The following is a 57019-nucleotide window of genomic DNA, read 5'->3' as shown; positions in this document are numbered from 1 at the left end:
ATCGCGTCGTCATCGTCGATGAAAACGGCGCGATCGTCGATGGTGACCAGATCATGGCGCTGATCGCCGAATCCTGGCACCAGAGCGGGCGGCTTGCCGGCGGCGGTGTCGTCTCAACCGTCATGTCCAATCTGGGCCTCGAACGCTTCCTCGGCGACATGAAGCTGCAATTGCACCGCACCAAGGTCGGCGACCGTTATGTCGTCGAGCATATGCGCGCGCATGGCTTGAATGTCGGCGGCGAACAGTCGGGCCATATCGTGCTGTCCGACTTTTCGACCACCGGCGACGGCCTGGTTTCGGCGCTGCAGGTGCTGGCCTGCATCAAGCGGCAGGGCCGGCCGGTCAGCGAACTGTCGAAGAAATTCGAACCCGTGCCGCAACTCCTGAAGAACGTTCACATTTCCGGCGGCAAGCCGCTCGAGGAGGCGCCGGTCAAGGCCGCCATCGAAGACGCGCGTAGCCGGCTCGGCAAGACCGGACGGCTGGTTATCCGGCCATCCGGGACAGAGCCGCTGATCCGCGTGATGGCCGAGGGCGACGACCCGCAACTGGTCGAGTCCGTGGTGAATGGCATCGTGGACATCATCTCGGAAACGCGCAGCGCCGCCTGACCCCCACAGCGCCCGGCAGGACGTCGTCGCCTGAACCTGTCCAAGGCCCGCCTCTCGGCGGGCTTTTTCTTGTCGGCTCCCAGTCTGTTCGCTGTTCGGAAATCTCGCGCCGGTCCCCAGAAGTTTCGAGATTCGTGGTTAAGCAACAGGGTTAAACGCCTTTTAACCTTTGCAATTCATTATCCACGACTGAAAGCCAATCGCATTTCGGGCGGGTTTGCCGTTCCGAGCTTCTCAGGGGTGACAAGCATGTTCAAGACAGCAAGAAAGGCCCTGCTCGCCTTACTGTTCGCAGGCCTGGCGGGGCCGTTGTTCGCGGCCGACCTGCCGGAACCGATCGTCGAAGAGGCTCCGCCTCAGGCCGTCTACGAGCAGCCGGTAGAAGTCGGCGGCTGGTATATCCGTGGCGACATCGACTATCACAAGTCGACCGTGCGCGGCATCGACTATATGACCTACACCGTCGATCCCTGTAACTGTACGGTTACGCCCGGCACCAGAAGCTTCGATTTCGGCAAGCTCAAGGGCGGTTTCTCGCTCGGCGCCGGCGTCGGCTACAAGATCAACGATCACTTCCGGACCGATTTGACCGCCGACTATTGGTTCAAGTCGAACTTCAACGGCGGCACCTCGGACATCAACGGTACTTCGACCGAAGTATCGAAGATGAGCGCCCTGCTACTGCTTGCCAACGCCTATGTCGATCTCGGCACCTACCATGGCATCACGCCTTACGTTGGCGCCGGCATCGGCGGCGCCCGCGTCAAGTGGGATGATGTCTACGACCCGAACACCACCGAGTTCAATCCCGGCAGATCAAGCTGGCGTTTCGCCTACGGTCTGATGGCCGGCGCTTCGTACTGCTTGACCGACAAGATCATTCTCGATGCCGGCTACCGCTTCTCCCATATCCAGGGCGGCCGCATGTTCGACTGGAACATCACCAGCTCCGGTCCCGGCTTCGATCGTGGCATCAACACACACGAAGTGCGCGGTGGCCTGCGTTACCAGTTCGGTGGCAACAACGGTTGCGCCGCGCCGGTCGTTGCCTACCAACCCGAACCCGAGCCGATCTACACCAAGTAACAGCATCTACATTACTTGAATTCTTCACAAACCGCCCGGCCTCAGCCGGGCGGTTTTTCGTTGGCCGCCTGGAATCGACAGGGGAAATGAATTCGCTAACGCTCTGTTAGCCTTAACCGGCACTTAACCACTATGGTTAACAATGCTTCTTGAAACGATGGCTGCCGCTGCGATTGCGGGCTGCGCCAAATTCGGGAGTCGGGGACCATGAAACTTACATCGCGTATGGCGCTGGCGCTCGGTGCACTAGCCCTCCTGCCGCTGACGCCGGTGCACGCGGCCGACTACGATCCGCCGATCTATGTCGACCAGGCGCCCGACTACGTCCCGGTCGAGGTCGGCTCCGGCTGGTATCTGCGCGGCGATCTCGGCTATGCCTTCAACAAGCCCTATGAATTTTCGGAAACTCCGGCCGGTCTGGTTACGGATACCAGCCCGCTGTCTGGTTCGATAGGTATGGGCTACCATTTCAACGATTACTTCCGTGGTGAATTGAATTTCGGTCTGCTGCCGACAAGCAAATTCGCCAGCAAATTCGACAGTACTTGCGATGGAACGCAGACGGTGACTGTCACCAGCGGTGGCAGCACAAGCGCGTTCGCCGGCCCAAGCACCCGTGGATGCGAAGGCTCCAACGACGGCAACAACAAGGCCTACGATGTGATGGCCAGCGCCTTTGTCGACCTGGGCACTTATGTCGGCTTCACGCCCTATGTCGGAGGCGGTGTCGGCATAGCGTACAGCACCTACAAGTACGCTCAAGGCGCTCGCAACTGTCAGAATTCATCGACAACATCAGGTACAACCACGACCATCTTTGAATGCGACGATCCAAACGGCTATGATGGGACGACGCAGTCGGAGAAGCAGTTCAGCTTCGCCTATACGCTCGGCGCCGGCTTTGCTTATCAGGTCAGCAAGAATGTTGCAGTCGATGTCGGCTATCAATACACGGCTCTGCCTTCCGCGAAATACGTGACAGCAGACGCTGTCGGCAACCCTGAGTTCAAAAAGGGCCTCGATTATCATCAGGTCAAGGTCGGGCTGCGCTACGATCTCTGGTAGGCGCGGCGAGTACGAGGACCAGGACGGCGGATCTTTCGGGGTCCGCCGTTTGCGTTTGAAGTCACGACATCCTGATCGGGGATCGCCGGTATCCCGGCAACGACAAAAACTTTCCTCTTGACGCCTGAAGCCCGAACGAATATCGCCGTCCGTGGGCCACCCCTCCCCAACGAGGGGCCACTATCTGGAAGGATAGACCACGATGACGACGCATACGAAGCCCGGACTCCGTCCGGCAAACCCCAATTTCTCCTCAGGTCCCTGCGCAAAGCGCCCCGGCTGGTCGGTCGAGGCGCTAAGAAATGCTGCGCTCGGCCGTTCCCACCGCGCCAAGATCGGCAAGACCAAGCTCGAACAGGCGATCGAGCTGACGCGCGAGATTCTCCAGGTCCCGGCGGGTTACCGCATCGGCATCGTGCCGGCGTCGGACACCGGTGCGGTCGAGATGGCGCTGTGGTCGCTGCTCGGCGAGCGCGGCGTCGACATGGTCGCCTGGGAGAGCTTTGGCTCCGGCTGGGTCACCGACGTGGTCAAGCAATTGAAGCTCGCCGACGTGCGCAAGATCGAAGCCGGCTACGGCGAGCTGCCTGATCTCACCAAGATCGATTTCGACCGCGATGTGGTGTTCACCTGGAACGGCACCACGTCGGGCGTTCGCGTGCCGAACGGCGATTTCATTCCCGCGGACCGCAAGGGCCTGACCGTCTGCGATGCGACTTCCGCCGCATTCGCGCAGAGGCTCGACTTCGAAAAACTCGATGTCGTCACTTTCTCCTGGCAGAAGGTGCTGGGCGGCGAGGGCGCTCACGGCATGCTGATCCTGTCGCCTCGCGCCGTCGAGCGGCTGGAAACCTACAAGCCCTCATGGCCGCTGCCGAAAATTTTCCGCCTGACCTCAGGCGGCAAGCTGATCGAAGGTATCTTCAAGGGCGAGACCATCAACACGCCCTCGATGCTGTGCGTCGAGGATTACCTCGATGCGCTCAACTGGGCGAAGTCGACCGGCGGCCTCGACGCGCTGATCGCCAGGGCGGATGCCAATGCGGCCGTCCTCGATCGCTTTGTCGGCAAGTCCTCCTGGCTCGGTCATCTCGCCGTCCAGCCGGCGACACGGTCGAACACGTCCGTCTGCCTGTCCTTCACCGATCCGGACGTGTCCGCGCTCGATGCCGACGGGCAGGCGGCCTTCGCCAAGGGGCTGGTGTCGGTGCTCGACAAGGAAGGCGTCGCCTATGATATCGGTGCCTATCGCGACGCACCGCCCGGCCTGCGCATCTGGTGCGGCGCGACGGTCGAGACGTCGGATCTCGAAGCGCTGCTGCCCTGGCTCGACTGGGCATTCGCCGCACAGAAGGCGTCGCTCAAAGCGGCGGCCTGAGATCGTTCGCGGCGGCCTTCGGGCCGCCCACTCCCATCAGGATCAAATCCATTTCAAGGAGGCCGCCATGGCGCCCCGCGTTCTCGTCTCAGACAAACTCTCCCCCACCGCCGTGCAAATCTTCAAGGATCGCGGCGTCGAGGTCGACTATCTGCCCGATCTCGGCAAGGACAAGGATAAGCTCGCCGAAGTGATCGGCCAGTATGATGGCCTCGCCATCCGCTCGGCGACCAAGGTCACCGAAAAGCTGATCAACGCCGCTACCAATCTCAAAGTCATCGGCCGCGCCGGCATCGGCGTCGACAATGTCGATATCCCGGCGGCAAGCCGCAAGGGCATCATCGTGATGAACACGCCCTTCGGCAACTCGATCACCACAGCCGAACATGCGGTGGCGATGATCTTTGCGCTGGCGCGCCAGATCCCTGAAGCCAACGCCTCGACCCATGCCGGCAAATGGGAAAAGAACCGCTTCATGGGCGTCGAGATAACCGGCAAGACGCTGGGCGTCATCGGTTGCGGCAACATCGGTTCGATCGTCGCGACGCGCGGCGTTGGCCTCAAGATGCACGTCATCGCCTTCGATCCGTTCCTGTCGGACAGCCGTGCCGAGGAGCTTGGCGTCGACAAGGTCGAGCTCGACGAGCTGTTCGCCCGCGCCGATTTCATCACCCTGCACACGCCGCTGACCGACAAGACGCGCAACATCATCGATGCCGCGGCGATCGCCAAGATGAAGAAGGGCGTGCGCATCATCAATTGCGCACGCGGCGGTCTGATCGTCGAGGCCGATCTGGTCGCAGCGCTGAAGAGTGGCAAGGTGGCCGGCGCTGGCGTCGACGTCTTCGAGGTCGAACCGGCCGAGAACAACGAACTGTTCGGCATGGAGAATGTGGTGGCGACGCCGCATCTCGGCGCCTCGACGACGGAGGCCCAGGAGAATGTCGCGCTGCAGGTTGCCGAGCAGATGGCCGACTATCTGATCAAGGGCGCCGTCTCCAACGCCATCAACATGCCGTCGATCACCGCCGAGGAGGCGCCGCGGCTGAAGCCGTTCGTCAAGCTCGCCGAGGTGCTCGGCGCCTTTGTCGGCCAGGTCACCGAGGATCCGATCAAGGAGGTGGAGATCCTGTTCGACGGCTCGACCGCGACGATGAACACGCGCGCGCTGATCAGTGCAGCACTCGCCGGGCTGATCCGGCCTCAGGTCTCGGACGTCAACATGGTGTCGGCGCCGATCATGGTGAAGGAGCGCGGCATCATCGTGGCCGAGGTCAAGCGCGACAAGTCGGGCGTGTTCGACGGCTATATCAAGCTGACGGTGAAGACCGAGCACATGACGCGCTCGATCGCCGGCACATGCTTCTCGGATGGCAAGCCACGCTTCATCCAGATCAAGGGCATCAACCTCGATGCCGAGGTCGGCCAGCACATGCTCTACACCACCAATGCGGACGCGCCGGGCATCATCGGCCTGCTCGGCACCGTCTGCGGCGAGAATGGCGTCAACATCGCCAACTTCCAGCTCGGCCGCAACCGGCCGGGCGGCGATGCCATAGCGCTGCTCTATCTCGACGCGCCGTTCCCGGAAGCCGTGCTGGAAAAGGTCAAGGCGCACAAGTCGATCGACTCGGCCAAGCGGCTGCAGTTCGACGTCAACGCGATGTGATTGAGGACAGGCGGTCGCCGACCCACCTCGTTGACGCCGGCCGCCGCGGCGGCCGGTTCATGTCAACTCGTCCGAGCCATCGGAGACACCCACGCGATGTCGGTAGACCAGTTCCCAGCCCTTCCAGCCCGTAAACAGCAGGATGAGAACCACGATCAGCGATAGGACGATGCCGGTTGGCATCACGGCCGCCGCTCCGCCGGCATACCGCGAGTACCAGTTGTAAAGCTCGATCAACACGACGAGTACATTGCCGCCGGCATGGAGCCATGCCGTCGTGAGATTGCGGACCTGAACATCGCCGAGAACATCCGTCAAGCCAGCAAGCGCAGCCAGGGCAGCCATGATCAGGCCTGCGCCGAGAAGCCAAAGCGACCCGGTGACCCATCCAGGATCGGCTGTTCGCCAGAAGATAAGGTCGCAAACGAAGGTGCCGACAAAAAAGGCAATCGGAAACGGAATCAGCATCGGGTGGATAGGGTGACCGGCAATGCTTGCCGTGCTGCGAGGGTTGTGGCTCATCATGTCGCCTCCCTGGCGTTCAAACTCCGCTGGAGGTGAAATGTTCCAAGTAGGGGACGCGGCAGGATTCATGCCGCTGTTTCCGCGCCATTGGCGAAGTCCAGGCCGTTCGCGTGATTACCGCGACGGCGGAGGGCGTCAGCCGCCAAATGTCATCCGCGGTGGTCCGCCACCGCCATCTTGCGCCCGCTGTATTCGGCAAGCCCGATGCCGCCCAGCACGAGCACCAAGGCCAGCGCCTGATAGAGCTGGAACGTCTCGCCGACGATCAGCACCGACAGCAGCGTGCCGAAGATCGGCACCAGATTGATGAACAGGCCGGCGCGGTTGGCGCCGATCAGCTCGTTGCCCCTGATGTAGAAGATCTGCGAAACGACCGATGCGCCGATCGCCGTATAGACGATGACGGTCCAGCCGCGCGCGTCGGGCATGATGACCTTGCCGGCGAGGACCTCCCACAGGAAGAACGGCAACGAGGTGACGAGTGCCGAAACCGACAGGGCCAGCATCAGGCTCTGCCAGTGCATCACCGGCTTCAGCCGCAACCCCACCGAATAGCCGCTGTAGAGAAAGACTGCGACCAGCATGATGGCGTCACCGAAATTGAGTTCCAGCGTCAACAGCCGGCGCGGGTCGCCATGGCAGGCGGTGAGGATCACGCCGGCGATGGTCAGCACGACGCCGACAATCTGCGCCCAGTTCACGCGCAGGCGGAAGAAGACGAAATTGGCAGTCATGATCAGGATCGGCATCGCCGCCTGTTCGATCGAGACATTGATCGCTGTCGTGTAGTTGAGCGCCGTGTAGAAGATGGTGTTGAACAGGGTGAAGCCGCTGGCGCCGAGGGCGACCAGCACGAACCAGTGCTTGCGGACTACCGGCCAGTCCTTCTGGATGGTCTTCCAGCCGATGGGCAGCATGATCGCCACGGCCAGCACCCAGCGCAGGAAGACCAGCGTCATCGGCGAGACGTGATCGACCGCCAGCTTGCCGGCCACCGAATTTCCACCCCAAAGCAAGGTGGTGAGCAGCAGGAATATGTAGGCGCTTCGATGCATCGCGGGATTCCAGTCGCCGGAGCTGCGGTGTTTGCCGGCCTATTGCCCTCGCTCGCCCAAGTAAATGATGTCAAAGCCGAAAATTGTTGTGCCTCAGGGCATTTTCGACGGCAAAGAAAGGTCGCGCTCGCGAGGTCTTGACGTTATAGAGGCCTGTCGTTTCGAACCATATTCAAGCCGCTTGGCGGCGTCTCAAGGGAAAAGAAACATGGCCAATGTGGTGGTCGTCGGCTCGCAGTGGGGTGACGAAGGCAAGGGCAAGATCGTCGACTGGCTGTCGGAGCGCGCCGATGTCGTGGTGCGTTTCCAGGGCGGCCACAATGCCGGCCATACGCTGGTCGTCGACGGCAAGGTCTACAAGCTGTCGTTGCTTCCGTCGGGCGTCGTGCGCCAGGGCAAGCTGTCCATCATCGGCAATGGCGTCGTGTTCGACCCGCACGCTTTCGTCGCCGAGGTGGCAAAACTCAAGGCGCAAGGTGTCGAAGTGGCGCCGGATCGCCTGAAAATAGCCGAAAACACAGCGCTTATCCTGTCCCTGCATCGAGAGCTGGACGGATTTCGTGAGGACGCCGCATCCAATTCCGGGACGAAGATTGGCACGACCCGTCGCGGCATCGGCCCCGCCTATGAGGACAAGGTGGGCCGGCGCGCGGTCAGGGTGATGGATTTGGCGGATTTGGAAACACTGCCCTTGAAAGTCGACAGGCTGCTGACGCACCACAATGCGCTGCGACGCGGGCTTGGTCATGCGGAAGTCACGCATGACGCGATCATGCAGGAACTAACCTCGGTCGCCGACGACATCCTGCCCTATATGGACCGGGTCTGGAAGATCCTCGACGACAAGCGCCGGGCTGGCGAGCGCATCCTGTTCGAGGGCGCGCAGGGCACACTGCTCGATATCGACCACGGCACCTATCCGTTCGTGACCTCGTCGAACACGGTTGCCGGACAGGCTGCCGCCGGCTCCGGCGTTGGCCCGGGCGCCATCGGCTATGTGCTCGGCATCACCAAGGCCTATACGACACGCGTCGGCGAGGGTCCGTTCCCGACCGAGCAGAAGAACGAGGTCGGCGAATTCCTCGGCACGCGCGGCCATGAATTCGGCGTCGTCACCGGTCGCAAGCGCCGCTGCGGCTGGTTTGACGCGGTGCTGGTGCGCCAGGCCGTCGCGGTCAACGGCATCAAGGGCATCGCGCTGACCAAGCTCGACGTGCTTGACGGGCTGGACGAGATCAAGGTCTGCACCGGTTACCGTCTCGACGGCGAGATGATCGATTATCTGCCGGCCAGCCAGGGCGCGCAGGCACGTGTCGAACCGGTCTACGAGACGCTCGAGGGCTGGAAAGGCACCACTGCCGGCGCGCGCAGCTGGAATGATCTGCCGGCCCAGGCGGTCAAGTATGTCCGCTACATCGAGGAGCTCATCGGCGCACCGGTCGCGCTCCTTTCCACCAGCCCGGAACGCGACGACACGATACTTGTGACCGATCCGTTTCAAGACTAGTTTCTGAGCCTTTCCGGGCATCGCGGCTGATTTGCGGGGGCCGACGCGGAAGCAAAATACAGGTCGACTGAAGCATGGCAGATTTCGTTGCTATTCTGAAAAACGCGCTCGACAAGCATGGCGACGAGACGCCGGAAAAGCGTACGCGCATCTATGCCAGCGTTCGCACCATGCTGGCGAAGAAGCTTGGTGAACGTTCGCCGCCGTGGGCTCCCGAAGCCATAGCCACGCAGATGCGTTCGCTGGAAGACGCCATTACAAGTGTCGAGCGCGATTATGCCAAGAGCGTGCCGGAGACCGACCCGCTCGCGGAGCTGGAACACATCTTTTCGTCGATCGATCGCAACAAGAACCAGCCAAGCCATACGAGGCAGCCGGCGAAGGCGGAATCGGCCTGGCCGGCACCGCCCGTCGCCAAGCCCGAGCCCTATCAACCCGCGCCGCCGCCTGCCGCCAAGGTCGAGCCAAGCTGGCAAAGATCGACGCCGGCGCCTGCCCAGCCGGCTCGCGCCGACACGCCTCTTCCAGGCATGAACGCCGAGGAGGCGGACGACGAGGCCGATGTCTTTTCCAGCAACGAAGACAATGAAGAGCCGGTACCGGATACCTTCCAGCGCCTGCGTCCCGCCGAGCGCAAGCGCAGCTATGGCGGGCTGATCGCGGCCGTCGTCGCACTGCTGGTCGTTGCCGGCGGCGGCTACGGCATCTGGCTGAACAAGGACGCCTTCGGCAAGATGCTGGGGCTTGGCGGCAATCAGGTAGCGAAAACCGAACCCGTGAAGCCAGCGCCGGCCAAGCCGGCAACCGATGCCGCGGCAGCGCCGCCGGCGCCCGCGGCTGGCGGCACGGAAGCCGAAAGCACGAAATTCACCCAGCGGCTGACACCGCAGGGTGGTGAAGTCGACCCGGGTCCGGCCGGTGGCCAAAGCGGCATCGGCGAAGGCGAATCGGTCGCGGCGCTGACCACCCCGCCCTCGGCCCCGAACGCACCGGCGATTTCCGCACCGGCCGCCGGTACGCCTGCCGCGACTACGCCTCCGGCGACAGATGCCGCCCCCGCAACGTCGCCTGCCAACGGAGCAGCGCCTGCAGCGCCGGCCGGTGCTGCCGGCACGCCGCCAGCACCGGCAGGTGCCGCGCCGCCCGCCCCGGCGGCTGCGCCTGCGGAAGCCGCCCTGCCTGTCGGCCAGAAGGCGATCTTCTATGAGGAGCGCACCAGCACCGCCCAGGGCTCCGCCGAGCCCGGCAACATCGTCTGGTCGCTGGTGCAGGAATCGCCCGGTGGCGACCTGCCGCCGGAGCCGGCGATCCGCGCCGAGGCGACCATTCCCGGCAAGGACATCCAGTTGCGCATGACCATCCGCCGCAACACCGACCAGACGCTGCCGGCCAGCCATATTATCGAGATGATCTTCCTGACGCCCGACGGCTTCGAGGGCGGCGGTGTCGACAACATCCTGCGCGTTGCCATGAAGGCTTCGGAGCAGGATGCCGGCAGCCCGCTGATCGGCATTCCGGCCAAGATTGCCGACGGCTTCTTCCTCGTCGCGCTCAACGACACCAAGGCCGACGAAGACGCCAACATGACCTTGTTGCGCGGCCAGGACTGGATCGACGTGCCGGTGGTCTACAAGACCGGACGGCGGGCGTTGCTGACCATGGAAAAGGGCATTCCCGGAGAGAAGGTGTTCGACGAGGCAATCAAGGCCTGGCAGGCCAAGACGGCAGGCTGAGACGCTGTAGCCGCCGTTCAGAAGCCCTGGAACAGCATGTCGAGCGCAGCGACGATGTCCTCGTGGTGCTTGATCAGGTTCAGCCGACTTTCGCCCAATTCGCTGGCAGAAACGGTGGCAACCAGGTGTGTTGCCATAACGAGCTTTCGACCGTTGATCTCAAAAATCGGATGAAGCTTTCGCATCGGCGGTGGCACCATTGCGACCGGCAGAAGCGGCACGACCACCCGCGTCTTGAAATTGTCGAGCAGCTCTGACTGAACCTCGAGCACATAGCTGCCTTCGATGCGACCGGCGAAGACATCATAGCGGGGCATCAGAACTGCCGGTACTCTTCCAGCGGGATGCCATGTTTCTCGATATAGTCGTTCCACGCGTCCATCGTGGCGCGGTTCTCAAGCTTCCACAGTCGCGTTTTTTCGGCAGCCACCGCCTCCGCGATGCCGGCCTCCGCAGCGCGCGAGACATTCACGTCAAGTCCCTTGGCTTCCCTCATGAGGTTCGAATCGATCGACAGATTTGCTGGCCGTCGGGTCGAACTCAAGGCTATTTTGCGCATAATAGCCTCCGCAAATGCGCATAATATATGCGCATTTCTGAATGGAGGCAATCAGGCGGTTCTAGCTGCAGGTAGGGCGCTCGGCCCCTTCGCTATGGCTCCGGGCGTTCGTCGCTTCAATCGACAAATCGTCGTCGATTGATCGGCCTACGGCCGAAACACTCCTCACCCCTCCATCTCCTCGCGCAACATCTCCAGTTCCAGCCATTCTTCCTCGAGCGCGGCCAGCGTGGCGCGCTCCTTGTCGAGGGCGGCGATGGTTTTCTGGAACGAGGCCGGATCGCGCTCGTAATAGGCCGGATCGGCGATGTTGTTCTCCAGCCGCGAGATAGAGGCCATCACAGCTTCGATTTTCTTCGGCAGGGATTCCAGTGCGAATTTCTGCTTGAACGACAGTTTCTTCGCCGGCACTTTTGGCGCGGCGGCTTCGCTCTTGCCTGACGCGGGCGCCTCGCCATTTTCGGCTCTCGCCCGCGCCTTGCGGTCGTCCAGCTTCGTGCCGCCGCGCTGCGCCAGCATGTCGGAGTAGCCGCCGGCATATTCGATCCAGCGGCCCTCACCATCCGGCGCGATCAGGCTGGTCACGGTGCGGTCGAGGAAATCGCGGTCGTGGCTGACCAGGATGACGGTGCCGGCGAAACCGGCGACCAGTTCCTGCAGCAGTTCCAGCGTCTCCATGTCGAGATCGTTGGTCGGCTCATCGAGCACCAGAAGGTTTGCGGGACGGGCCAACACGCGCGCCAGCAGGAGCCGCGCCCGCTCGCCGCCGGACAACTCGCGCACCGGCGTGCGCGCCTGCTCCGGCTTGAACAGGAAATCCTTCATGTAGGAGACGACGTGGCGCTGCTCGCCATTGATGACGAGGTTTTCGCCGCGCCCATCGGTGAGATATTGTGCCAGCGTCTCCTGCGGGTCGACCGCCTCGCGCTTCTGGTCGAGCGTTGCGATCTCCAGATTGGTGCCGAGCCGCACCGAACCGGCGTCCGGCTTCATCTCGCCGGTCAGCATTTTCAAGAGCGTGGTCTTGCCGGCGCCGTTCGGCCCGACCAGGCCAATGCGATCGCCGCGCTGGATGCGGGTCGAAAACGCCTTGACCACGGTGAGATCGCCAAAGCTCTTTTCGATGTTTTTCGCCTCGATCACCAGCTTGCCGGACTCGGTGGCGTCGCTCGCCACCATGGTCGCCGACCCTTCGGCCCCGCGATGACCGCGAAAACGCTGACGCATGGTCTGCAACTCGCCGAGCCGGCGCATGTTGCGCTTGCGCCGCGCCGTCACGCCGTAGCGCAGCCAATGCTCTTCGCGAACGATCTGGCGGCCGAGCTTGTGCTGCTCGCGTTCTTCTTCCTCCAGAACCAGGTCGCGCCATTCCTCGAAATGGCCGAAGCCCTTGTCCAGCCTGCGGGTCTGGCCGCGATCGAGCCAGACCGTGGCGCGCGACACGCGTTCGAGGAAGCGGCGGTCGTGCGAGATGACGATCAGCGCCGAGGAGGTGCGGATGAGTTCTTCTTCCAGCCATTCGATGACCGAGAGGTCGAGATGGTTGGTCGGCTCATCGAGCAGCAGGATATCGGGCTCCGGCGCCATGACGCGGGCAAGGGCGGCGCGCCTCGCCTCGCCGCCCGACAGGTCGTTCGGACGTTCCTCACCCGACAGGCCGAGATGCTCCATCAGATAGCTGGCGCGGTAGGGATCGTCGGCGGGGCCAAGCCCGGCCTCGACATAGGCGCGGACAGTGGCAAAACCTTCCATGTCGGGCATCTGCGGCAAATAGCGGACGGTCGCCGAAGGCTGGCGGAACACTTCGCCGTCCTGCGGCTCGATCAGGCCGGCGGCGATCTTCAGCAGGGTCGACTTGCCGGACCCGTTGCGGCCGACCAGCGCGATCTTGTCGCCGGCCGAAGCCGTCAAGGCGGCGCCATCGAGCAGCGGCGTGCCGCCGAAGGTCAGTTTTATCCCGTCGAGGTTGAGAAGGGGCGGGGCCATGTCAGCTTTCAGGTAAGGGATAGGGATGAGCGAGCAGCATCGCGCGGCCATGGCCGAGCGCGATTTCGAGGCGGCCCCCGGTCTTGTCGGACTTGACCTCGTTGGAAATGGTCAGCGACGAACCGAACGCCACCTTGACGTGAGCGAGCGGCCATTTGGCGCCGGTGACGGTCAGGCCGTCGAGCTCGGAAAAGCCGAGCACCGAAAACAGCGTGCCGTCGGCATAGTCGAAGCCGGCCGTTCCGCGCAGCAGGGGGATGCCTTCCTGAGCGCCGCTGGTCAAAAGCACGTCCGTTCCCGCCTCCGCCAGCCGCAGGGCGAGCGACAGATGCAGAAAAGCGTGGTCGGCGCGCTTGCCGCCAAAGGCGCCGGCCAGCACCAGGCGGGTCGCGCCGCGCTCCAGTGCCGCGGCGACGGCAAGTTCGCCATCGGTCTGGTCCTTTTCCGCCGGGAAGGTCCGGCGCGGCACGGAAGCGAGATCGTCCGGCAGGTTCGCCGGCACCGAATCGAAATCACCCACCCACAGCTCCGGCACGAGACCCAGCAACCGCGCATGACCGATGCCGGCGTCGGCGGCGATGACGCGGGAGCCTTTGACCTGACGGTCGAGCCGTGGCGTACGGATGAGATCGCCGCCAAGCAGGATGGTGAATGTGCTCATATCGTGTGGCCCTTACCAGCCCGGCACGGGAAACGGAAGGCGGCAAACTCCCGCTTGCATGGCGGATCGGCCCGGCCTATGTGTCGAAACGCTCTAACGGGGTGCCGGACGCGATCTTCGCGGACCGGCTGAGAGGCAGTCTCGCCAACCCGCTGAACCTGATCCGGTTTGTACCGGCGGAGGGATTAGACGTTTCGGACAGTCCGACGCCTCAATTCCTTTCAATTCAAACGAAGGAGGCGCCGATGCGCACGCTTTTATACGCTCTTGTTTCAGCAACGGTCGTGGCCTTGTCCGGGCCCGCCTTGGCCAAGGACAAGCTCACCGTCTACACCTATGAGAGTTTCACCGCCGACTGGGGTCCGGGTCCCGTGGTGAAGAAGGAGTTCGAGGCCGAATGCGGCTGCGACGTCGACTTCGTCTCGGTCGCCGATGGCGTCGCGCTGCTCAACCGCGTCAGATTGGAAGGCGCATCGACCAAGGCCGATATCGTGCTTGGCCTGGATACCAATCTCACCGCCGATGCCAAGGCGTCAGGCTTGTTCGCGCCGCATGGCGCGGTGACGGATGTCAATGTGCCGGGCGGCTGGAGCGACGACACTTTTGTCCCCTTCGACTACGGCTATTTCGCTGTCGTCTACGACACGCAGAAGATGAAGACGCCGCCGGAGAGCCTGAAGGAGCTGATCGAAGGCAGTGCCAACGACAAGATCGTCATCCAGGACCCGCGCACCTCGACGCCAGGCCTCGGCCTGCTTCTTTGGGTCAAGTCGGTCTATGGCGACAAGGCACCCGAGGCCTGGGCCAAGCTCAAGGCCAAGGTGCTGACCGTGACGCCGGGCTGGAGCGAGGCCTATGGGCTGTTCACCAAGGGCGAGGCGCCGATGGTGCTGTCCTACACGACGTCGCCAGCCTACCACATGGTCGCCGAGAACACGGAGCGCTACCAGGCGGCCTCCTTCGAGGAGGGCGAGTATCTGCAGATCGAGGTGGCGGGTATCACCACGACAGGAGCCAAGAATCCGCTGGCGGCCAAGTTCATGGCCTTCATGACCGGGCCGAAATTCCAGGATGCCATCCCCGAGACCAACTGGATGTTCCCGGCAGGCAAGACCGACAAGCCGCTCAATCCGGCCTTCGACAAACTGGTCAAGCCAACGAAGACCTTGCTGTTCAGCCCGCAAGAGGTCGCTGCCAACCGCGAGGCCTGGGTCGATGAATGGCTGGCGGCGATGAGCAAGTAGGCAGCGCGATGGCGCCGGCGCATTCCACGGATTCCCGCGTCAGTGCCGGCATTGTCGCGCTCGCTGCAATCGCGCTGCTGATCGGCGGCGCGTTTGCCGGCCTGCTTTTCGAGGGCGCCCATGATTTCTCGGGCGCCTGGGCAGCCTTCGATCCCTATCTGCTTCGCGTCATTCGCTTCACGCTCTGGCAAGCGGTCCTGTCGACGCTGCTTTCGGTCATCCCGGGGCTGTTTGTGGCGCGCGCTCTGTCGCGGCATCCACGTTTCTTCGGCCGCGCCTTCATCCTGCAGATCTTCGCCGTGCCATTGGCGCTGCCGGCCATCGTTGCAGCGCTCGGCATCCTGGCGCTTTATGGCCGTGCCGGCTATTTCGCCGGCGTGCTTGCCGTTATCGGCGGCGGAAGCTGGCCGGGCATCTATGGCCTGTCCGGCATTCTCGTCGCCCATGTCTTCTTCAACCTGCCGCTGGCGACGCGGCTGTTCCTCGAGGCGCTGCAGACCATACCGGCCGACCAATGGCGGCTGGCGAGCCAACTCGGCATGGCGGCCCGGCCGGCGTTCCGGCTGATCGAATGGCCAACGCTGCGCGCCGCACTGCCCGGCGTCGCCGGGCTGGTCTTCATGCTCTGCATCACATCCTTCACGATCGTGCTGACGCTCGGCGGCGGGCCGGCCGCGACGACGCTTGAGGTCGGCATCTACCAGGCGCTGCGCTTCGATTTCGATCCCGCGCGGGCCGTTGCACTGACGCTGCTGCAGATCGCCTTGACCTTTATCGTGGTGCTGGCACTGACGCGGCTAGGCGCCAATGTGGTCGGCGACACCAATTTGCCGGTCGCGCAACGCCGCTATCTTTCGGTCAATCGGAGCGAGACCTGGTTGAACGCGCTACTCATCGTCCTGGCGCTGCTGTTCGTTGTCGGGCCGATGGCGGCAACCGTGATGGCCGGATTGAGTGCCGATCTCGCCCGCTTGGCCGGCGAGGCCACTGTCCGGCAGGCAACGCTGACCAGCGCGGCGCTCGCCTTCCTGTCGGCGCTGCTTTCGGTGATGCTGTCGCTGGCGCTGACCATGGCGCGGCGGGCACTGGCGCTGAACCGCCGTGCCGGCGCAAAGACACTGCTCGAACACGCCACCGATACAGGCGCCGGTTTTGTCCTGGTCGTGCCGCCGATCGTCGTCGGCGCCGGCTGGTTCCTGTTGTTGCGCCATGTCGGCGATGTCTTCGCCATCGCTCCGGTCATGGTCGTCACCGTCAACGCGGTGATGGCGATGCCGTTTGCGCTCCGCGCCGTGCGTCCCGCCTATGATGCAGCGAGCGAGCGTCACGAACGGCTCTGTGCACAGCTCGGCATTGCGGGCTGGAACCGGCTGATGCTGGTCGACTGGCCGTCGCTGCGGCGACCGCTCGCCACGGCCTTCGCTTTCGCCATGGCGCTGTCGCTCGGCGATCTCGGTGTCATTGCCTTGTTCGGCAGTGATTCCGTGCAGACATTGCCCTACCTTCTTCTGGCTCGGATGGGCAGCTACCGCACCGAGGATGCCGCCGGCCTCGCACTGCTGCTCGGCCTCGTCTGTCTCGCGTTGGTCGTGGCGGCGCACTGGCTGGGAAGGGAGGAGGTCCGTGATGCGTGAAAAGGCGGCCAACGGGCTCGCGAAGGGCGCGCCGGTGCGGCTGGACAAAGTGTCGTTCAGCTATGGCAGCTATGGCGAGGCGCCGCTTGTTTTCGATGTCGAGTTTGCCGCGGCGACGATCACCGCCATCATGGGGCCGAGCGGTTCGGGCAAGTCGACGCTGCTCAATCTGGTCGCCGGCTTCGAGACCCCACGGTCGGGCCGCGTGCTGATCGGCGGTGTCGATGTCAGCGCCGAGCCGGCCTCGGCGCGGCCGGTGTCGATGGTGTTCCAGGAGAACAATCTCTTCGCGCATCTTTCCGTCGAGCAGAATGTCGGGCTCGGCCGCTCGCCATCCCTGCGGCTGACCGAGGCGGACCGCGCTGCGGTCGCCGAGGCGCTTGCGCGCACCGGTCTTGCGGGCAAGGAGAAACGCCTGCCGCGCGAGCTCTCGGGGGGCGAACGCCAGCGCGTCGCCCTGGCCCGCGTGCTGGTGCGCGACCGACCGGTGTTGCTGCTCGACGAGCCCTTCGCTTCGCTCGGACCGGCTTTGCGCGACGAGATGCTGGACCTGGTTGCCGCCGTTCATGCCGAACGCGCCATGACAGTGCTGTTCGTCACCCACCAGCCGGAGGATGCACGCCGCATCGGCGAGCATATGGTGTTTGTCGACAATGGGTTGGTCGCCGCCACCGGCAAGGCTGATGATTTCTTTGCCGGGGCTGGTCCGGAGGCGTTCCGGCGCTATATCGGCGCGGGTGCCGGATATTCCACATCACGCGATGTTGCCCGGAAGCGGACATAATTTACGGTCAAACCGGCTCCAGGCGATGTGGCGTTTGCTTGCCATGACCGGGGGAGTGTGGCTAGGTCCGCCCTACCGGTCCGGCACAGGCCGTGATTTGCCTGCAGTATCCGGCGCCCGCCCCTGGGATGGGCCGCGGATACTGCAGCAGTTTGAGATATGGCACGTGAACATTCTGAAGATCGTCCCCGATTTTCAATGTCATGTGCCGGGACCCGAAAGGAAGCCGTTCTGGCGATCGGCGCTAACACATTGGGAATGAAACCGCTGGCGCGCTTTCTCGCGCTGGCCGGCTTTGCCGTGGCGTTGGCAAGCTGCCAGATGTTCACGCCGCCGGAGGTTCAGGAATCCGGCTTCCAGCCTTCCGACAAGCCGATCACGGTGGACAATGTCGGCGCCAACAACAAGCTCGCCGAATTGGCCAGGGCGCAGCATCCGCGCATCCTGGCGACCTATGGCGGCGAATATTCCGATCCCAAGCTCGAGCGCATGGTCGCCAAGGTGGTCGGTAGTTTGACGGTGGTGTCCGCCAACCCGACACAGACCTATCGCATCACCATTTTGAATTCGCCCAATGTCAATGCCTTCGCGCTGCCGGGCGGCTATCTCTACATCACGCGCGGCCTCCTGGCGCTGGCCAATGATTCGGCCGAGCTTGCCGCTGTCATCGCGCATGAGATGGGCCACGTCACCGCCAATCACGGCTTGCAGCGCCAGCAACTCGAGGCAGAGGAAGGCCTGGCGACCAAGGTGGTTTCCGATGTGCTCGGCGACAGCCCGACCGCCAAGGCGGCGTTGATCCGCGGCAAGCTGAGGCTCGCGCAATTCTCGCGCAACCAGGAGCTGGAAGCCGACGCCATCGGCATCAAGTCGATCGGCGAGGCCGGCTACGATCCTTTCGCCGCCGGCCGCTTCCTGCAATCAATGTCGGCCTACACGGATTTCCGCTCGATCAGCGGCGCCACCGACGCCAGCCTCGACTTCCTGGCCACGCACCCCAATACGCCGCAGCGCATCGATCTGGCGCAGCGCCATGCCCGCCAGTTCGGCGCGCCGGGCGTCGGCACGCGCGACCGCGATTCCTTCCTCGCCGGCATAGACGGCCTGCTCTATGGCGACACGCCGGAAGAAGGCTATGTGCGCGGCGAAACCTTCCTGCATCCGGGCCTTGGCGTTTCGTTCACGGTACCGGACGGCTTCATCATCGACAATTCGGCGGCAGCGGTGACGGCCACCGGCCCCGGCGACATAGCGATCCGTTTCGATGGCGTGTCGATCGACAAGAACCGGGCGCTGACGGACTATATCCGCAGCGGCTGGGTGGCTGGTCTCGTCGACAGCAGCGTCAGGCAGGAAACCATCAACGGCAACGAGGCAGCGACCGCGCATGCCGGCGCCGAAGGCTGGCAGTTCGACATTGCGGTGATCCGCGCCGGCGGCCAGGTCTACCGGCTGCTGACCGCGGCCCCTTCGGCCAGCACGTCGCTGGACACAATCGCCCGCTCGGTCAGCGGCTCGTTCCGGATCTTGAGTGCCGCCGAAAAGGCGGCGCTGAAGCCGCTGCGCATCCGCGTCGTCACTGTCCAGCCTGGGCAGACGATGGGTTCGCTTTCGGCGCAGATGGTCGGCGTCGACCGTAAGCTCGACCTGTTCCGCGTCCTCAACGCGCTGTCGCCTGGTGCCGCGGTTTCGGCCGGCGACAAGGTCAAGATCGTCACGGACAAGTAGGCACCTCCGGACGCCGGCCGCCGTTCAGGCGGCAGTCGCCATGAACTCCGGATTCTGCTTCACCAACGCGACCTTCAGCTTTTCCATGGCGCGGGCCTCGATCTGGCGGACGCGTTCCTTGGAGATGCCGAGGGTTTCGCCGAGCGCTTCCAGCGTCGCGCCCTCGTCGTTAAGCCGGCGTTCCTCGATGATCCTCAACTCCCGTGCGTTGAGCGCGCGAAGCGCCTCCCTCAGCCAGAGCGAGCGGCGCGCGACATCGATCTTGTCGCCGACGATCTCGTCGGGCAGCGGATCGTCCGAGACCAGGAAATCCATGCGCTCGGTCGAACCCGCATCGTCGGCAACCGGCATGTTGAGTGAGGAGTCGGGAGCCGACAGCCGCGAATCCATCATCGCCACGTCGGCTTCGGAGACGCCGAGTGCTTCCGATACTTCGCGATAGAGCGTTGCGTTTGACAGTGGCTCGGCGCCATTCGCCAGCCGCGCGCGCAGGCGTCGCAGGTTGAAGAACAGCGCCTTCTGCGCCGAGCTGGTGCCGCCACGCACGATCGACCAGTTGCGCAGGATGTAGTCCTGCATCGAGGCCCGGATCCACCATGTCGCATAGGTCGAGAACCGCACCTCGCGCTCCGGCTCGAAGCGGGCGGCGGCCTCGAGCAGCCCGACATGACCCTCCTGGACCAGGTCGCCGAGCGGCAGGCCGTAATGGCGGAATTTGGAGGCCATGGAAATGACCAGCCGCATATGCGCGACGGTGATGCTGTGCAGCGCGTTCTGGTCGTTGTCCTCTTTCCAGAGCAATGCAAGCCGATGCTCTTCGTCACGTTCGAGGTAGGGAGCCTTCATTGCCGCGCGGACCATGATCCGTCCTGCCGTGTCTTCCATCATGAGGCGCTCCCTGGGTGGTGCGGATGACTTTGCAAACTTGGCTGGCGCCCGGGTTGAAATGGCGGCGTCGTGCCCTAGAACAGCCAGAACTGCCATGCGCGGGAAAGGTTCCGCGACCGTGGCTGCGGGATTGTGTTGCCCGACGGGCTCCGGGGATGATCCGCGACAGTTCTGGTGCCGGCTGGAAAGCGCCAGTTTGAGTATCCGATTTCAGAAACGGGTTGTTTTTGGAATTCTGTTCCTTATTTTTTCGGCTTGCATCTGTCAGTTTCCATCGCTCACAATATGCCGGTCGGCCGGCCAAGGACGGGATCACAGAAAAATGAAATGGCTCAAGTCGCTCATCATCGCCGGAACGCTGCAGGCCTTGGCTGTCACCGCAGGCCATGCCGGCGCCAATCTCGACCAGATCAAGCAGGCCGGGGTCATCAAGGTCGGCACGGAAGGCACTTATGCGCCATTCACCTATCATGACACTTCGGGCGCACTGGTCGGCTTCGACGTCGAAATCGCCAAGGCGATCGCCGACAAGCTCGGCGTCAAGGTCGAATTCCTCGAAGGCAAGTGGGACGGGCTGATCGCCGGCCTCGACGCCAATCGCTATGACGCCGTCATCAACGAGGTCGGCATCACCGATGCCCGCAAGGCCAAGTACGACTTCTCCGATCCTTACATCGCCTCCAAGGCGGTGCTGATCGTGCGCGGCGACAACACAGACATCAAGACCTTTGCCGATCTCAAGGGCAAGAAGTCGGCGCAGTCGCTGACCTCGAATTTCGGCAAGCTGGCCGAAACGAACGGCGCCGAGCTGGTCGGCACCGATGGCTTCGACCAATCGATCCAGCTGCTTCTGACAGGCCGTGCCGACGCCACGATCAATGACAGCCTGTCGTTCCTCGACTTCAAGAAGCACAAGCCCGACGCCAATGTGAAGATCGCCGCGCAAGAGGAAAACGCCGACTATTCCGGCGTCATCGTGCGCAAGGGCGATCCGGAGCTGGTCGCGGCGATCAACAAGGCGCTGGCCGACATCAAGGCCGACGGCACCTATAAGAAAATCTCCGACACCTATTTCGGCCAGGACGTTTCGAAGTAATCTATGAGGCGGGCCGCTCCGCGGCCCACAGGACATATCGAGCGGCGAGCCGTCTTTGACGGTCCGCCGCTTTTGTCGTGATATGTCGCGCCTCGACGAAGCCTCGACTTATTTGGAGGATGTTACGTGCCGCACTGGCTGCAACTGATGCTGGAGTCGCTGCCTTCGCTGTTGTGGGCGGCGCTGATCTTCACCGTGCCGCTGACGCTGTTGTCCTTCGTCCTTGGGCTGACCGTTGGGTTGGGTGCGGCGCTTGCCCGGCTGTTTGGTCCGAAACCGCTGGTCGCGCTGGTGCGCTTCTATGTCTGGATCTTCCGCGGCACGCCGCTGCTGGTGCAGCTGTTCCTTATCTTCTACGGCCTGCCGTCGGTCGGTATCCTGCTCGACGCCTTCACGGCGGCGTTGATCGGCTTCACGCTCAACATCGGCGCCTACACGTCGGAAATCATCCGCGCGGCCATAGGCTCGGTGCCGAAGGGCCAATGGGAAGCCGCCTATTCGATCGGCATGACCTGGAGCCAGGCGATGCGGCGCACCATCCTGCCGCAAGCCGGCCGGGTCGCGGTGCCGCCGCTTTCCAACACCTTCATCTCATTGGTCAAGGATACGTCGCTGGCCGCCGCCATCACCGTGCCGGAGATGTTCCAGGCGGCGCAGCGCATCGTCGCCACCACCTATGAGCCGCTGATCCTCTATGTCGAGGCGGCGATCCTCTATCTGGCGCTGAGTTCGGTGCTGTCGGCCTTGCAGACGCGGCTGGAGACCCGGCTCAACCGCTATGGCGGCTTCCTGGAGGCACGCTCATGATCGGCCTCAGCAACATCGAAAAGCGCTTTGGCGACAATCTCGTGTTGAAGGGCGTGACGGTCACCATTGCCGAAGGCAGCGTCACGGCGCTGGTCGGCCCGTCGGGCGGGGGAAAGAGCACCCTGCTGCGCTGTATCAACCTCCTGGAGATCCCGACCTCGGGCACGGTGCGCATCGGCGACGAGACGCTCGAATTCCATCCTGGTGGCAGGGTTCCGGCCAGGGATATCCAGCGCCTGCGGCTGCAGACCGGCATGGTGTTCCAGAACTTCCAGCTGTTTCCGCATCGCACCGCGATCGAGAACGTCATGGAAGGGCTGGTGACGGTGCTGAAATGGGCGCCTGAGAGGGCACGCGAGCGGGCGCTGGCTCTGCTGGAGAAGGTGGGGATGGCGCACAAGGCCGACGCCTGGCCGGCGACGCTGTCGGGCGGCCAGCAGCAGCGCGTGGCGATCGCCCGCGCCTTGGCGCCGTCGCCGAAAGTGCTGCTCTGCGACGAGCCGACCTCGGCACTCGACCCGGAACTGGCGCAAGAGGTGGTCGACGTGCTTGGCAAGCTCGCCAGTGAAGGCACGACCATGGTGATGGCGACGCATGATCTGCGCCTCGCCTCCAAGATCGCCAAGGAAGTGGTGTTCCTCGATGCCGGCGTCGTCGTCGAGAAGGGACCGGCCGCGGTGCTGTTCAACAATCCGGAGCAGCAACGGACGAAGCGGTTCATTGCGACGCTGAAGCAGGAGGCTGAGAAGGAAGGCGGCGGCGGGTAGGCGCGGCCTAGGGTCTGTAGAATTCGGGCGATGGCCCCGAAGGCGCGCCGGTTCCGGTATATCTTGCCGGATGCGCGAGCAGGCCGTCAGCCATCCTTCGGCATATCGGGCCTTGCCGCCAGCAGCCGCTGAAATTTCACCGTCAGATCTCCCCCGAAATCGCGGCTCTTCATTTGCAGGTTCAGATATGATGGCTGACGAGCGCCACGCCAAGTCCGATGAGGATCGAACCGCATGTCTTGGGGATCACCCATCCGGCGCCAGTGAACCGGCCAACGGCGAGCGAGGCGATGCCGACCGCCGCAAGGTCGGCCATCGAGAAGATGAGATTGACGATGATGCCGAGGATGAGGAACTGCAACCCGACGGCCATGCCGGCTGACGGATCCACGAACTGCGGCAGGAAGGTCAGGAAGAACAGTGCCGTCTTGGGATTGAGGATCTCGACGACCATGCTGTCGCGAAATGTGTTCGGGGCCGGCCTGGCACCATCCTCACCCATCCGGTTCCAGCCCAGGAACATGGCAAGGCCCAGCGAAATGAGATATGCGGCGCCCGCCCATCGGATCACCAAGAAAGCGACCGGCGCGTGTTCCATCAGTGCGGCGAGCCCGACCGCCGCGGCCAGGATGTGCACGTAACAACCAAGATGGACACCCAGTGCCGCCATCAATCCCGCCTGACGGCCATGGGCCAGCGTCTGCGCTGTCATGTAGAGAATCGCCGGTCCTGGCATGCAGGCGAAGGCGAGCGTTGCGAGGGCGAACGGAATCCAGAGATCCAGCGATGGCATGACAGCTCCTCCCATGATCAAGCCGTGGGAGGAGTAGGCCGGGGGGCAGGCCGAAAACATACGGCGGATGCCGTATTTGGATGATGATCGGGTTTGGCTAATCTGCCGATGGTTAAGGGGACGTTGCCGGGTCGCCCATTGTAGCGGCTGCGATATCAGCCGGTGGGCAATCCCAGACGAACCGCGTAGGCGGTCAGTTCGGCGGTGTTGTGGAGACCGAGCTTGCCCATCAGATTTTCGCGATGTTTGCGAGCGGTCGGCAGGCTGATGCCCAGTCGTTCGGCGATGTCGCGCGTGATCATGCCTTGCGCCACCAGTTGAAGGATCTGCCGTTCGCGCCGCGTCAGCGGTACCGGGGACAGGATTTCCTGCGCGGCTATCGGCTCGCTGTCCCTGCCTATATCGCTGACCGCGAAGCGAACGGTTTTCGCCAGATAGGTGCCTCCGTTCTTGACCGCTTCGATGGCAGCGCCGAGTTCCTCGGGATCGCCATCCTTGGTCAGGTAGGCGTTGGCGCCGGCGCTGAGCGCGGCGCGTACTGTCCTCGGCTCGACATTGGCCGTCAGCACCACGATCCGCAGGCGTGGCGCCAAGGTCCTGATGGTGGCGATAAACTGCATCCCGGCCACACCCGGCATGCCGAGGTCGAGGATCAAAAGGTCGGCGCGCGTGCTTCGCAGCTGGCCAAGCAGCGCCTCGCCATCCGCAGCCTCGGCGACGACCGAGACATTGTCCATAGCCGAGATAAGCAGCTTCAGCCCCTCGCGCACGATGGCATGGTCGTCGGCGAGTATGGCGGTGAGCGAGCGGTTCATCGGGGCACCATCCAGGGCTGCAGCGGCGTATATGGATCGATCGCCAACTTATGCGAAACAGGTTGCCGGTAGATCAACGGTACCGGGGAAGACCGGCCGGAGAATTACTTGGGACAATTGGAGGGATTCGATGCAGGAAGACAAGATACGCCAGGCCCTGGTCGAACTCCTGTATCGCAATTCCTACGGCGTGGTCATCTCCAACATCGTGATCTCGATGGCGGCGGTCTATGTTCTGAGAACGGCCGTTTCCGCCAATTGGCTGACCGGCTGGCTGGCGGCGCTGTATCTGCTGACGGCTATCCGGGTGCTGGCGTCGCGCCGTTTTTTCAGCCGCTCAAGGGATCGCGGCTCGATCTTGCGCTGGGCATGGCTGGCCACGGCGTTTTCCTGTATGTCGGGCCTTCTGTGGGGGGTGCTTGGCTGGGTCGGCTTTATGCCCGAGGCGCCGATCGTGCTGTCCTTCACGGTTATCGTCCTGACTGGTCTCGTCTGCGGTACGGTGCCGTCGCTGTCGGCCTTTCCGCCGGCGCTGGTCGGTTCCATCCTGGCCACGGTGGTTCCGGTCGCCTTGCGCTGCTTGACCACCCAAAGCGATATTTCCGGCGCCTTCCTGTTCCTGCTCGCATCGCTGGTGGCGATCAATTTCTACTACTGCCGTATCACCTACCGCATGCTGCGCGAAACCGTCAGCCTGCGACTGGAGAACGAAACGCTGGTCGAGCACCTGCAAGAGGAACGCGACAGGGCGCAGACCGCCGACCGTGCCAAGACGCGTTTTCTGGCGGCGGCGAGTCACGATCTGCGCCAACCGATCCATGCCCTGAGCCTGCTGGTCTCGACGCTTGCCATATTGGGGCAGCGCGGCGACGTACCCTCCGGCGAGGCGCGCGATCTGGCCAGCCGGGCGAAATCGGTTGTCAGCAACTTCAGTGGGCTGCTCAACGCTTTGCTCGATATCTCGCGGCTCGATGCGGGCATCGTCACGGTCACGAGCGAGGCGGTGCCGCTGCGCGACCTCTTTGGTGATCTTCGCAATGAATTCGCCGCCGAGGCAAAACAACGCGGACTTACGTGGCGCGTGGTAGACAGCAGTCTCTACGTCGACAGCGACCCGATGATGTTGAAGCGCATCCTCAACAACCTGGTCTCGAATGCCCTTCGCTACACCAAGCAAGGTGGTGTCCTGCTGGGCTGTCGCCGGCGCGGCGCATGTGTGGAGATACAGGTCCTCGACAGCGGCCCCGGCATCCCCGCCGATCAGCAGGGGATGGTCTTCGAGGAGTTCGTGCAGTTGCAGAACCCGGCGCGGGACCGCACGCAAGGCTTGGGACTCGGGCTCGCCATCGTTCGCCGCACCGCCGAGCTGTTGGGGCACCCCCTGAAATTGGCTTCGACGTCCGGGCGCGGTTCCCTGTTTTCCATCACCGTCGCGAAGGCCGGCGCGGTGCAAGCTCGCTTGGAGGTCGACACGACATCGCCGGCCAGCAGTGCCGCCGGCATCATGGTGGTCGAGGACGAGGGCGACGTTCTCGATGCCATGGTGCGCTTGCTCAGCCTGGAGGGACATCGTGTCTATCCCGGCCGCTCCGCCGCAGAGGCGCAGGAGGCCCATACGGCGGCGCTGGCTGCCGGCGATGCGCCGGTCGACCTGATCATCGCAGACTACCGTCTCGAGAATGACACCACCGGCACCGACGCGATCCGTGCGCTTCACGCCCATATCGGCCGGCTTGTCCCGACCATCATCATTACTGGCGATACGTCGCCGGCGCGCCTCAAGGAGATCAGCGCCAGCGGCAGCCGCATCCTGCACAAGCCGATCGCCGACGAGGAATTGCGCGAGACCATTGCCGCGGTCTGCTTTGGCGGCAAGGCGATAAGTGGCGACACACGTTAAAACGAAACGCGCGCTCGACGGCTCGGCGCGCCGGCAAGCCGCGATGCAGCACGCTGGTGCGCAGGGCCTACCAACATCGAAGCTGCCGCCCGAAAGCAAAAGAGGCCCCGGTCAAACCGGAGCCTCCAATCGTTTCACGCAGGATTTCTCGAAAGGTGAGAAAGATCAGGCAGCTTCTTCCTGCTCGGCCTCTTCATTGTCGGCCTTGGCGCCACGCTTAGGGCCCTTGTTGAGGTTGACCTCGATCAAGCGCACGGCTTCGGTTTCCGACATGCGGTTGACGGCCGCGATCTCGCGGGCCATGCGGTCGAGCGCCGCCTCGTAGAGCTGACGCTCGGAATAGGACTGCTCCGGCTGGTTGTCGGCGCGGTAGAGGTCACGCACGACTTCCGAGATCGAGATCAGGTCGCCCGAATTGATCTTCGCATCATATTCCTGGGCGCGGCGCGACCACATGGTGCGCTTGACGCGGGCGCGGCCCTGCACGACCTTCAGCGCGCGTTCGACATAATCCTCTTCCGACAGCTTGCGCATGCCGATGGAGGTCGCCTTGGCGACCGGCACCTTCAGGCGCATCTTGTCCTTCGAGAAGTCGATGACGAACAGTTCCAGCTTGTGTCCAGCAACTTCCTGCTCGTCGATCGAGACGATCTGGCCGACGCCATGCGCCGGGTAGACAATGTACTCGCCGGTCTTGAAACCGTGACGCGCAGCGGTGGACTTCTTCTGCGGGGTGATCGTTGCCATTGCGCACTGAACTCCTTGTTGTGGTACCGGCGTCCTGCCGGCCCGAACTCGCGCGATCGGAGAAACCGACCGTTAGCCGCACAACAGATGAACCCATCGGAAAAGCCGGACCGGCAAACCGCAACATCGCGACCGCCTGGCCCAGATCGCTCTGGTCCGAATGGGATTTTCACCTTTCAGTGATTTGGGGCGTCTGCGCCATAAATCGACGTTGTGTCACCGGCATGTTTCGCTGATGTAACACAAAAAGTCGGAAGAATCAAGGTTTTGCTGCATACGCGAAGGCCACAACCCGGCGCCGGCTGTCAAGCCGGTTAATGTGACGTGCCTCTTACCCTGCGTAATACCGGCCTTTCCGGCCGTATTGTCAATCGCCTTCGCCGGGCTCGGCGGAGAAGTATTTCTCGAACTTGCCGGCCTCGCCGTCGAAGGATTTCGCGTCTGCCGGCGGTTCCTTCTTGGCGGTGATGTTGGGCCATTTCTCGGCATATTCGGTATTGACCTGCAGCCATTTGTCGAGGCCGGGCTCGGTGTCGGGCTTGATCGCGTCGGCCGGGCATTCCGGCTCGCAGACACCGCAGTCGATGCACTCGTCGGGATGGATGACGAGCATGTTCTCGCCTTCGTAGAAACAATCGACCGGACAGACCTCGATGCAGTCCATGTATTTGCATTTGATGCAATTGTCGGTCACGACATAGGTCATCGGTCGGCTCCGGGACGTCCCATTTTGTTGGGCTTTTTCCGTCAGGTAACGCCTTTGGCCGCTGCTTGCAAGGGCAGCCATTCCTGTCGGCATCAGCGTTTCGAAATGGAATTCCAGGCAGCCGGCGCCCCAGAGGCCGGCGACCTCATGCAGGGCTTCCTGTTTGCCGGGTTCAGTTTTGCTTCAAACACGTCGTTATCCTGGCAAGCGCCGCCTGTTTTTGGACGCCAGGCATCAATCTTCGCCGAGCAATCGGTCGGTCTGGCGACGTTCCTTCTTGGTCGGGCGGCCGCTGCCGGCCTCGCGCAGCCCCGGAATTGCATCGGGAGGGGCTTCGCCCTTCGGTGCGGGCGGTGGCGACATATCCTCGTAGAGCGTACGGGCTTCCTCGGCCGGGCCGCGTCGCGCACCCGCGCCGAGGACCTTCCAGATGAAGATGCGCCGCTCGAGCGTGATGGTCAGGACGTCGCCTGGCTTGACCTGATCGGAAGCCTGCGCTGCTTTGTCGCGATTGATGCGGACCCGGCCGGCGACGACCAACTTCGCCGCCAGCGAGCGCGATTTCACGACGCGGGAGAAGAACAGCCATTTGTCGATGCGCTGGCGGCCTTCGGCAACCATCGAAGCGAGCCGGGTTCTACTTCTTCAATTGGTCGCGCAGAGCGGCGAGCTTGGCGAAGGGCGAATCCGGATCGAAACGCACCGGGCGCTCCTCGCGCGGCTTTGGCTGGAAGGCGGGCTTGCCGCCTTGCGGACCACCCTTGCCATCCGGCCTGCCACCCTTCCAGTCGGGACGGCCTTCGCGGCGGTCGGGACGCTCGCCCTGCGGCCTGTCACGTCGCTGTTCGCCTTCGGCCTGCGGCTTGGGTTTGAACTTCGAGCGGTCGAAGCGCGGCTTGCCGGCTCCATCGCGCCGTCCTTCATGGGCCGGACGCTCTCCGGGTGCAGCGGCGTTCGGTGCGCCGGCGTCCGCAGGCGCATCGCTTCGGCCGCGCGCTTGTCCGTTGCGTGGGCGATTGTTCCTGCGGTTGTCGTCGCGGTTGCGCGGGCGCTGTTCGAAACGACCCTGACGCCACAACAGGATGGGTTTTGGCGCTTCGGCTTCCGGGGCGGGTTCCCCGGTGGCTGCTTCAGTCACCGTCACGGGTTCGTCCGGCGCGGCGTCCGTTGCCGGCGCGGCATTTGACACCAGCTCGGCCGGTGCAACTTTTTCTGCCGCTGCGGCTTCAGTCTCGGCAGCTTCAGCCTCTGCCTGCGGTTCAACCGGTGCCGGTTCAGCAGCAGCCTCGGCAACAGGCGCTTCGTCTTGCACGGTTTCGACCGGAGCGTCCGCCTGTTCTCCCACGGCAGGCGCAGCAGGTTCCGCCGCGGCGTCGGAGGTCATTTCGGCCGCCGTTTCCGAAACGGCCACTGCGTCCGATGCCGGCTCCGACCCTTCGACTGCTGCCTCTGCTGCGGCGTCCGCCGCCTTGGTCTGCTCGGCTCGTGCAGCCTCTTCCGCCGCAAGCTTCGCCATCGCTGCTTCGCGCGCGGCATTGTCCTGTGCTTCGAGCCGCGCCTTGACCTCGACGGCCGGCTTCGGCTCGGCACGGTAGCCGAGACCTTTGAGGATCTCTTCCATGTCGTCCGCGGTGGCGCCGAGGATCGACATCATCGGCGGCGTCACCATGAAGGACTGGCCGTCATAGGCGCCGTCCGGGCGCTGGCCGAGGCCGGGCTTCCAGTTGGTCGCCGGACGGATCAGATCCGCCAGCCGTTCCAGGATGTCGATGCGCACGGCGCGACGGCCGAGATTGCGGTAGCCGGCAAGCTTGTAGAAGGTCTTGTCGAAGGCGGGGTCGATGACCACCGAGGTGCGACCCGAGGCGAGCGCATGGACCACGTCGCCAAAACCTGGCTTGTCCTTGCCGTCGTTCTTCAGCGCCCACAGCAGCGTCACCAGCCCGGCAGGCGCCGGCTTGATCAGCGCCGGCACGAAGACATGGTAGGCGCCGAAGCGCACGCCAAGCCGGCGAAGGGCTGCGCGGCCTTCCTGGTCGAGCGACTTCATCTCCTCGGCGATGTCGCGGCGGTTGATGAGGCCGAAATTCTCGACCAGCTGGAAGGCGATGCCACGGCCGATGCCGGAAATCTGGTCGGCATTTTTCAAGTCGACCAGCGGCTTCAGCAGCGACTCGATCTGGAAATTGACGAAACGCTCGGCACGCGCGGCGACCTTGTCGCGCGCCGGGCCGGTCAGCTGTTCGTCGGCCAGCAGCACCAGCCGCGGCTTCAGCGCGTCTTCGCCTGATACAAGCGTGCCGATCGGCGCACCGATCCAGCGCAGCGTGCCATCCGACCCGAGCGCGATATCGCCATTGGCCGAGGCGCCGAAGCGTTCGGCGCGCGCCTCGAACTCGGCGGCCAGCGCCTTCTGGGCAGCGGTGCGCACCGCCTTGGCGTCTTCGCCGCCGGCGGTCTGGTCGGCGGTGAAGCGGAACCCTTGCAGCTCGCCGACATGGTGGCCTTCGACAAGGACGGTTCCGGTAGAACTAATTTCGGCTTCAGGCATGGTATTTTCTCTAAGGCGCCGCATGAGGACGGAAGTCCTGCGGTCTACGAAGCGTTTCGTCAACCGCTCATGCAGCGCATCCGACAATCTGTCTTCGATTTCGCGCGTCTTTTCCTGCCAGTGTGCCTGATCGGCCAGCCAGCCGGGCCGGTTCGAGACGAATGTCCAGGTGCGGATCTGGGCAATGCGATGCGAGAGCGTATCAATGTCGCCCTCTGTTGTGTCGGCGCGGCGCACCTGCTCGGCCATGTAATTCTCGTCGACATGGCCGTGGCGTGCGAGGTCCGTGTAGATCGAGGCAATGAGGTCGGCATGTTGGGCCGGCGCGATCCTGCGGTAGTCGGGCAGCGCGCAGGCTTCCCACAGCAGCGCCACGCGCTTGGCATTGGTGGTGAGTGCGCGGATGTCCTCGTCGCGCGACAGATGCTCGAGCGCCTGTGCATCGACGGCAGGCAATGCCCGTGTCAGTCCCTCGACCGGGGCGTTGGTTTCGATCGAGCGCTTCAGCGCGTTGAGGCTGGCAAAGTCGAAATGTGCGGTGCGCCATTGCAGCACCTTCACCGGGTCGAAGTCGTGGCCTTCGATCTTCTTGATCAGATCCTCGTCCAGCGGGTCGACCTGGCCGGTGACACCGAACGTGCCGTCGCGCAGATGCCGGCCGGCGCGGCCGGCGATCTGGCCAAGCTCGGCCGCCGTCAGATTGCGGTACTGGAAGCCGTCGAACTTGCGATTCTGGGCGAAGGCGACGTGGTCGAGATCGAGGTTGAGACCCATGCCGATGGCATCGGTGGCGATGAGGTAGTCGACATCGCCGGACTGGAACAGCGCCACCTGGGCGTTGCGGGTGCGCGGCGAGAGCGCGCCGAGCACGACGGCGGCACCGCCCTGCTGGCGGCGGATCAACTCGGCGATGGCGTAGACCTCGTCGGCGGAAAAGGCGACGATCGCCGTGCGCCGCGGCAGGCGGGTCAGCTTCTTGGAGCCGGCATAGGCAAGATGCGACAGCCTCGGCCGCGTCACCACCGAGACACCCCTCAGCAGGCGCTGCAGGATACTTTGCATGGTGGCGGCGCCCAGCAGCAGCGTTTCCTGGCGGCCGCGCAGGTGCAGGATGCGATCGGTGAAGATGTGGCCGCGCTCGAGGTCGCCGGCGAGCTGCACCTCGTCGATGGCGACGAAGGCGGCGTCGGTCTCGCGCGGCATGGCCTCGACGGTGCAGACCGAATATTTGGCGCCCGGTGGCTGGATCTTTTCCTCGCCGGTAATCAGCGCAACCTTGTGGGCGCCGACCTTTTCGCAGACGCGGGCGTAGACCTCGCGCGCCAGAAGCCTGAGCGGCAGGCCGATGATTCCACTCTCATGCGCCACCATGCGCTCGATGGCGAGATGGGTCTTGCCGGTGTTGGTCGGCCCGAGCACGGCGGTCACGTCGCGGCCCGACAGGATCAGCGGCTCAGTGTGTTTGGGCTGGATGTTCATCAACCTAGAATAAGGCTTCCGGGACCTGGAGATAAGGCTTCTGGCCTCTGGTTGTCGGGAGCGTGCCTCAAATGGGCGCGTATGACAGGCGACACATAGGGATTTCGGGCGCGAAGCGAAAGCGGAATGTTCCGTCGGCGGCTAGAAGGTGGTTCTGTCAAGCTCTCAATCAGATGCGGATTAACGGATAGAACGAGTCTGGAACGAATCGGCGACGAATCAGTGACTCCTGCAGATTCAGCTTTTGTTCACGGCTATATGTGGATTTCGCGACCACGACACGCACCACATGCTGAATCGCTGAACTGGCCCGTTTCGTGCTAAGAGGGCATTGCCATTAACCTTTGTCGATAAACGATCACAGTGGCTTGGCATGCCTCGACCAAGGTTATGAAATTGTTGATCTTTCTTAATCCGCGTTAAGCAACTAGCAGGCGATTCCGGCTGTCGTCGTTAACGTTCAGCTCAAAGCCGGAACGAATCGGCGACGAATCAGCGATAGCGGAATTTTCCCGTTTTGTTCACCCCAATATCTTGTGTTGTGAACAGCTTATCCACCGAGAATCCACAGGCTTGGAAGCAGGTTTCGCACAGGCCGGCCGGGCCGCTGTTAACCTCTGCGTGCCGGATTGGGTCAGCAGCCGTGCTGTCACTTCGAAGGACCATGGCGCCAACGAAAACGGGCCGGCGCGCCGGCCCGTCGATCTCTGCGCCTACATCGCCGTCGTCAGGCGAAATACTGGCCGCCATTGGCCGTAATGGTCGAGCCGGTGATGAAGCCGGCATCTTCGGATGCGAGGAAGACGACGCAGCGCGCGATTTCCTCGGGCTCACCGAGGCGGCCGACAGGAATCTGGGGAATGATGCGCTCGTTGAGCACCTTCTCGTCGATCGCCTTGACCATCTCGGTGGCGATATAGCCGGGACAGATGACGTTGACCGTGATGCCGGCGCGCGCCCCCTCTTGGGCGAGAGCCTTGCTGAAACCGATATCGCCGGCCTTGGCGGCGGAATAGTTAACCTGGCCGGCCTGGCCCTTCTGGCCGTTGATCGAGGAGATGGTGATGATGCGGCCGAACTTGCGGTCGCGCATCCCGCTCCACAGCGGATGCGTCATGTTGAAGACGCCGGACAGGTTGGTGTCGATGACCTCTTTCCACTGCTCGCGCGTGATCTTGTGGAACATGGCGTCGCGGGTGATGCCGGCATTGTTGACCAGCACCGAGACCGGGCCGAGATCGGCCTCGACCTGCTTGATGCCGGCGGCGCAGGCATCATAGTCGGCGACCGACCATTTGTAGACCGGAATGCCGGTCTCAGCCTTGAATTTCGCCGCTGCGGCATCATTGCCGGCATAGTTCGCCGCAACCGAATAGCCGACGGTCTTCAATGCGATCGAGATCGCCGCGCCGATGCCGCGCGATCCGCCTGTGACGATTGCTACCTTGGTCATGCATTTCCCCTTTTTTGATATCGCCCTGTTGTCGGGCTTGGCAGGCACTGGATACAGAACGGGCGGCTAAAGCGCGTCGCGCTGAAGTAGGTTCAGGCGATGCGCTTCAGCTGTTTGGTTTTATGCATGTCGGTGTTCCCAAAACCGCTGCGCACTTTTGGGCGACATGCATGCACGCCGCCCGTTTAGTGACTTTCTTCAGAGTGCTTCGACACACATGGCGACGCCCATGCCGCCGCCGATGCACAGGGTAGCGAGACCCTTCTTGGCGCCGCGCCGGCGCATTTCGAAGACCAGCGTGTTGAAGACGCGAGCGCCGGACGCACCGATCGGATGGCCGATGGCGATGGCGCCGCCATTGACGTTGACGATCGAGGGATCCCAGCCCATGTCCTTGTTGACGGCGCAGGCCTGCGCCGCAAAGGCTTCGTTGGCCTCGACCAGGTCGAGATCGCCGACCGACCAGCCGGCCTTTTCCAAGGCCTTGCGCGAGGCGGGAATGGGTCCGGTGCCCATGATCTGCGGATCGACGCCGGCGGTTGCCCAGGACACGATGCGCGCCAGCGGGGTGATGCCGCGCCTCACCGCTTCCGCTTCGCTCATCAGCAGCGCGCCGGCGGCGCCGTCATTGATGCCGGAGGCGTTGGCGGCGGTCACCGTGCCGTCCTTGTCGAAAGCCGGTTTCAGCTTGGTCATGGCGTCGATCGTGGCGCCGTGGCGGATGTATTCGTCCTGGTCGACGATGGTGTCGCCCTTCTTGCCCTTGATGGTGACGGCGACGATCTCGTCCTTGAACTTGCCGGCCTTCTGCGCGGCCTCGGCCTTGTTTTGCGAGGCGAGCGCGAACTGGTCCTGGTCTTCGCGGGTGATCTGGAACTGACGCGCGACGTTTTCGGCTGTGTTGCCCATGTGGTAACCGTTGAAGGCGTCCCACAGCCCGTCCTTGATCATGGTGTCGATCAGCTTGAAGTCGCCCATCTTGACGCCGGCGCGCAGGTGCTGGGCATGCGTCGAAAGCGACATCGATTCCTGGCCTCCGGCGACGATCACCTTGGCATCGCCGATGGCGATCTGCTGCATGCCGAGCGCGATGGCGCGCAGGCCCGAGCCGCAAACCTGATTGAGGCCCCAGGCGGTGGTTTCCTTGGGCAGGCCGGCATTGATCGATGCCTGGCGGGCCGGGTTCTGGCCTTGCGCGGCGGTCAGCACCTGGCCGAGGATGACCTCGTCGACCTCGCCTGGTTCGACGCCGGCACGCGACAGCAATTCCGTGATGACGACGGCGCCGAGCTCATGCGCCGGGGTGGCGGCGAAAGCGCCGTTGAAGGAGCCGACCGGCGTGCGCGCCGCACTGGCAATGACGATGGAAGCGGACATTTTCTTCTCCAGACTTCAAGGGTGTTGCTCTGTCGTTGGGGACTTTTCTTGCCCTTTCCCAACCCCAAGTCAAACCGGAAATGGGCATGGCGCCCATGCGCCGCAAGCAGGCCATGCCTCGCCATGGCGGCCATTCGTCCATTGCTGCGCAGCATATTTTACCTGCCATGCAGCATTTAGTGATCCCGCACTGCACAAACTGCTTGGAATTGTGAGGCTTTTGCGCATATCCTCAAAAAAGGCACAATCGTTATCGGCGGCTTACTCAGAGGCGCGCCGGTGTCCCCGGGAGGATGTAGATGGCCGCTAAAGACGATCCGATCATCATCAAGAAATACGCCAATCGCCGCCTCTACAACACCGGCACCAGCACCTATGTGACGCTCGAGGACCTCGCCGAGATGGTCAAGAAGGGCGAGGAGTTCACCGTCCAGGACGCCAAGACCGGCGACGACATCACGCATCCGGTGCTGACCCAGATCATCTTCGAACTGGAGAACAAGGACGGGCAGAACATGCTGCCGATCCCGTTCCTGCGCCAGCTCATCGCTTATTACGGTGACCAGATGCAGATGATCGTCCCGAGCTTCCTCGAACAGTCGATGCTTGCCTTTTCCAAGGAGCAGGAGCGTTTTCGCGAGCAGATGAAGGGGGCGCTCGGCAAGTCGCCGCTCGACATGATGAAGATCACCACGCCGATCAAGGCGCTGGAGGAACAGACACGCCGCAACATGGAAATGTTCCAGAATGCGATGCGGCTGTTCACGCCGTTCCCGCCTGCGGGCTCCACGCCAGCCGCTGCGACGTCGCCCGAGCCGGCCAGGAAGGAAACGCCTGACAAGCCCGACGATCTTCAGGAACTGAAGGACCAGATCGCGGCCATGCAGCGCAAGCTCGACACGATGTCCTGAGCGCCTGGCGTTCTTGCGACCTTACACCAGCACGCCCTCATAGCGGCCGCGCGGCCGGATGACACTTCCGCTTGTTATCTGTTCGACCGTGTGCGCGGCCCAGCCGACGCTGCGTGCGAGCGCGAACAGGCGGAACGGTGCATCGCGCGGCAAGCCTAGGCTGCGCGTCAGCGCGGCCAGCCCAAAGTCGATGTTGGGAAGCGCGCCGGTCGCCGCAAAGGCAGCGTCGCGCAGCGACGATAGTGTGCCGTCAACCTCGATCACCGACAGCAGCGCCGCCCCGCGGGGGTCGCCGTCAGGATAGAGCTGATGACCGAACCCCGGCAGCGGCCGGTCATGGCTGAGCCAGCGCCGGATCGTCGCATCGGCGCCATGCCGCGCCGCATCCTCGGCCAGTTGCATCACCGCCTCGCCGGCGCCGCCATGGCGCGGGCCTGACAGCGTCGCGAGCCCTGCCAGCAGGCAAGCGGCCAGCGGCGCGCCGGTCGAGGCTGCGACGCGCGCGGCGAAGGTCGACGCATTCAGTTCATGATCGGCAAGCAGGACAAGCGCACGGCGGATCGCATCGGCGCGGCCGGCATCCACCGACCAGTCCTGCGCAAGCCGCTGATGGACGGGATTTGACCCCGCCGGTGCGCCCAGCGCGGCGGCCAGCACGCCGACCGCGTGCGCGGCATCGGTATGCAGCGAGGCGGCGCTGCGCCCGAGCGACGGGCGCCCCTGGCCGGCAAGCACGGCAAGTTGCGCAAAGGCCGAGGCTCGGCCAGCTTGATGGGGTGCGTCCGGCGACGCTGCTTCGAAAGCCACCGGTTTCGGCAGAGCCCAGAGAACGGCGGCGGCTTCTTCCAGTGTGGCGTGCCCGGAGAGCACTGCGGCGTCCTGCCCGCGATAGATGAGCCGACCGTGCGAGACGGTCGAAATCGCCGTTACGATCGAGGGCTCGCCCCAGGCGATGGCGCTTTCGGCGATGACTGACGGGCTGCGGCCGCGCGCCCGGCGGGTCGCCAGTGCGGCGATATCGTCGGCGCGGTACTGGCTGCGGCGCGGATCGGCGCGGTCGGGCCGCATGCCGATGCGCCCACGGCTGACATAGGCGTACAGCGTCTGCGCCCGCACCTTGAGTCTCTCCAGCGCCTCTTCCCGGGACAACCACTCGGACATATCGAGCCCTGATATTGATTCTATTGATCAAGATTGATGGAAACGTTGCCCATCTCTATCTCCGATCCGGAAATGCTTCAAGGAGACAGGCTATGGCGAATGGGCTCGATGATGTGGTGGCGGCGGAAACCGTGCTTTCCGATGTGGATGGTCTTGGCGGCCGTCTGACGATCCGAGGTCATTCGCTGCCGGAACTGGCCGGCCGTTGGAACTATGCCCAGGTGGTTAGACTGCTGCTCGACGGCTTCTTCAACGACCTTCCCGATGATGCGCAACTGACGCGGGCGCTGGGACAGGCGCGTGCGGACGTGTTCGAACGGCTCTTGCCCTCGCTGCCTTTGCTGGCGCCGCTCGATGTCTACAGCGCCATGCGCGCCGGGATGGCGCAGCTGCCGGATGGCGAGACCTTGACCGACGCCTTGCTGCTGATCGCGGCGCCCGCCGTGCTGACGCCGGCGCTGCTGCGCCTGCGGCGCGGCGAGCAGCCGATCGCGCCGGACAGCCGCGCCGATCATGCCGCCGACATGCTGAGGATGCTGGGCGGCCGCGTCGCCTCGCCGGCGCTCACAAAAGCGCTCGACACCTATCTGGTGACCGTCTGCGACCACGGCCTCAATGCATCGACCTTTGCGACGCGCGTGGTCGCCTCCACGCAGGCCGGCCTGACATCCTCTGTGCTGGCCGGGCTTGGCGCGCTCAAAGGGCCGCTGCATGGTGGCGCGCCTGGCCCCGTCATCGAGATGCTGGATGCGATCCAGGCGCATGGTGATGCCGCCGGCTGGCTGCGCAACGAGATCGCGCAGGGCAGGCGCATCATGGGGTTCGGCCATCGCATCTACCGTGTGCGCGATCCGCGCGCCGATGTGCTGAAGGCCGTCGTGCGGCAACTCGGCGGCGAGGGCGAAACCGGTCGCCGGCTGGCATTTGCGGAGACCGTCGAGCAAACGGCGCTCGAGGTGCTTAGGATCGCAAAGCCGCAGCGTTCGCTGCAGACCAATGTCGAGTTCTACACCGCGCTGGTGCTGCAAGCGGCGGGCTTTCCGCCGCAAGCTTTCAGCAATGTCTTTGCCGCCGGGCGCGTGGCCGGCTGGATCGCGCATGCGCGTGAACAGCAGACGACTGGACGGCTGATCCGACCGCAGTCGCGCTATATCGGGCCGGTGCCGGACCTGGTCGCCTGAGGTTCTTTCGGCGCCTGGCGAGCGACACCGATCCGATCAGGATCCTCCTGGTGAGCGGCCGTGTGGCCGCTCATGACGAAAATTTCATCTCGTCGAAAAATTCTGGCCGCTGTTATTGCGTCGCATTGAGCATATATGCTGCACTGCAACATAAGATCGCTCTTGCCGCAATCAGAGGATTTCGACCTTGGCCGCCAGAAAAACCGCAGTCATCACCGGCTCCACATCGGGCATTGGCCTGGCCATCGCCCAGGCGTTGGCGGCCGAAGGCCATAATGTCGTCGTCAACTCCTTCTCCGACACGGCTGCCGACCACGCCGTCGCTGACGCGATCGCCAGACAGCACAAGGTGAAGACGGCCTATATCAAGGCCGACATGTCGAAGCCGGCCGAATGCCGGGCGCTGATCGCCAAGGCGGCCGAGACATTCGGTTCGGTCGATATTCTCGTCAACAATGCAGGCATCCAGCATGTCGCGCCGGTGGAAGAGTTCCCGATCGAGAAATGGGACGCCATCATTGCCATCAACCTGTCGTCGGCGTTCCACACCATCGCGGCCGCCATCCCGCTGATGAAAAAGGCCGGCGGCGGCCGGATCGTCAACATCGCCTCGGCGCATGGCCTGGTCGCGTCGCCGTTCAAATCGGCCTATGTCTCGGCCAAGCACGGCATCATGGGATTGACCAAAACCGTTGCGCTCGAACTGGCGCGCGAAAAAATCACCTGCAACGCCATCTGCCCCGGCTATGTGCTGACGCCGCTGGTCGAGGCGCAGATTCCCGACCAGATGAAAGCCCATCAGATGGACCGCAAGACCGTCATCCGTGAGGTCATGCTGGACAAGCAGCCGACCAAGGAATTCGTTACGGTGGAGCAGATCGCGGCAGCGGCGGTGTTCCTGTGCTCGGACACGGCAGCGCAGGTCAACGGCACGCATCTCTCGGTCGATGGCGGCTGGACCGCCGCGTGAGGCGCAAAACTCTCTTATCCACCCAAAGGGACAGATCAAGGACGACGCCATGACCAAGAACGGCAAGGCGGAGGAGACGAAGAAGATCAACGTAGCGCTTCAGGGCGGCGGCTCACACGGGGCCTTTTCCTGGGGTGTGCTCGACCGGCTGCTGGAGGACGGACGGCTGGAGATATCAGCAGTGTCCGGCACCAGCGCCGGCGCTATGAACGCGGTGGCGCTGGCCGATGGATATGTGCGCGGCGGTGTCGAAGGCGCGCGGCAAAAACTTGACGATTTCTGGCGCGCGGTGGCGGCCAAGGGGCGGTTCAGCCCGGTGCAGCGCATGCCGTGGGACGTCGCCTGGGGCAACTGGTCGATCGAGAACACGCCCGGCTATCTCTTCTTCGACACCATGTCGCGGGTGTTCTCGCCCTATGTCGCCAACCCACTCGGCCTCAATCCGCTGCGCGACGTGGTGCAGCAGGAGATCGATTTCGAGAACGTCCGCGCCTGCAAGTCGATGGAACTGTTCATCTCGGCGACCAATGTCGAGACCGGACAGTTGCGCGTGTTTTCCGACGGCGAGATCGACCTCGATACGGTGATGGCCTCGGCCTGCCTGCCGCAATTGTTCCGCGCCGTCGAGATCAAGGGCGTGCCCTATTGGGATGGCGGCTATGGCGGCAATCCGGCGCTTTATCCGTTCTTCAAGACGGCTGCGACCGAGGACGTGCTTCTGGTGCAGATCAATCCGGTGGTGCGCGAGGGAACACCAAGAAGCGCCAACGAGATCCAGAACCGCATCGACGAGATCACCTTCAACGCCGGGCTGCTGCGCGAATTCCGCTCGATTGCCTTCGTCAAGGAGCTGATCGCCGCCGGCCGTCTGCCGCATGGCGAGTACCGCGACATCCGCATGCACCGCATCGATGCCGACGAGGCGTTCAAGGACCTGTCGGCGTCCTCGAAGGTCAATGCCGAATGGGCGTTCCTGACCTATCTCAGAGATCTCGGCCGCACCGCCGCCAGCGACTGGCTGGAAGAGAATTACGACGCCGTCGGCAAGCGACCGACGCTCGATCTCTCCGGCGAACTGGATGACGGCTTCAAGCCGGTACGCGGTCCGGCACCCGGCCGGCGGGTCAAGGAATTTCTTGCGGCCCGCAAGAACCCGGAGGCAGAGCGCCGGCGCGCCTGAGCGACCAATCGATGTGCATCGATTGGTCCGCAATCATGCTTTCAAGGTCAGGTCGATCACCCTGATCAGGGCAGCGGCTGCCTGCCGCTGCCCCTCCGGATCTCTGATCCGCGCCTTCATGCCTTCCAGCCCGTCGAGCAGCATGTCGGCAAGCAGTTGCGCCGACAGGCCCCTGGCCGCCAGATCGACGCCGTTCCTGGCTGCCTCGCCCTCTATCGCGGCGCCGATGTGTTGGCCAAGCCCGCCGCGCCAGCAGCCCACCAGATCGCCAAGGCTCGATTTCATGTCCAGCAATTCGGCGCCGTGCGGCGAGGCAACGACCGCGCTCATCATCGAGATAAAGGCCTCATCGATGGCTCGCATCATGCGCTCGTTGAAAGGGCCATCGCCGGCTAGGGCAAATCTTGCCGCCTCGACCGAGCGCGACAGGATCATCATGGCGATGGCGCGGAAAATGTCGGTCTTGTTCTTGAACAGGAGATAGAGCGCCGGGCGCGACATGTCGGCGGCACGGGCGATGTCGTCCATGGTGGTGCGCGAGAAGCCATAGGCCAAAAACACCTTCATCGCGCCATCCAGAATACGGGCGCGTTTGGGATCGGCGGTGGCGATGTCTTCGATCTGGTTCATAGAGCAATTCTATCCTGCAAAATCCTAATTGACAAAATGACGAAATTTGTCAATCTGTATCGGAGCGAAACGGCCGGGAGGCCGCTTCGCCCTTGGCAGTGGACGACAACAAAGGGTATCCCCATGCGCCTCACCGTCGACGGTCAGTCATTCGATATCGACGCCGATCCGGACATGCCGCTGCTGTGGGCACTGCGCGATCTCATTGGCAAGACAGGGCCAAAATTCGGCTGCGGCATCGCCGCGTGCGGCGCCTGCACCGTGCATGTCGACGGTCAGCCGGCGCGTTCCTGCTCACTCCCAGTTGGGCAGGTCAGCGGCGCTGTCACGACTATTGAAGGCATCGGCACGGCAGGCGGACTGCATCCGGTGCAGCAGGCATGGCTGGAGGAACAGGTCGCGCAATGCGGCTACTGCCAGGCCGGCCAGATCATGAGCGCGGTGGCGCTGCTCGATGAAGTCGCCGACCCGAGCGATGCCGACATCGACAACGCCATGGGCGGCAATCTCTGCCGCTGCGGCACCTATCCCAAAATCCGCTCGGCCATCAAAAAGGCCGCGGCGCTCAAGACGGCGGGGCTCTGACCATGGCCAGTGTCGGAAAGATCGCCCGCCGCACGTTTCTGATTGGCGCTGCCGCTGTCGCTGGCGGCGTTGCCGTCGGCTATTACTACTATCGCAAGCCGTTCCCGAACCCGCTCGAGGCCGAGCTTGGCAAGGGCGAGGCGACGTTCAACCCTTATGTGAAAATCGGCGCCGACAATACCATCACCATCGTCGCGCCGCGCGCCGAGATGGGGCAAGGCATTTCGACGACGCTGGCGGCCATGGTCGCAGAGGAACTCGACGTCGGGCTCGACCGGGTCATGGTCGAGCATGGACCGGCATCCCATGCCTACTACAACGCCGCGATCCTCGAGGAGGGCGGTCCGTTCGCCTTCTTCGATGAAAGCATGACCGCGCAGGCGGTGCGTTCCGGTCTCGGTGTGGTCGGCAAATTCCTTGCCCTGCAGGGCACCGGCGGTTCGGCTTCGACACGCGACGGTTTTGACAAGATGCGGCAAGCGGGTGCCGCTGCCCGGCAGATGCTGGTCGCAGCGGCAGCGCAAAAACTGGGTGTCGCGGCGGCCGATCTGGAAACGGCCGACGGTTCGATCCTGCACAAGGCGTCGGGCAAATCGCTGACCTACGGCGCGGTCGCCGCGGCTGCCGCCGCGATGGCGCCGCCGGCCGAAGTCAGGCTCAAGGACCGGGCCGACTGGAAGCTGCTGGGAAAGCCGCAGAAGCGCATCGACATGCTGGCAAAGCTCACCGGGGCGCCGATCTTCGGCATCGATGTCCGGCTGCCGGAGATGGTCTACGGCACGGTCAAGATGAGCCCGCGCTTCTGGTCGAAGCCGGTCAAGGCGGACCTCTCCAAAGCCGAGAAAATGCCTGGGGTGATCAAGATCGTGCCGCTCGAGACGAATTACGGCCATGGCTTCGGTATCATCGCGAATAATACATGGGCAGCATTCAAGGCGGCCGAGGCGATCGACGCCCAGTGGTCCGATCCTGAATATCCGCTCAGCAGCGCCGCCATTTCAGATGTGCTGAAGCAGGCGCTTGCCACCAAGGGGTCGGCGATGCGCGACAATGGCGATGTCGAAACCGCCTTTGCCGACGCGCCGCGCGAAAGCATCATCGAGGCAGACTATGCCGTGCCCTATCTGGCGCATGCGACGATGGAGCCGATGAACGCCACGGCACAGTTCAGGGACGGTGCGCTCGACATCTGGTGCGGCAACCAGGCGCCGACCCTGGTGCGGCAGCTTTGCGCCAACGCGGTCGGCATCGAGCAGGACAAGATCAATGTGCACACCACCTTCATGGGCGGCGGTTTCGGCCGGCGCGTCGAGATGGACTACGCGCTGTGTGCCGCGCTGATGGCGAAGGAGACGGGCGGACGCCCGATCAAGGTGACCTGGACGCGTGAAGAAGACATGCGCCACGACGCCTATCGGCCGGCTGCTATCGGCAAGTTCCAGGCGCGGCTCGGTGACGATGGCATGCCGATCGCGGTCGACATGAAGATGGCCTCGCCATCGGTGATCGCCGGTACGCTGCGCCGGCTGTTTCCCTCGATATCGCCGCTCGGTCCCGACAAGACCATTGTCGACGGCGCCTATGACCAGCCCTACACGATCCCGAATTACCGGGTCAGGGGTATCGCGGCGCCGGTCTCCATCCCTGTCGGCTCCTGGCGTTCGGTCGGCAGTTCGGTCAACGGCTTCTTCCATGAGGGCTTCATGGACGAGATCGCGGTCGCCGGAAAAATCGATCCGGTCGAGATGCGCAAGAGACTGATGGCCGCCTATCCCTCGGCGGTGAAGGTGGTCGAGAAAGTCGCCGCGATGGCGAAATGGGGCGAGGCGCTGCCCGCCGGCAAGGCCAAGGGCATGGCCTTCACGCTGTCCTTCGGCAGTTGGGTCGGCGAGATCGTTCAGGTGGCGGACACGCCGGCCGGCATCCGCATCGAGAAGGTGTGGATCGCCGCCGATGTCGGCACCGCGCTCGATCCCGGCATCATCGAGGCGCAGTTGATTTCCGCCGCCATCTACGGCCTTTCGGCGGCGATGGGTCAGGAAATCACCTTCGCCGACGGCATGGTCGAACAGTCGAACTTCCACGATTTCGATGCCATGCGGATATTCCAGTGCCCGGTCTTCGAAGTAGCCATCCTGGAAAATTTCCACAAGATGGGCGGCGTCGGCGAGATCGGCACACCGCCGGCGGCTCCAGCACTCGCCAACGCCATCTTCGCGCTCACCGGAAAGCGCATCCGCACGCTGCCGCTGTCGAAAACGGTGGCCTTCGCATGAAGAAGCTCCTCATCATGCTGACGCCTGCTGCCATGCTCGTGCTCGCAGCGCCGTTTGCGATTGCGCAAGAGAGCCAGACGCCCGCGCCGGCGACCGTCGACGTGGCGAAAGGCCTGTCCGAATGGGACAAGGTCTATGCGGTGTTCTCGCATCCGCGCTGCGCCGACTGTCATGTCGCGGACGACCGGCCGCGATGGTCGGGTGCGCACTATCGCGGTACGCGCGTTCACGCCTTCAATGTCCAGCGCGGTGCTGACGGGTCGGGCTTCGGCAATCCGGGCCTGCGCTGCACGACTTGCCATTTCTCTAGCAATTCCAAGGCATTGCACGGGCCGCCCGGGGCCGAGAACTGGCATCTGGCGCCGGCCGAGATGGCCTGGTTCGGCAAATCCTCGGCCGAAATCTGCGCCCAGATCAAGGATCCCCTGCGCAATGGCAACCGCAGCTTGAAGGACATCGCGCTGCATGTTCGCGACGACAGATTGGTCGCCTGGGGCTGGGCGCCGGGGCCGGATCGTGAACCGGCTCCGGGCTCTGCCGAAGCGACCTATCAAGCGATCGAAGACTGGGCCGCGGCGGGCGCATCTTGTCCGCCGGGGCAATGATCTTGCAACTTTCAGACTATATTGCGGTGCAACTTTGATGTAGAAGCGCGCTTCGCCGATCACGGCAAATTGAACACGGCTTGGCGCGCACCCATATCGGCGACGCGCCCGCGTTATGAGGACGCTGGCCGAACCCGCAGTGGAAAACAACGACGATGCCGAGAATCAGGTTTCACAAGCTTGCAGCCATTGTTGTGCTCATTGGTTTCGCGGCGTGGATGGCGACAGGCGAGTTTTCGTCGGTCGGCAGCGTAGCCGCCAACAAAGCCAAGGCAGCCGAAGCCGAACAGGCCAAGGCGCCGGACGCGGCCAAGCCGAAGACGGCTGAAGCCGAGCCGAAGGCACCGCTGCGCACCGTTGCGGTGGTGACGCCGCCACGCAAGACCTATGCACGCGCCATCCGCATTTCCGGGCTGACCGAAGCCGACAAGCGGGCGGTGCTGGCGACGCGCGTCGCCGGTGTCATCGACAAGCTGCCTGTCAAGCAAGGCGATCACGTCAAGACCGGGGATCTGGTGCTGATGCTTGCAGCGGAAGAAAAGATCTCGATGGTCGACAACGCCAAGCAGTTGGTGGTGCAGCGCCAGGCCGAGTTGGACGCAGCCTTGCGGCTGATGAAGACCGGCAATCTGCCCAAGCTGCAGCTCGACACCGCGCGCTCGAACCTGACCTCGGCGCAGTCGCAACTGGAAACGGCACAGGCCGAACTCGACCGCAACGAGGTGAAGGCGCCTTTCGACGGCGTCATCGACCGGGTGCCGGTGGAACTTGGCAGTTCCATCATGCAGGGCGGCGAGGTGGCAACCATCCTCAAGCTCGATCCGGTGATTGCCCGCGGCGAAGTCAGCGAGCGCGATCTCGGCTACCTGAAACTCGGGGACAAGGCCACCATACGGCTGGTCAGCGGCCAGACCGTCGAAGGCACCGTGCGCTACATCAGCCGCGACGCCTCTTCGGCGACCCGCACCTTCCGCGTCGAGGTTGCCGTCCCCAATGCCGACGGCTCCGTGCCGGCCGGCATGACGGCGGAAATCGCACTCAGCGCGCTGCCGACCGATGCGGTGCTGCTGCCGCGCTCGGTGGTGACGCTCGGCGACAAGGGCGACCTCGGCATCCGTGCCGTCGGCAAGGACAACAAGGTTGCGTTCTTCCCCATCGACCTCGTCGACGACACGCCGACCGGCCTGGTGCTTGGCGGCATCCCTGCCGATGCGCGCATCATCGTTGCCGGCCAGGAACTGGTGAAGGAAGGCGATGAGGTCAAGCCGGTCGAAGCCGACCAGGCAACCATCCAGAAACTGCTGGGCGAAGCGACCGCCGGCACGCAGTAGCATGGGGTACGGCGGACAGACCCCGGGCAGGGACACTTGGCTGCGACGCAGCTCGTGAAATTCAAGAACAGGCGTTAGCCATGGATATCGTCAGACTCGCAATCAACAATGCCCGCCTGACCATCTCGGTGCTGGTCTTCCTGCTGCTCGCCGGCTGGGTCGCCTATCAGTCGACGCCGAAGGAAGCCGAGCCCGACGTTCCGATTCCGATGATGTATATCAGCCTGATCTATCAGGGCATTTCGCCTGAGGATTCGGAGCGCCTTCTGCTGCGGCCGATGGAAAGCAAGCTGAAGAGCCTGAAAGGCCTCAAGGAAATGCGCTCGGCCGCCTTCCAGGGCGGCGGCTATGTGCTGGTCGAGTTCCAGCCGCAGACAAATCTGGCGACGGCCTTGCAGGACACGCGCTCCAAGGTCCAGGACGGCAAGGCCGACCTGCCGCAGGCGGCCGAAGAGCCGGTCGTTACCGAAGTCAACATCTCCGAATTCCCCGTCCTCGTCGTCACCCTGTCGGGCGAATTGCCCGAACGCGTGCTGACCGCCGCCGCGCGCGAACTGCGCGACCGTATCGAGGAAGTGCCAGGCGTCCTGGAGGGCTCGTTGCAGGGTTCGCGCGACGATCTTGTCGAAGTCGTCATCGATCCGATGAAACTGTCGTCCTACGGGTTGCAACTCGATCAGCTGATCGGCGCTGTCGGTGCCTCCAACAGCCTGGTCGCCGCCGGCAATATCGAAGGCTCGGAAGGCAAATACGCCGTCAAGGTGCCGTCACTGATCGAGACGCCCGAGGACGTGGCGGCCTTGCCCGTGGTCGCCGGCCCCAATGCCGTGGTGCAGGCCAAGGACATCGCGACGATCCGCTCGACCTTCGCCGATGCCACGACGATCACGCGCCTCAATGGCAAGCCGGCCATCGCCATCGAAGTCAAGAAGCGCATCGGCGCCAATCTGATCGACACGCTCGCCAAGGTGAGGGAGGTGTCCGACGCCTACGTCAAGACGATGCCGCAAGGCATGAACGTCACCTACACCCAGGACAAGTCGGTCTTCGTCAACCAGTTGCTCGGCGATCTGCAGAACCACGTCATGATCGCCGTCATCCTGGTGTTCATCGTCATCCTCTACGCGCTGTCGGGTCGTGCCTCGCTGCTGATCGGCCTGGCCATTCCGTCGTCTTTCCTGATCGGCATCCTGCTGCTGGCGATGATGGGCTACACGATCAACATGATCGTGCTGTTCAGCCTGATCCTGGCTGTCGGCATGCTGGTCGACGATGCCATCATCGTCACCGAGTTCGCCGAACGGCGGATGAGCGAAGGCATGCCGAAGGCGGAAGCCTTCGCATTGGCCGCCAAGCGCATGGCCGGTCCGGTCATTGCCGCGACGATGACGCGCATAGCCGCCTTCTCGCCACTGCTGTTCTGGCCGGGCATCATCGGCGACTTCATGAAGTACATGCCGATCACCCTGATCGTCACGCTATCGGCCTCGATGCTCTATGCGCTGGTGTTCGCGCCGACGCTGGGGGCGATCTTCGCCAAGGCGCCGGAGCATCATGAGGATGATAATCGCGACGGCTGGTACATGGCGATCGTCAAGCAGGCGGTGCGGTTTCCGATTACGGTGGTTTTGCTGACGGTCGCTCTGCTGTTCGGCGTCGGCTTTGCCTATTCGAAATATGGCGCCGGTGTCGAATTCTTCCCCAGTGTCGAGCCCGACTACGGCCTGCTCTACGTGCACGCGCGCGGCAACCTTTCGCTGGCCGAAATGGATACGGCGACCAAGATTGCCGAAAACAGGATGCTCGGCTGGCCCGGCATCAAGTCGGTCTACACCCGCGTCGGCAAGACACAAGGCGGCGGCCAGGATGTCCCTGAAGACGTCGTCGGCGTCATCCAGTACGAATTCATAGATTGGCGCGAGCGCAAGTCGGCGAACCAGATCCTGAACGATTTGCGGGGCGTCATGGCCGGCATTCCCGGCGTCGATGTCGAGGTGCGCGTGCCGGAGGCCGGTCCGCCGACCGGCAAGCCGATCCAGATCAGGCTTTCGGCCGTCGACCCCAAGGGGCTCGACGACAAAGCGCGCGCGGTTGCGGCACGCATCGGCAAGGTGCCTGGCGTCATCGACATTTCCGACGGCCTCCCGCCGCCCGGCGTCGACTGGGCGCTCGAGGTCGACCGTGCCAAGGCAGCGCAATATGGCATCAGCCCAACCGCTGTCGGCACAGTGGTGCAACTGGTGACCAACGGGCTGAAGCTTTCGGAATACCGGCCTGCCGGCGCCGACGACGCCGTCGACATCAGGCTGCGTCTGCCGGAAGACCGGCGCACGCTGTCGACGCTCGACGAGCTCAGGGTGCAGACCTCGCAAGGCTCGGTGCCGATCTCGAATTTCGTCGTGCGCAAGCCGGAGCCGACGGTCGGTATCCTCAACCGTATCGACGGCGCGCGCACGGTGGTCGTCCAGGCAAACGTTGCCGCAGGCGCCCAGGTCGCGGCCGTGCAGGCGGAGGTCACCAAGGCTGTCTCCGAGATGGATCTCGGCAGCGGCATACGTTGGAAGCTGGCCGGCTCGAACGAAGACAGCGCCGAGGCCAGCGCCTTCCTTGGCAAGGCCTTCGGGGCGGCGATCTTCCTGATCTTCCTGGTGCTGCTGATGCAGTTCAACAAATTCACCAGCGTGCTGATGGTGCTGTCCTGCGTGGTCATGGCGACGGTTGGCGTGTTCCTGGGGCTGCTGATTACAGGCGAGACCTTCGGCATCGTCATGTCGGGCATTGGCGTCATCGCTCTGGCCGGCGTGGTGGTGAACAACAACATCGTGCTGATCGACACCTATGACCGGCTGCGCGAAGAAGGCTGGGACAAGATGGACGCGGTGCTGCAGACCTGCCGCGAGCGCGCCCGGCCGGTGGTGCTGACGGCGGTGTCGGCGATCCTCGGCGTGTTGCCGATCGCCTTCGGCCTTGGGCTGGAAATCTTCCATCATGAGACGACGATCAACGCGCCGTCGACGCAATGGTGGATTTCGCTGTCCTCGGCGATCGTCTTCGGCCTGTCCTTCGCCACCTTGCTGACGCTGGTGGTGACGCCGTCGATGCTGATGATTTTCACGCGCAGCAAGAACAGCCGCTTCTATGCGTTTTTCCGCCGGCTGTTCCGGCGCGGCAAGGGAACGGTTTCGCCGACCGACAGGCCTGGCCAGGAAGCAGGCGACGAACCGGAAATCGCCTTTCCGAAAGCCGCCGAATAGACCCCATCGCCGATTTGACCGGCAAAGGCCGCCCGGAACAACCGGGCGGCCTCTGCATTGTCTCTGAGCGAAACGTCGAAGCGAGGGCTTCTCATGCCGATCACCACCATCGTCATCATCGTCCTGATCCTTGTCCTCATCGGCGCGGTGCCGGCCTGGCCGCATTCGCGCTCCTGGGGTTATGGGCCGTCGGGTATTGTCGGCGTCGTGCTGGTGGTGCTCATGGTGTTGCTGTTGATGGGACGGCTCTGAGGCGCCCTCTCGTGGGAGATTGTTCAGTGTGCGGAGGGGCGGCGCCCGTGATCGCGGAAGTCAGGCAGCTTTCGCAACGCCATTCACGGTGGCAATGCCGATATCGCCAAGAGCTTCAGCAACCGCCTGATCCAACGGCGTGTGCGGGATCTCGCCGACGATGCCTTCCAGGCGTATCGAAGCCAGCTGATGCGGCTCGAAGCGCAGGTAGGACATGGAGACGATCTCGCGCCACATCGCCACGAACGGGCTGCCAGCGCGCAGCACCCACCAGGGCATCGAAGTCATCTTGAGCGGACGACCAATAGCCTTCTCGGCAGCGGCCTTGATCTGCAGATCGGTGACCGCGTGGCCCGGAAAGTTCAGCGCTTCATAGAAGCCGAGCTTGTCCAGATTGCGCGCCAGCGCGACGAAGCCCATAGCGAAGTCAGGCAGATAGGCCCATTCATGCACGAGGTCGACCGGGCCAGGCGCGGTGTAGATACCCTTGTTGATCTTGGCGGCAACGATCAGGTCGAACCATGATCCGCTGCCGGTGCCGCCGAAGAAATCGCCGGCCCGCAGAAGAATGGTGCGGACGCGGCCCGCGTCGGCCTCGCGACGAAACAACTCCTCCATGGCGCAGCGGATGCGGCCCTTTTGCGTGGTCGGGTGGAAGGGTGTGTCTTCCGATATCACCGCCGGCATCGGCGAGCCGTAATTGTAAACGGTGCCGGGGAAGAGATGCAGTGCGCCGTTCGCATGGCAGGCGGCCATGACATTCTGCGCCATCGGCAGGCATTTGCCCCAGTCGGTGTAGATCGGGTTGAGGCCGTTGAAGACGATATCGACACCTTGCGTGGCGCGGATGAGGGCCTCGCGGTCGAGAGCGTCACCGGCAACGGCTGTGGCGCCTTTGAGTTCGGCCGGCACCTTGCCGTTGCGGGTGACGGCGCGGACCTCGTAGCCCGCGTCGATGAAGGCCTTGGCGACCACGCGGCCGAGCCGGCCACCGGCACCGAGAATTGCGATCTTGGTCATTGGAAGCACTCCTGGTTGGGATTTAGGTGGTCGGTCGGGCGATCGATATCAGCGACAGCGCGATCGAGATCAGCGGCAAGCGCGATCGGGATCAGCGACAGGCGCGATCGGGATCAGCGGCTGCCGAAGAGATCGCGGTTGCTGCCCTGTGTGACCGGCTTCCGGATGGCCGCATCGGGGTTGTGAATCGAAGCGGTGGTCGTGTTGTCGGTGCTGGTGACAGCCGGCTGGCTGGCGTCGTTCGAACCAAACTTGTCGCTGCCGGCAAAAGCGGCGCTGATGGAAATGAGGATAGCGGCGGTGGTGAGAGCGATCTTGGTCATCTGAGTTCTCCTGGTTGGTGTTTGCAGTCCGTGTTGGTGTCTGCAGCTGGAATATGGTCGCTCCGAATGCGAATGGAAATTGACTACAGATGGCGTTCTGATATTCATAAATGAATGGCAGAAATCGACTGGAACCTGATCAAGAGCTTTGTCACCGTGGCGGAATCCGGCAGCCTGTCGGCTGCCGCGCGAAAGCTTTCGGCCAGCCAGCCGACGCTTGGCCGTCACATCGGCGAGTTGGAACAGGCGCTGGGCGTCACGCTGTTCCGTCGAGGACGGCACGGCTACGAACTGACGGAGGCCGGCAGCACGCTGTTCGAACGCGGCAAGGCGGTCAGCGAGCAGGCAAGCGCCTTCTCACTCCTGGCACTGGGTTCGGTTGAGGCTATCGAAGGCACGGTGCGTATCGCCGCCAGCGAGGTCGTGGCGGCCTATGTCCTGCCTGAGATGACGATGCGGCTGGGGATCGAGGAGCCCGGCATCGAGGTCGAGATCGTCGCTTCCAATCAGGTTGAGAACCTGCTGCGTCGAGATGCCGACATCGCCATCCGCATGGTCAAGCCGGCGCAGAACGAGCTGATGGCACGCAAGGTCTGCGACATCGAGCTCTGCGCCTGCGCGGCCAAATCCTATCTCGACAGGCGCGGCCGTCCGCTGAAGCCTGCCGATCTTGTCGACCACGATCTGGTCGGCTTCGACCGCGGCGACGAGATCATCAGGGGTTTTACCCGGCACGGCATCCCCGTCACCCGGAGCAGCTTCCGCTTCAGGGCCGACAACCAGATTGTTTTGTGGGAAGCGGTGCGGGCGGGAAACGGCATTGGTCTTGGCCAGGAGCCGCTGGCCGACAGGGATCCTTTGATTGAGAAGGTGCTGCCTGACCTGCCGCTGCCAGTTCTGCCGGTGTGGCTGGCGATGCATCGCGACGTGCGTACCAGCGTGCGCATCCGCCGTGTGGTGGATTTCCTTCACGAGGAGCTGAAACGCTATTCGGCGGGTGCTGGCGCGAATTCGGCGCGGTGAGCGAGCCCGGCCATCAGCAACACGATGATCAGCAGTCCCGACATGGTGATGAAGATCGGGCCGAAGCTGGAATGCTCGGCAACGAAGCCGATCGCCGACGGCGCCACCAGTATGCCGCAGTATCCGATCGTTGTGACCACGCTCATGCCGGTGCCGGAAGACATGCCTTCCTGGTTGCCGCCGGCCGAAAAGATGATCGGCACCATATTGGCGATGCCGAAGCCGCAAAAGGCAAAGGCTGCAATGGCGAGCCAGGGCGAGGGCGCCAGGCCAGCCACCAGCATGCCGACCGCGGCTATGAGGGCCGACGCGCGTAGCGTCGTCACCGCGCCGAAGCGATTGCGTATGCCGTCGCCGAAGAACCGCGTAACCGCCATGACGCCCGAAAATCCAGCGTAGGCGAGGCCGGCGACGGCGAGATCGGCGCCGAGCTCCTGGCGCAGATACAGGGCTGCCCAGTCGAGCACGGCGCCTTCCGAGATCATCGCCAGCAACGCCATCAGCCCGATCAGATAAACCAGCGGGTTTGCCGGCAGTGCGAATTTGTGGTGCTCGGCCGCCTGCGGTCTGTCTTCGGCGAGGAGATGGCGAACGGCCACCGCGATCACCGCGAAGGCAAACGCCGTTACCGCCGCCGCGTGGACGAGGTGGCCGTAATGCTGGATGGCAAAGCCGCCGAGGCCGCCACCGGCAAAACCGCCGAGACTCCAGAAGCCGTGCGAAGACGACATGACGGCGCGGGAGAGCCGCCGTTCGACCACCACGGCGTTGGCATTCATCGCAACGTCCATGCCACCGATCGAGCCGCCGAAGATGATCATGGCAACGGCCGCCAAGGGTACGTCGGGCGCCAGCGCCACGACCATGAGACCGAGGCTGCCGCACAGGGCGAACCAACGCAGTACGGTGCGCGAACCATGTCTGGAGATCAAATGGCCACACCAGGTCATCGCGACGACGGCGCCGACCCCAAACAAGAGAATCAGCAGACCGAGCGTGAACTTCGAAATCTCCAGCCGGGTCAGGAACACCGGAATCTGCGGCGCCCAGCTGCCCGTCAGGAAGCCGTTGGCGAGGAAAATGGCCGCGAGCGCCCATCGGCCGCGAATGGCAGTCAGCTTGGCAGTTGACGCGTTCATGAGGCGAATCCCGCAAGAAATGGCTTCGCGCGGCAAATTAGATCGATTCAATTTTCAGTCAAGGCTCTTTCGGGAAGCATTTTTTGAGCCAAACACAGCCTTGAGTGATCGCCGGCCTTAATGGTCCTTGGGGCGCCTTGCCTCGAATTCGGCCTTCTTGGCGTCGGAGGCCTCGGTCTGGTTGAGCGCCTGCCATTGCGCATAAGGCATGCCGTAGACGATCTCGCGCGACTGATCCTTGGTGAGATCGACGCCCTCGGCATTGGCTGCCTCGCGATACCAGTTCGACAGGCAGTTGCGGCAGAAGCCGGCGAGGTTCATCAGGTCGATGTTCTGCACGTCGTTGCGTTCGCGCAGATGCTCGACCAGCCGGCGGAAGGCGGCCGCCTCGAAATCGCGTTGCTGCTCGTCGCTGAGTTCGGTCATCGAAACCTCCGTCATAGCGGCCCGGTGCGCGAGCCGAACATCTTCACCACATGTATATCGGGACGGCGGTCGATGGCGTCAACGATCGGCGCCAGCCGTTCGGCCCAGGCGAGCGCGCCCTTCTGGTCCGATATCAAATCCTGTCGGATCTCGATCAGCGCATGGGCGAAGCCGTTGACGATGGCGTGCTTGTACATGGTGTCGCCGCGCAGCGCGCCGTCATAGGGTTCGTTGTCGCCGACGACGAGGTTCCTGTCCTGCGCCAGCATGTCTATCAACGGCCGCGCCACGCGGTCGTCGAGGTCCCACAGGATGCCGACGTGCCAAGGACGCTGGATTCCTTGCATGGCCGGGGTGAAGGAATGCACCGAGAAGATGAAGGGCGCCTGGGCGGAAGCCTGTGCGACCGAGGCGATCATGGCGCTGACGGCGTCGTGATAGGGCCGATAGAACCCGTCGAGCCGCCTCTCGCGCTCCTCGGCAGCGATGGGGTAGTTCCCAGGTACGACCGTGCCGTCATAAAGCTGGCGAATGAGCGTCGGGTCGTCTTCGCCGCGATTGGGATCGATCAGCAGCCGCGAAAAATTGGCGAGCACCGCTGGCACGCCCAGCAGGGCAGCCAGTTCGCGCGTCACGCCCTCGACGCCGATGTCATAGGCGATGTGGCGGTCGAACTCCGCTGAGGGCAGGCCGAGGCTGCCATAGTCGTCGGGCAGGTCGCGACGGGCATGATCGCCCAACAGCACGATGCCTCGCTTGCGGTCGCCCTCGATGATGTCGAAAGGCGCGAAAACTGTGGATCGGGTCATTGGCGGGAAATGGTCTGTTCGCTGGCTTCCGGGGAGGATGCTATCGTCATTCCACGAAGACGACGCTTGCGCAATGCCGTTGTTTGGCCAAGGTTTCCCGGGAAATCTGGCACAAGTCGGCGAATTGTGCGCCGGAGCCTTTCTAAATCGATTGGAATTGGACAAAACGGTGCGTTGACATGCGCCCGGACTTTTCCGAAAAGGGGCGCAGAGAGATGCTGATGTGGTTTTTGAGGGGTTTTCGGATGAGTTCCGCCGGCGGGCAGCGCATGCGCTCTGCCTTTGCCATGCCGCTCCTCACTCTTGCCATCGGCCTGTCGGCCATGGTCGTGGCTTCGCCGGCGCGTGCCGATTTCCGCGTCTGCAACGCCACGCAGAACCTGGTTGGCGTCGGCATTGGCTATCGCGCCAAGGCCGGCTGGATCACCGAAGGCTGGTGGCACATCGAAGGATCGAGTTGCAAGACGCTGATCGAAGGGCCGCTGTCATCAAGGTTTTACTATCTTTATGCAGAAGACGCCGAACGCGGTGGACGCTGGGACGGCCCGATCAACATGTGCGTGGCTGAAAAAGAGTTCAAGATCGCAGGCGTAACCGACTGCGTCGCCCGGGGCTTTCAGCGCGCCGGATTCCAGGAATATGACACGGGCGAACAGGCAAGCTGGATGGTCCAGCTGACCGATGAGTCCACAACGGGAGGCGCTCCAGCCACCCCGGGAACAAACAGTCAATGAGACGTAGCCGCAAGGTCAAGATCCTAGCCACCATCGGTCCTGCCTCCTCCTCGGAGGAGATGCTGAAGAAACTGTTCGAAGCGGGCGCCGATGTGTTCCGCATCAATATGAGCCATACCGACCATGAACTGATGCGCACGCTGGTCGGACGCATCCGCGCTGTCGAGGAAGCCGTTGGCAGGCCGATCGGCATCCTCGCCGATCTGCAAGGGCCAAAGCTGCGCGTCGGCAAGTTCGCCAACGGCAAGGAAGTGCTGACGCAAGGCCAGACCTTCACGCTCGACGACAATCCCGAGCCCGGCACTTCGACCAGGGTCTATCTGCCGCATCCGGAAATCCTGAGCTCGGTCGAAGCCGGCCATCGCCTGCTGATCGACGATGGCAAGCTCGAGCTGAAGGCGGTGAAGAGCGACGGCAAGTCGATCGTCTGCACCGTCGTCGCCGGCACCACGATTTCCGACAAGAAGGGCGTCAGCCTGCCTGACACCGACCTGCCGGTCGGCGCGTTGACCGAGAAGGACCGCAAGGACCTCGATGCCGTGCTGGCCACAGGCGTAGACTGGGTGGCGCTGTCCTTCGTGCAACGGCCGGAGGATCTGGCCGAAGCGCGCAAGATCGCACGCGGCCGGGCGCTGATCATGGCCAAGATCGAGAAGCCGCAGGCTGTCGCCCGGCTGGCCGAAATCATCGAACTGTCCGACGCGCTGATGGTCGCCCGCGGCGATCTCGGCGTCGAGATGCCGCTCGAGGCGGTGCCCGGTATCCAGAAGCAGATCACGCGCGCCGCACGCCGCGCCGGCAAGCCGGTGGTGGTTGCAACGCAGATGCTGGAATCGATGATCACGGCACCGGTGCCGACCCGCGCCGAGGTGTCCGATGTTTCGATCGCCGTCTTCGAAGGCGCCGATGCCATCATGCTGTCGGCGGAATCGGCGGCGGGTGCCTATCCCGTCGAGGCCGTGGCAATGATGAACCGTATCGCCACCAAGGTCGAGACCGATCCGACCTATGCCGGCATCATCAACGCCCAGCGCTCCGAGCCGGAAGCGACCGGCGCCGACGCCATTTCGCTGGCCGCGCGCGAGATCGCCGAAACGCTGAAGCTGTCGGCGATCATCACCTACACCGCATCAGGCACCACGGGCCTGCGCGCCGCCCGCGAGCGGCCGCAAGTGCCTGTTATCGCGCTGTCGCCGATCCTCAACACGGCGCGGCGGCTGTCGCTTTTGTGGGGCACGCATTGCGTTGTCTCGCCCGACGCCGTCGACCTCGACGACATGGTCAACCGCGCCTGCCGCATCGCCTTCGACGAAGGCTTCGGCAAGCCGGGCGACCGCGTCATCATCACCGCGGGCGTACCGCTGCGGACACCGGGTTCGACCAACATGCTGCGCATCGCCTATATCGGGTCGGACACACAAGTCAGCCGCTAGATTCCTAAAGCGTGTCGCTTCTGAACGGTTCGGGCGACCGGCTTCAGGTCGGCGCGAGTTCGGCCTGCGGTACCTTGATATCGGCGCATCTGCCGGCGCCGTAGGCGTCGCCGGCGATGCGCGCCTCCACGGTCCTGGCCATCGCCTGCAGGTCTATATTCTTGCCGGCGACCTTCTCGATGGCGCCGACGGTCAGGTCGGGCGCGATCCAGTCTGGCTTGTGACCGAGATTGTGCACCCAGACGAGTTCGGCACCGGCAATGTCGCGCGCCAGATCGACCGAATGGATATGTGCATAGACCACCTTGTCGCGATCGCCTGAAATGACCACGGTTGGCGCCTTGATCTCGTTGTAGCGCGGTGCGGCGTCGAGGGCATAGCGATAGAGCCCGGCGACATCGGTGGCGTTGGCGCGAAAGGCTTTTGGTCGCAGCACCAGCGGGATAGAGGCCATCACGAGATAATTGTCCGGCACCTTGTTGGGCGAGAAAACGCAGGTGGTGGCGTCGGCCATCTGCAGTGTACCGGCCGGATAGGTCAGCGTTTCGGAAAACAGCCAGCCGAGCACCGGCATGGTGGTCAGATCGTAGTACCAGGCGGTTGCGCCGCCCGGCCATGGATGGGTCGCCGGTGCGAGGAAGACCAGTCCAAGTGTCTTGTCTGGATGCTCGCGGCCAAAGGCCGATGTCACCACGCCGCCGAAGGAATGGCCGACGATGACAGCCTTCCTGATGCCGAGATGGTCCATCAATGCGGCAATGGTGTTGGCCTGCGCCGACGGGTTCTCGTTGTTGGTGCCGCGACCCGACCAGCCGTGGCCTGGCCGGTCGAAGAACAGCATTTCGGCGCGGCCTTCGAGCAAGGGACGCAGCGGCAGCATCTGGTCCCTGAGATTGGCGCTGGCGCCGTGGATGAAGACGATCGGCGGCAGCTCGGCGTTGGCGGGTGCCGGAACATGGACATAGTGGATGCGGGCGCCGTCGATGTCAGCGAACTCGCCGATCGGCGGATTGCGGCGCTCGATCAGCCATGAGCCGACCCGGGTGACGCCGACAAAGCCGAAGACAAGCGCCATCAGGAAGGCAAGGGCGGCGTAGATCAGGTTCATGGGGGAAGATACGGAGGTGGAGGAGGGTAAGTTGTAGGGGAGTAGGGGAGTAGGGGAGTAG

At 63.6% G+C, this 57019-nt stretch carries 51 protein-coding genes and 1 riboswitch (1 of these 52 cut by a window edge); of the genes, 28 read left to right on the top strand and 23 right to left on the bottom strand.

Translation table 11 applies throughout. From position 1 onward, the window contains the following. From glmM to serA, 5 genes are all read left to right on the top strand, one after another. Positions 1–614, top strand: the final stretch of a protein-coding gene (gene glmM / locus LB519_RS03745; protein WP_013529155.1) for a phosphoglucosamine mutase. The gene continues 739 nt to the left of window position 1, outside the view; only the last 614 of its 1353 coding nucleotides appear in the window; its start codon lies off the left edge, out of view; its stop codon occupies positions 612–614. A 249-nt stretch (positions 615–863) separates the two neighbouring features. Next, a complete protein-coding gene (locus LB519_RS03740) occupies positions 864–1700 on the top strand; it encodes an outer membrane protein (RefSeq protein ID WP_013529156.1) in 837 nt (278 codons plus the stop codon). A gap of 207 nt (positions 1701–1907) precedes the next feature. After that, entirely contained in the window at positions 1908–2765 is an 858-nt protein-coding gene (locus LB519_RS03735) for an outer membrane protein (protein ID WP_013529157.1), read from the top strand. 202 nt (positions 2766–2967) lie between these two features. Then, a complete protein-coding gene (locus tag LB519_RS03730; RefSeq protein ID WP_013529158.1) occupies positions 2968–4143 on the top strand; it encodes a phosphoserine transaminase in 1176 nt (391 codons plus the stop codon). 67 nt (positions 4144–4210) lie between these two features. Then, positions 4211–5812, top strand: a complete 1602-nt coding sequence (gene serA, locus LB519_RS03725) for a phosphoglycerate dehydrogenase (protein WP_024502929.1) — start codon at positions 4211–4213, stop codon at positions 5810–5812. Between the two features lie 57 nt (positions 5813–5869). On the opposite strand, the gene LB519_RS03720 is transcribed toward serA, so the two are convergent. After that, positions 5870–6334 (bottom strand): DUF2231 domain-containing protein, encoded by a 465-nt coding sequence (locus LB519_RS03720; RefSeq protein WP_013529160.1) that lies wholly within the window; start codon positions 6332–6334, stop codon positions 5870–5872. Between the two features lie 152 nt (positions 6335–6486). After that, positions 6487–7392, bottom strand: coding sequence for a DMT family transporter (locus LB519_RS03715; RefSeq protein ID WP_127369780.1), 906 nt, complete (start codon positions 7390–7392; stop codon positions 6487–6489). Positions 7393–7600: 208 nt separating this feature from the next. Between LB519_RS03715 and LB519_RS03710 the strand changes: the two genes are divergently transcribed. Both LB519_RS03710 and LB519_RS03705 read left to right on the top strand, forming a co-directional pair. Further along, a complete protein-coding gene (locus LB519_RS03710) occupies positions 7601–8899 on the top strand; it encodes an adenylosuccinate synthase (protein WP_024502931.1) in 1299 nt (432 codons plus the stop codon). Between the two features lie 74 nt (positions 8900–8973). After that, positions 8974–10632 carry a hypothetical protein gene (locus LB519_RS03705; RefSeq protein WP_224618751.1) on the top strand — a complete coding sequence of 553 codons (1659 nt, stop codon included), beginning with the start codon at positions 8974–8976 and terminating at the stop codon, positions 10630–10632. A 17-nt stretch (positions 10633–10649) separates the two neighbouring features. Here LB519_RS03705 and LB519_RS03700 read toward each other — a convergent pair whose 3' ends face one another. The 4 genes from LB519_RS03700 to LB519_RS03685 all read right to left on the bottom strand — a co-directional run bounded on the left by LB519_RS03700 (position 10650) and on the right by LB519_RS03685 (position 13838). Next, on the bottom strand, positions 10650–10949 hold the full coding sequence (locus LB519_RS03700) for a CcdB family protein (protein WP_224618749.1): 300 nt from the start codon (positions 10947–10949) through the stop codon (positions 10650–10652). Continuing rightward, positions 10949–11191, bottom strand: coding sequence for a type II toxin-antitoxin system CcdA family antitoxin (locus tag LB519_RS03695; RefSeq protein ID WP_224618747.1), 243 nt, complete (start codon positions 11189–11191; stop codon positions 10949–10951). The genes LB519_RS03700 and LB519_RS03695 overlap by 1 nt, the downstream gene beginning before the upstream one ends. A 165-nt stretch (positions 11192–11356) precedes the next feature. Continuing rightward, on the bottom strand, positions 11357–13177 hold the full coding sequence (locus LB519_RS03690; RefSeq protein ID WP_224618745.1) for an ABC-F family ATP-binding cassette domain-containing protein: 1821 nt from the start codon (positions 13175–13177) through the stop codon (positions 11357–11359). 1 nt (position 13178) lies between these two features. Then, complete coding sequence (locus tag LB519_RS03685; protein WP_027162509.1) at positions 13179–13838, bottom strand: thiamine diphosphokinase; 660 nt, start codon at positions 13836–13838, stop codon at positions 13179–13181. An 87-nt stretch (positions 13839–13925) separates the two neighbouring features. Beyond that, positions 13926–14040, top strand: a riboswitch (TPP riboswitch). Positions 14041–14083: 43 nt separating this feature from the next. Here LB519_RS03685 and thiB point away from each other — a divergent pair. From thiB to LB519_RS03665, 4 genes are all read left to right on the top strand, one after another. Further along, the gene (gene thiB / locus LB519_RS03680; protein ID WP_224618744.1) at positions 14084–15082 is read left to right on the top strand and encodes a thiamine ABC transporter substrate binding subunit; all 999 of its coding nucleotides are present in this window, start codon (positions 14084–14086) and stop codon (positions 15080–15082) included. Positions 15083–15090: 8 nt separating this feature from the next. Next, positions 15091–16716, top strand: coding sequence for a thiamine/thiamine pyrophosphate ABC transporter permease (gene thiP / locus LB519_RS03675; RefSeq protein ID WP_224619136.1), 1626 nt, complete (start codon positions 15091–15093; stop codon positions 16714–16716). Next, positions 16709–17500, top strand: coding sequence for a thiamine ABC transporter ATP-binding protein (gene thiQ, locus LB519_RS03670; protein WP_027162507.1), 792 nt, complete (start codon positions 16709–16711; stop codon positions 17498–17500). The genes thiP and thiQ overlap by 8 nt, the downstream gene beginning before the upstream one ends. Before the next feature lie 258 nt (positions 17501–17758). Beyond that, on the top strand, positions 17759–19228 hold the full coding sequence (locus LB519_RS03665) for a M48 family metalloprotease (RefSeq protein WP_024502938.1): 1470 nt from the start codon (positions 17759–17761) through the stop codon (positions 19226–19228). Between the two features lie 24 nt (positions 19229–19252). Here LB519_RS03665 and LB519_RS03660 read toward each other — a convergent pair whose 3' ends face one another. Beyond that, complete coding sequence (locus tag LB519_RS03660) at positions 19253–20116, bottom strand: RNA polymerase factor sigma-32 (protein ID WP_027162506.1); 864 nt, start codon at positions 20114–20116, stop codon at positions 19253–19255. Between the two features lie 322 nt (positions 20117–20438). On the opposite strand from LB519_RS03660, the gene LB519_RS03655 reads away from it, so the two are divergent. From LB519_RS03655 to LB519_RS03645, 3 genes are all read left to right on the top strand, one after another. Next, complete coding sequence (locus LB519_RS03655) at positions 20439–21212, top strand: amino acid ABC transporter substrate-binding protein (RefSeq protein ID WP_013529173.1); 774 nt, start codon at positions 20439–20441, stop codon at positions 21210–21212. Positions 21213–21338: 126 nt separating this feature from the next. Next, complete coding sequence (locus LB519_RS03650; RefSeq protein ID WP_013529174.1) at positions 21339–22019, top strand: amino acid ABC transporter permease; 681 nt, start codon at positions 21339–21341, stop codon at positions 22017–22019. Continuing rightward, the gene (locus LB519_RS03645; RefSeq protein ID WP_013529175.1) at positions 22016–22786 is read left to right on the top strand and encodes an amino acid ABC transporter ATP-binding protein; all 771 of its coding nucleotides are present in this window, start codon (positions 22016–22018) and stop codon (positions 22784–22786) included. Before LB519_RS03650 ends, LB519_RS03645 begins: the two co-directional genes overlap by 4 nt. A 181-nt stretch (positions 22787–22967) precedes the next feature. Here LB519_RS03645 and LB519_RS03640 read toward each other — a convergent pair whose 3' ends face one another. Continuing rightward, positions 22968–23579 (bottom strand): LysE family translocator, encoded by a 612-nt coding sequence (locus tag LB519_RS03640; protein WP_024502939.1) that lies wholly within the window; start codon positions 23577–23579, stop codon positions 22968–22970. A gap of 155 nt (positions 23580–23734) precedes the next feature. Next, on the bottom strand, positions 23735–24394 hold the full coding sequence (locus LB519_RS03635; RefSeq protein WP_224618742.1) for a response regulator: 660 nt from the start codon (positions 24392–24394) through the stop codon (positions 23735–23737). Between LB519_RS03635 and LB519_RS03630 the strand changes: the two genes are divergently transcribed. Further along, entirely contained in the window at positions 24372–26294 is a 1923-nt protein-coding gene (locus LB519_RS03630) for an ATP-binding protein (RefSeq protein ID WP_224618740.1), read from the top strand. The genes LB519_RS03635 and LB519_RS03630 overlap by 23 nt on opposite strands. A 165-nt stretch (positions 26295–26459) precedes the next feature. Here LB519_RS03630 and LB519_RS03625 read toward each other — a convergent pair whose 3' ends face one another. The 6 genes from LB519_RS03625 to LB519_RS03600 form a co-directional block, all read right to left on the bottom strand. After that, the gene (locus LB519_RS03625) at positions 26460–27041 is read right to left on the bottom strand and encodes a CarD family transcriptional regulator (protein WP_013529179.1); all 582 of its coding nucleotides are present in this window, start codon (positions 27039–27041) and stop codon (positions 26460–26462) included. Between the two features lie 367 nt (positions 27042–27408). Next, complete coding sequence (fdxA, locus tag LB519_RS03620) at positions 27409–27747, bottom strand: ferredoxin FdxA (RefSeq protein ID WP_013529180.1); 339 nt, start codon at positions 27745–27747, stop codon at positions 27409–27411. Between the two features lie 234 nt (positions 27748–27981). Continuing rightward, positions 27982–28368, bottom strand: a complete 387-nt coding sequence (locus LB519_RS03615) for an RNA-binding S4 domain-containing protein (protein ID WP_013529181.1) — start codon at positions 28366–28368, stop codon at positions 27982–27984. 16 nt (positions 28369–28384) lie between these two features. After that, a complete protein-coding gene (locus tag LB519_RS03610) occupies positions 28385–31777 on the bottom strand; it encodes a helicase-related protein (RefSeq protein WP_224618738.1) in 3393 nt (1130 codons plus the stop codon). Between the two features lie 727 nt (positions 31778–32504). Beyond that, positions 32505–33230: an acetoacetyl-CoA reductase gene (gene phbB, locus LB519_RS03605; protein WP_013529183.1), complete on the bottom strand. Its 726-nt coding sequence runs from the start codon at positions 33228–33230 to the stop codon at positions 32505–32507. Between the two features lie 198 nt (positions 33231–33428). Next, positions 33429–34607 carry an acetyl-CoA C-acetyltransferase gene (locus LB519_RS03600; RefSeq protein ID WP_024502944.1) on the bottom strand — a complete coding sequence of 393 codons (1179 nt, stop codon included), beginning with the start codon at positions 34605–34607 and terminating at the stop codon, positions 33429–33431. A 299-nt stretch (positions 34608–34906) separates the two neighbouring features. On the opposite strand from LB519_RS03600, the gene phaR reads away from it, so the two are divergent. Continuing rightward, positions 34907–35518, top strand: coding sequence for a polyhydroxyalkanoate synthesis repressor PhaR (gene phaR / locus LB519_RS03595; protein WP_013529185.1), 612 nt, complete (start codon positions 34907–34909; stop codon positions 35516–35518). A gap of 21 nt (positions 35519–35539) precedes the next feature. Here the strand turns inward: phaR and LB519_RS03590 are convergent, their stop codons facing one another. Further along, positions 35540–36679, bottom strand: a complete 1140-nt coding sequence (locus LB519_RS03590) for a citrate synthase (protein ID WP_024502945.1) — start codon at positions 36677–36679, stop codon at positions 35540–35542. Between the two features lie 92 nt (positions 36680–36771). Here LB519_RS03590 and LB519_RS03585 point away from each other — a divergent pair, with 92 nt between their 5' ends. The 3 genes from LB519_RS03585 to LB519_RS03575 all read left to right on the top strand — a co-directional run bounded on the left by LB519_RS03585 (position 36772) and on the right by LB519_RS03575 (position 40010). Continuing rightward, complete coding sequence (locus LB519_RS03585) at positions 36772–37860, top strand: citrate synthase/methylcitrate synthase (protein WP_224618736.1); 1089 nt, start codon at positions 36772–36774, stop codon at positions 37858–37860. Between the two features lie 187 nt (positions 37861–38047). Continuing rightward, positions 38048–38830 carry a 3-hydroxybutyrate dehydrogenase gene (locus tag LB519_RS03580; protein ID WP_263484518.1) on the top strand — a complete coding sequence of 261 codons (783 nt, stop codon included), beginning with the start codon at positions 38048–38050 and terminating at the stop codon, positions 38828–38830. A gap of 49 nt (positions 38831–38879) precedes the next feature. Then, on the top strand, positions 38880–40010 hold the full coding sequence (locus tag LB519_RS03575) for a patatin-like phospholipase family protein (RefSeq protein ID WP_027162499.1): 1131 nt from the start codon (positions 38880–38882) through the stop codon (positions 40008–40010). A gap of 33 nt (positions 40011–40043) precedes the next feature. On the opposite strand, the gene LB519_RS03570 is transcribed toward LB519_RS03575, so the two are convergent. After that, a complete protein-coding gene (locus LB519_RS03570) occupies positions 40044–40640 on the bottom strand; it encodes a TetR/AcrR family transcriptional regulator (protein WP_027162498.1) in 597 nt (198 codons plus the stop codon). A gap of 123 nt (positions 40641–40763) precedes the next feature. On the opposite strand from LB519_RS03570, the gene LB519_RS03565 reads away from it, so the two are divergent. From LB519_RS03565 to LB519_RS03540, 6 genes are all read left to right on the top strand, one after another. Then, a complete protein-coding gene (locus tag LB519_RS03565; protein WP_027162497.1) occupies positions 40764–41225 on the top strand; it encodes a (2Fe-2S)-binding protein in 462 nt (153 codons plus the stop codon). Positions 41226–41227: 2 nt separating this feature from the next. Next, positions 41228–43501 carry a xanthine dehydrogenase family protein molybdopterin-binding subunit gene (locus LB519_RS03560; protein WP_224618734.1) on the top strand — a complete coding sequence of 758 codons (2274 nt, stop codon included), beginning with the start codon at positions 41228–41230 and terminating at the stop codon, positions 43499–43501. Continuing rightward, complete coding sequence (locus tag LB519_RS03555) at positions 43498–44106, top strand: hypothetical protein (protein ID WP_127370980.1); 609 nt, start codon at positions 43498–43500, stop codon at positions 44104–44106. Before LB519_RS03560 ends, LB519_RS03555 begins: the two co-directional genes overlap by 4 nt. 155 nt (positions 44107–44261) lie before the next feature. Continuing rightward, positions 44262–45437 carry an efflux RND transporter periplasmic adaptor subunit gene (locus LB519_RS03550; protein ID WP_082827499.1) on the top strand — a complete coding sequence of 392 codons (1176 nt, stop codon included), beginning with the start codon at positions 44262–44264 and terminating at the stop codon, positions 45435–45437. A gap of 80 nt (positions 45438–45517) precedes the next feature. Next, on the top strand, positions 45518–48691 hold the full coding sequence (locus tag LB519_RS03545) for an efflux RND transporter permease subunit (RefSeq protein ID WP_013529195.1): 3174 nt from the start codon (positions 45518–45520) through the stop codon (positions 48689–48691). Positions 48692–48784: 93 nt separating this feature from the next. Next, the gene (locus tag LB519_RS03540) at positions 48785–48943 is read left to right on the top strand and encodes a DUF3309 family protein (RefSeq protein WP_013529196.1); all 159 of its coding nucleotides are present in this window, start codon (positions 48785–48787) and stop codon (positions 48941–48943) included. Positions 48944–49003: 60 nt separating this feature from the next. Here the strand turns inward: LB519_RS03540 and LB519_RS03535 are convergent, their stop codons facing one another. Continuing rightward, positions 49004–49963 (bottom strand): SDR family oxidoreductase, encoded by a 960-nt coding sequence (locus LB519_RS03535; RefSeq protein WP_064993275.1) that lies wholly within the window; start codon positions 49961–49963, stop codon positions 49004–49006. A 113-nt stretch (positions 49964–50076) separates the two neighbouring features. Continuing rightward, entirely contained in the window at positions 50077–50286 is a 210-nt protein-coding gene (locus tag LB519_RS03530; protein ID WP_064993274.1) for a DUF680 domain-containing protein, read from the bottom strand. Between the two features lie 114 nt (positions 50287–50400). Between LB519_RS03530 and LB519_RS03525 the strand changes: the two genes are divergently transcribed. Next, a complete protein-coding gene (locus LB519_RS03525; protein WP_064993273.1) occupies positions 50401–51309 on the top strand; it encodes a LysR family transcriptional regulator in 909 nt (302 codons plus the stop codon). Here the strand turns inward: LB519_RS03525 and LB519_RS03520 are convergent. The 3 genes from LB519_RS03520 to LB519_RS03510 all read right to left on the bottom strand — a co-directional run bounded on the left by LB519_RS03520 (position 51273) and on the right by LB519_RS03510 (position 53683). Beyond that, positions 51273–52448, bottom strand: coding sequence for an MFS transporter (locus tag LB519_RS03520; protein WP_224618732.1), 1176 nt, complete (start codon positions 52446–52448; stop codon positions 51273–51275). The genes LB519_RS03525 and LB519_RS03520 overlap by 37 nt on opposite strands. Positions 52449–52565: 117 nt before the next feature. Beyond that, positions 52566–52874, bottom strand: coding sequence for a DUF1244 domain-containing protein (locus LB519_RS03515; RefSeq protein ID WP_013529201.1), 309 nt, complete (start codon positions 52872–52874; stop codon positions 52566–52568). 11 nt (positions 52875–52885) lie between these two features. After that, complete coding sequence (locus LB519_RS03510) at positions 52886–53683, bottom strand: N-formylglutamate amidohydrolase (protein WP_024502956.1); 798 nt, start codon at positions 53681–53683, stop codon at positions 52886–52888. A gap of 245 nt (positions 53684–53928) precedes the next feature. On the opposite strand from LB519_RS03510, the gene LB519_RS03505 reads away from it, so the two are divergent. Together LB519_RS03505 and pyk are read left to right on the top strand one after the other, a co-directional pair. Continuing rightward, on the top strand, positions 53929–54417 hold the full coding sequence (locus LB519_RS03505; protein ID WP_013529203.1) for a DUF1036 domain-containing protein: 489 nt from the start codon (positions 53929–53931) through the stop codon (positions 54415–54417). Beyond that, positions 54414–55850 carry a pyruvate kinase gene (gene pyk, locus LB519_RS03500; protein ID WP_013529204.1) on the top strand — a complete coding sequence of 479 codons (1437 nt, stop codon included), beginning with the start codon at positions 54414–54416 and terminating at the stop codon, positions 55848–55850. Before LB519_RS03505 ends, pyk begins: the two co-directional genes overlap by 4 nt. Positions 55851–55893: 43 nt before the next feature. On the opposite strand, the gene LB519_RS03495 is transcribed toward pyk, so the two are convergent. Further along, the gene (locus LB519_RS03495) at positions 55894–56958 is read right to left on the bottom strand and encodes an alpha/beta fold hydrolase (protein WP_224618730.1); all 1065 of its coding nucleotides are present in this window, start codon (positions 56956–56958) and stop codon (positions 55894–55896) included. Positions 56959–57019 lie beyond the last annotated feature (61 nt).

The sequence above is a fragment of the Mesorhizobium sp. AD1-1 genome, assembly GCF_020164655.1.
GTDB classification, from domain to species: Bacteria; Pseudomonadota; Alphaproteobacteria; order Rhizobiales; family Rhizobiaceae; genus Mesorhizobium; species Mesorhizobium ciceri.
Note: the sequence above shows the minus strand (reverse complement) of the source record. Positions and strands in the feature narration are given on the sequence as shown.

Excerpts from the sequence above, each read along its gene's own strand:
- LB519_RS03740 (WP_013529156.1), top strand. The coding sequence starts at position 864 with ATGTTCAAGACAGCAAGAAAGGCCCTGCTCGCCTTACTGTTCGCAGGC.
- LB519_RS03735 (WP_013529157.1), top strand. The coding sequence starts at position 1,908 with ATGAAACTTACATCGCGTATGGCGCTGGCGCTCGGTGCACTAGCCCTC.
- LB519_RS03730 (WP_013529158.1), top strand. The coding sequence starts at position 2,968 with ATGACGACGCATACGAAGCCCGGACTCCGTCCGGCAAACCCCAATTTC.
- serA (WP_024502929.1), top strand. The coding sequence starts at position 4,211 with ATGGCGCCCCGCGTTCTCGTCTCAGACAAACTCTCCCCCACCGCCGTG.
- LB519_RS03720 (WP_013529160.1), bottom strand. The coding sequence starts at position 6,334 with ATGAGCCACAACCCTCGCAGCACGGCAAGCATTGCCGGTCACCCTATC.
- LB519_RS03715 (WP_127369780.1), bottom strand. The coding sequence starts at position 7,392 with ATGCATCGAAGCGCCTACATATTCCTGCTGCTCACCACCTTGCTTTGG.
- LB519_RS03710 (WP_024502931.1), top strand. The coding sequence starts at position 7,601 with ATGGCCAATGTGGTGGTCGTCGGCTCGCAGTGGGGTGACGAAGGCAAG.
- LB519_RS03705 (WP_224618751.1), top strand. The coding sequence starts at position 8,974 with ATGGCAGATTTCGTTGCTATTCTGAAAAACGCGCTCGACAAGCATGGC.
- LB519_RS03700 (WP_224618749.1), bottom strand. The coding sequence starts at position 10,949 with ATGCCCCGCTATGATGTCTTCGCCGGTCGCATCGAAGGCAGCTATGTG.
- LB519_RS03695 (WP_224618747.1), bottom strand. The coding sequence starts at position 11,191 with ATGCGCAAAATAGCCTTGAGTTCGACCCGACGGCCAGCAAATCTGTCG.
- LB519_RS03690 (WP_224618745.1), bottom strand. The coding sequence starts at position 13,177 with ATGGCCCCGCCCCTTCTCAACCTCGACGGGATAAAACTGACCTTCGGC.
- LB519_RS03685 (WP_027162509.1), bottom strand. The coding sequence starts at position 13,838 with ATGAGCACATTCACCATCCTGCTTGGCGGCGATCTCATCCGTACGCCA.
- thiB (WP_224618744.1), top strand. The coding sequence starts at position 14,084 with ATGCGCACGCTTTTATACGCTCTTGTTTCAGCAACGGTCGTGGCCTTG.
- thiP (WP_224619136.1), top strand. The coding sequence starts at position 15,091 with ATGGCGCCGGCGCATTCCACGGATTCCCGCGTCAGTGCCGGCATTGTC.
- thiQ (WP_027162507.1), top strand. The coding sequence starts at position 16,709 with ATGCGTGAAAAGGCGGCCAACGGGCTCGCGAAGGGCGCGCCGGTGCGG.
- LB519_RS03665 (WP_024502938.1), top strand. The coding sequence starts at position 17,759 with ATGAAACCGCTGGCGCGCTTTCTCGCGCTGGCCGGCTTTGCCGTGGCG.
- LB519_RS03660 (WP_027162506.1), bottom strand. The coding sequence starts at position 20,116 with ATGATGGAAGACACGGCAGGACGGATCATGGTCCGCGCGGCAATGAAG.
- LB519_RS03655 (WP_013529173.1), top strand. The coding sequence starts at position 20,439 with ATGAAATGGCTCAAGTCGCTCATCATCGCCGGAACGCTGCAGGCCTTG.
- LB519_RS03645 (WP_013529175.1), top strand. The coding sequence starts at position 22,016 with ATGATCGGCCTCAGCAACATCGAAAAGCGCTTTGGCGACAATCTCGTG.
- LB519_RS03640 (WP_024502939.1), bottom strand. The coding sequence starts at position 23,579 with ATGCCATCGCTGGATCTCTGGATTCCGTTCGCCCTCGCAACGCTCGCC.
- LB519_RS03630 (WP_224618740.1), top strand. The coding sequence starts at position 24,372 with ATGGCGGTGAGCGAGCGGTTCATCGGGGCACCATCCAGGGCTGCAGCG.
- LB519_RS03635 (WP_224618742.1), bottom strand. The coding sequence starts at position 24,394 with ATGAACCGCTCGCTCACCGCCATACTCGCCGACGACCATGCCATCGTG.
- LB519_RS03625 (WP_013529179.1), bottom strand. The coding sequence starts at position 27,041 with ATGGCAACGATCACCCCGCAGAAGAAGTCCACCGCTGCGCGTCACGGT.
- fdxA (WP_013529180.1), bottom strand. The coding sequence starts at position 27,747 with ATGACCTATGTCGTGACCGACAATTGCATCAAATGCAAATACATGGAC.
- LB519_RS03615 (WP_013529181.1), bottom strand. The coding sequence starts at position 28,368 with ATGGTTGCCGAAGGCCGCCAGCGCATCGACAAATGGCTGTTCTTCTCC.
- LB519_RS03610 (WP_224618738.1), bottom strand. The coding sequence starts at position 31,777 with ATGAACATCCAGCCCAAACACACTGAGCCGCTGATCCTGTCGGGCCGC.
- phbB (WP_013529183.1), bottom strand. The coding sequence starts at position 33,230 with ATGACCAAGGTAGCAATCGTCACAGGCGGATCGCGCGGCATCGGCGCG.
- LB519_RS03600 (WP_024502944.1), bottom strand. The coding sequence starts at position 34,607 with ATGTCCGCTTCCATCGTCATTGCCAGTGCGGCGCGCACGCCGGTCGGC.
- phaR (WP_013529185.1), top strand. The coding sequence starts at position 34,907 with ATGGCCGCTAAAGACGATCCGATCATCATCAAGAAATACGCCAATCGC.
- LB519_RS03590 (WP_024502945.1), bottom strand. The coding sequence starts at position 36,679 with ATGTCCGAGTGGTTGTCCCGGGAAGAGGCGCTGGAGAGACTCAAGGTG.
- LB519_RS03585 (WP_224618736.1), top strand. The coding sequence starts at position 36,772 with ATGGCGAATGGGCTCGATGATGTGGTGGCGGCGGAAACCGTGCTTTCC.
- LB519_RS03575 (WP_027162499.1), top strand. The coding sequence starts at position 38,880 with ATGACCAAGAACGGCAAGGCGGAGGAGACGAAGAAGATCAACGTAGCG.
- LB519_RS03570 (WP_027162498.1), bottom strand. The coding sequence starts at position 40,640 with ATGAACCAGATCGAAGACATCGCCACCGCCGATCCCAAACGCGCCCGT.
- LB519_RS03565 (WP_027162497.1), top strand. The coding sequence starts at position 40,764 with ATGCGCCTCACCGTCGACGGTCAGTCATTCGATATCGACGCCGATCCG.
- LB519_RS03560 (WP_224618734.1), top strand. The coding sequence starts at position 41,228 with ATGGCCAGTGTCGGAAAGATCGCCCGCCGCACGTTTCTGATTGGCGCT.
- LB519_RS03555 (WP_127370980.1), top strand. The coding sequence starts at position 43,498 with ATGAAGAAGCTCCTCATCATGCTGACGCCTGCTGCCATGCTCGTGCTC.
- LB519_RS03550 (WP_082827499.1), top strand. The coding sequence starts at position 44,262 with ATGCCGAGAATCAGGTTTCACAAGCTTGCAGCCATTGTTGTGCTCATT.
- LB519_RS03545 (WP_013529195.1), top strand. The coding sequence starts at position 45,518 with ATGGATATCGTCAGACTCGCAATCAACAATGCCCGCCTGACCATCTCG.
- LB519_RS03540 (WP_013529196.1), top strand. The coding sequence starts at position 48,785 with ATGCCGATCACCACCATCGTCATCATCGTCCTGATCCTTGTCCTCATC.
- LB519_RS03535 (WP_064993275.1), bottom strand. The coding sequence starts at position 49,963 with ATGACCAAGATCGCAATTCTCGGTGCCGGTGGCCGGCTCGGCCGCGTG.
- LB519_RS03530 (WP_064993274.1), bottom strand. The coding sequence starts at position 50,286 with ATGACCAAGATCGCTCTCACCACCGCCGCTATCCTCATTTCCATCAGC.
- LB519_RS03525 (WP_064993273.1), top strand. The coding sequence starts at position 50,401 with ATGGCAGAAATCGACTGGAACCTGATCAAGAGCTTTGTCACCGTGGCG.
- LB519_RS03520 (WP_224618732.1), bottom strand. The coding sequence starts at position 52,448 with ATGAACGCGTCAACTGCCAAGCTGACTGCCATTCGCGGCCGATGGGCG.
- LB519_RS03515 (WP_013529201.1), bottom strand. The coding sequence starts at position 52,874 with ATGACCGAACTCAGCGACGAGCAGCAACGCGATTTCGAGGCGGCCGCC.
- LB519_RS03510 (WP_024502956.1), bottom strand. The coding sequence starts at position 53,683 with ATGACCCGATCCACAGTTTTCGCGCCTTTCGACATCATCGAGGGCGAC.
- LB519_RS03505 (WP_013529203.1), top strand. The coding sequence starts at position 53,929 with ATGAGTTCCGCCGGCGGGCAGCGCATGCGCTCTGCCTTTGCCATGCCG.
- pyk (WP_013529204.1), top strand. The coding sequence starts at position 54,414 with ATGAGACGTAGCCGCAAGGTCAAGATCCTAGCCACCATCGGTCCTGCC.
- LB519_RS03495 (WP_224618730.1), bottom strand. The coding sequence starts at position 56,958 with ATGAACCTGATCTACGCCGCCCTTGCCTTCCTGATGGCGCTTGTCTTC.